The 57,671-nt window shown below is 61.7% G+C and carries 45 protein-coding genes and 1 tRNA gene (1 of these 46 running past the window's edge); 11 read left to right on the top strand and 35 right to left on the bottom strand.

Annotated elements, in window-relative coordinates:
- The 4 genes from N911_RS0100535 to N911_RS16400 all read left to right on the top strand — a co-directional run.
- Positions 1-2,869, top strand: partial view of a UvrD-helicase domain-containing protein gene (locus N911_RS0100535; protein ID WP_029893355.1) — the 3' portion only. The gene continues 275 nt to the left of window position 1, outside the view; the window shows 2,869 of its 3,144 coding nt (coding positions 276-3,144); the start codon falls outside the window, past its left edge; the stop codon is at positions 2,867-2,869.
- A complete protein-coding gene (locus tag N911_RS0100530; protein WP_029893353.1) occupies positions 2,866-5,787 on the top strand; it encodes a PD-(D/E)XK nuclease family protein in 2,922 nt (973 codons plus the stop codon). Before N911_RS0100535 ends, N911_RS0100530 begins: the two co-directional genes overlap by 4 nt.
- A complete protein-coding gene (locus N911_RS0100525) occupies positions 5,784-6,224 on the top strand; it encodes a PPC domain-containing DNA-binding protein (RefSeq protein ID WP_029893352.1) in 441 nt (146 codons plus the stop codon). The genes N911_RS0100530 and N911_RS0100525 overlap by 4 nt, the downstream gene beginning before the upstream one ends.
- A gap of 304 nt (positions 6,225-6,528) precedes the next feature.
- On the top strand, positions 6,529-6,888 hold the full coding sequence (locus N911_RS16400; RefSeq protein ID WP_029893351.1) for a hypothetical protein: 360 nt from the start codon (positions 6,529-6,531) through the stop codon (positions 6,886-6,888).
- Here the strand turns inward: N911_RS16400 and N911_RS0100515 are convergent.
- The 6 genes from N911_RS0100515 to ybgF all read right to left on the bottom strand — a co-directional run bounded on the left by N911_RS0100515 (position 6,881) and on the right by ybgF (position 11,997).
- Positions 6,881-7,834, bottom strand: coding sequence for a tyrosine recombinase XerC (locus N911_RS0100515; protein ID WP_029893349.1), 954 nt, complete (start codon positions 7,832-7,834; stop codon positions 6,881-6,883). The two genes, N911_RS16400 and N911_RS0100515, sit on opposite strands and share 8 nt — an antisense overlap.
- Positions 7,800-8,690, bottom strand: coding sequence for a GGDEF domain-containing response regulator (locus tag N911_RS0100510; protein WP_341860283.1), 891 nt, complete (start codon positions 8,688-8,690; stop codon positions 7,800-7,802). The genes N911_RS0100515 and N911_RS0100510 overlap by 35 nt, the downstream gene beginning before the upstream one ends.
- A gap of 72 nt (positions 8,691-8,762) precedes the next feature.
- Entirely contained in the window at positions 8,763-9,602 is an 840-nt protein-coding gene (locus tag N911_RS0100505; protein ID WP_029893346.1) for an HDOD domain-containing protein, read from the bottom strand.
- A complete protein-coding gene (locus tag N911_RS0100500; protein ID WP_029893343.1) occupies positions 9,599-9,952 on the bottom strand; it encodes a hypothetical protein in 354 nt (117 codons plus the stop codon). Before N911_RS0100500 ends, N911_RS0100505 begins: the two co-directional genes overlap by 4 nt.
- Before the next feature lie 29 nt (positions 9,953-9,981).
- Positions 9,982-11,157 carry a DNA-processing protein DprA gene (gene dprA / locus N911_RS0100495; RefSeq protein WP_035104167.1) on the bottom strand — a complete coding sequence of 392 codons (1,176 nt, stop codon included), beginning with the start codon at positions 11,155-11,157 and terminating at the stop codon, positions 9,982-9,984.
- A gap of 3 nt (positions 11,158-11,160) precedes the next feature.
- Positions 11,161-11,997, bottom strand: a complete 837-nt coding sequence (gene ybgF, locus N911_RS16395; RefSeq protein ID WP_035104166.1) for a tol-pal system protein YbgF — start codon at positions 11,995-11,997, stop codon at positions 11,161-11,163.
- Positions 11,998-12,177: 180 nt separating this feature from the next.
- Here ybgF and N911_RS0100485 point away from each other — a divergent pair, with 180 nt between their 5' ends.
- Positions 12,178-13,125 carry a hypothetical protein gene (locus N911_RS0100485; RefSeq protein ID WP_029893338.1) on the top strand — a complete coding sequence of 316 codons (948 nt, stop codon included), beginning with the start codon at positions 12,178-12,180 and terminating at the stop codon, positions 13,123-13,125.
- Positions 13,126-13,202: 77 nt separating this feature from the next.
- Here N911_RS0100485 and N911_RS0100480 read toward each other — a convergent pair whose 3' ends face one another.
- From N911_RS0100480 to N911_RS0100440, 9 genes are all read right to left on the bottom strand, one after another.
- A complete protein-coding gene (locus N911_RS0100480) occupies positions 13,203-16,259 on the bottom strand; it encodes a chemotaxis protein CheA (protein WP_029893336.1) in 3,057 nt (1,018 codons plus the stop codon).
- A gap of 57 nt (positions 16,260-16,316) precedes the next feature.
- Positions 16,317-16,685, bottom strand: a complete 369-nt coding sequence (locus N911_RS0100475) for a response regulator (RefSeq protein WP_029893334.1) — start codon at positions 16,683-16,685, stop codon at positions 16,317-16,319.
- Between the two features lie 11 nt (positions 16,686-16,696).
- Positions 16,697-17,383, bottom strand: coding sequence for a chemotaxis protein CheW (locus N911_RS0100470; RefSeq protein WP_029893332.1), 687 nt, complete (start codon positions 17,381-17,383; stop codon positions 16,697-16,699).
- Positions 17,380-18,147: a ParA family protein gene (locus N911_RS0100465; RefSeq protein ID WP_029893330.1), complete on the bottom strand. Its 768-nt coding sequence runs from the start codon at positions 18,145-18,147 to the stop codon at positions 17,380-17,382. Before N911_RS0100465 ends, N911_RS0100470 begins: the two co-directional genes overlap by 4 nt.
- 1 nt (position 18,148) lies before the next feature.
- A complete protein-coding gene (locus tag N911_RS0100460) occupies positions 18,149-18,559 on the bottom strand; it encodes a PilZ domain-containing protein (protein ID WP_029893327.1) in 411 nt (136 codons plus the stop codon).
- The gene (locus N911_RS0100455; RefSeq protein WP_029893325.1) at positions 18,559-19,434 is read right to left on the bottom strand and encodes a CheR family methyltransferase; all 876 of its coding nucleotides are present in this window, start codon (positions 19,432-19,434) and stop codon (positions 18,559-18,561) included. The genes N911_RS0100460 and N911_RS0100455 overlap by 1 nt, the downstream gene beginning before the upstream one ends.
- Positions 19,435-21,366 (bottom strand): HEAT repeat domain-containing protein, encoded by a 1,932-nt coding sequence (locus N911_RS0100450; protein WP_029893323.1) that lies wholly within the window; start codon positions 21,364-21,366, stop codon positions 19,435-19,437.
- Positions 21,367-21,498: 132 nt separating this feature from the next.
- On the bottom strand, positions 21,499-22,794 hold the full coding sequence (locus N911_RS0100445) for an IS5 family transposase (RefSeq protein ID WP_237559957.1): 1,296 nt from the start codon (positions 22,792-22,794) through the stop codon (positions 21,499-21,501).
- 130 nt (positions 22,795-22,924) lie between these two features.
- Positions 22,925-23,989 carry a protein-glutamate methylesterase/protein-glutamine glutaminase gene (locus N911_RS0100440; RefSeq protein WP_029893320.1) on the bottom strand — a complete coding sequence of 355 codons (1,065 nt, stop codon included), beginning with the start codon at positions 23,987-23,989 and terminating at the stop codon, positions 22,925-22,927.
- A 315-nt stretch (positions 23,990-24,304) separates the two neighbouring features.
- Between N911_RS0100440 and N911_RS0100435 the strand changes: the two genes are divergently transcribed.
- Positions 24,305-24,382 (top strand) — tRNA-Pro (locus N911_RS0100435).
- 74 nt (positions 24,383-24,456) lie between these two features.
- On the opposite strand, the gene N911_RS0100430 is transcribed toward N911_RS0100435, so the two are convergent.
- The 5 genes from N911_RS0100430 to modB are packed head-to-tail and all read right to left on the bottom strand — an operon-like array spanning position 24,457 to position 33,587.
- On the bottom strand, positions 24,457-24,894 hold the full coding sequence (locus tag N911_RS0100430) for a hypothetical protein (RefSeq protein WP_029893319.1): 438 nt from the start codon (positions 24,892-24,894) through the stop codon (positions 24,457-24,459).
- Positions 24,894-26,891 carry a discoidin domain-containing protein gene (locus N911_RS0100425; RefSeq protein WP_029893318.1) on the bottom strand — a complete coding sequence of 666 codons (1,998 nt, stop codon included), beginning with the start codon at positions 26,889-26,891 and terminating at the stop codon, positions 24,894-24,896. Before N911_RS0100425 ends, N911_RS0100430 begins: the two co-directional genes overlap by 1 nt.
- Positions 26,892-32,120, bottom strand: a complete 5,229-nt coding sequence (locus tag N911_RS18380) for an ATP-binding cassette domain-containing protein (RefSeq protein WP_051693760.1) — start codon at positions 32,118-32,120, stop codon at positions 26,892-26,894.
- Positions 32,121-32,178: 58 nt separating this feature from the next.
- Positions 32,179-32,931 (bottom strand): molybdate ABC transporter substrate-binding protein, encoded by a 753-nt coding sequence (modA, locus tag N911_RS0100415; protein ID WP_029893316.1) that lies wholly within the window; start codon positions 32,929-32,931, stop codon positions 32,179-32,181.
- 8 nt (positions 32,932-32,939) lie between these two features.
- On the bottom strand, positions 32,940-33,587 hold the full coding sequence (gene modB / locus N911_RS0100410) for a molybdate ABC transporter permease subunit (protein ID WP_029893315.1): 648 nt from the start codon (positions 33,585-33,587) through the stop codon (positions 32,940-32,942).
- A 414-nt stretch (positions 33,588-34,001) separates the two neighbouring features.
- Between modB and N911_RS0100405 the strand changes: the two genes are divergently transcribed.
- Positions 34,002-35,153 carry a TOBE domain-containing protein gene (locus N911_RS0100405; protein WP_051693758.1) on the top strand — a complete coding sequence of 384 codons (1,152 nt, stop codon included), beginning with the start codon at positions 34,002-34,004 and terminating at the stop codon, positions 35,151-35,153.
- Positions 35,154-35,237: 84 nt separating this feature from the next.
- Here the strand turns inward: N911_RS0100405 and N911_RS0100400 are convergent, their stop codons facing one another.
- From N911_RS0100400 to N911_RS0100375, 6 genes are all read right to left on the bottom strand, one after another.
- Positions 35,238-35,930 (bottom strand): amino acid ABC transporter permease, encoded by a 693-nt coding sequence (locus tag N911_RS0100400; RefSeq protein WP_029893311.1) that lies wholly within the window; start codon positions 35,928-35,930, stop codon positions 35,238-35,240.
- 9 nt (positions 35,931-35,939) lie between these two features.
- Entirely contained in the window at positions 35,940-36,641 is a 702-nt protein-coding gene (locus N911_RS0100395; RefSeq protein ID WP_029893310.1) for an amino acid ABC transporter permease, read from the bottom strand.
- Positions 36,642-36,714: 73 nt separating this feature from the next.
- Positions 36,715-37,518 (bottom strand): ABC transporter substrate-binding protein, encoded by an 804-nt coding sequence (locus N911_RS0100390; protein WP_029893307.1) that lies wholly within the window; start codon positions 37,516-37,518, stop codon positions 36,715-36,717.
- 34 nt (positions 37,519-37,552) lie between these two features.
- On the bottom strand, positions 37,553-38,275 hold the full coding sequence (locus tag N911_RS0100385; protein ID WP_029893305.1) for an amino acid ABC transporter ATP-binding protein: 723 nt from the start codon (positions 38,273-38,275) through the stop codon (positions 37,553-37,555).
- Positions 38,276-38,522: 247 nt separating this feature from the next.
- Positions 38,523-40,670 (bottom strand): RelA/SpoT family protein, encoded by a 2,148-nt coding sequence (locus N911_RS0100380; RefSeq protein WP_029893303.1) that lies wholly within the window; start codon positions 40,668-40,670, stop codon positions 38,523-38,525.
- Positions 40,671-40,683: 13 nt separating this feature from the next.
- Entirely contained in the window at positions 40,684-42,291 is a 1,608-nt protein-coding gene (locus N911_RS0100375) for a peptide-binding protein (protein WP_051694277.1), read from the bottom strand.
- Positions 42,292-42,500: 209 nt separating this feature from the next.
- Between N911_RS0100375 and N911_RS0100370 the strand changes: the two genes are divergently transcribed.
- Positions 42,501-45,713, top strand: coding sequence for a DEAD/DEAH box helicase (locus N911_RS0100370; RefSeq protein ID WP_029893300.1), 3,213 nt, complete (start codon positions 42,501-42,503; stop codon positions 45,711-45,713).
- A 42-nt stretch (positions 45,714-45,755) separates the two neighbouring features.
- Here N911_RS0100370 and ssb read toward each other — a convergent pair whose 3' ends face one another.
- The 8 genes from ssb to N911_RS0100330 all read right to left on the bottom strand — a co-directional run bounded on the left by ssb (position 45,756) and on the right by N911_RS0100330 (position 55,477).
- Positions 45,756-46,304, bottom strand: coding sequence for a single-stranded DNA-binding protein (gene ssb, locus N911_RS0100365; RefSeq protein WP_029893298.1), 549 nt, complete (start codon positions 46,302-46,304; stop codon positions 45,756-45,758).
- Between the two features lie 46 nt (positions 46,305-46,350).
- Positions 46,351-46,695, bottom strand: a complete 345-nt coding sequence (locus N911_RS0100360) for a hypothetical protein (protein ID WP_029893296.1) — start codon at positions 46,693-46,695, stop codon at positions 46,351-46,353.
- Positions 46,696-46,703: 8 nt separating this feature from the next.
- Complete coding sequence (locus N911_RS0100355) at positions 46,704-49,259, bottom strand: cyclic nucleotide-binding domain-containing protein (protein WP_035104165.1); 2,556 nt, start codon at positions 49,257-49,259, stop codon at positions 46,704-46,706.
- A 149-nt stretch (positions 49,260-49,408) separates the two neighbouring features.
- Positions 49,409-50,056, bottom strand: a complete 648-nt coding sequence (locus N911_RS0100350; protein WP_029893292.1) for a hypothetical protein — start codon at positions 50,054-50,056, stop codon at positions 49,409-49,411.
- 10 nt (positions 50,057-50,066) lie between these two features.
- Positions 50,067-52,331, bottom strand: coding sequence for a carboxyl transferase domain-containing protein (locus N911_RS0100345; protein WP_029893290.1), 2,265 nt, complete (start codon positions 52,329-52,331; stop codon positions 50,067-50,069).
- An 11-nt stretch (positions 52,332-52,342) separates the two neighbouring features.
- Entirely contained in the window at positions 52,343-53,761 is a 1,419-nt protein-coding gene (locus N911_RS0100340; protein WP_029893288.1) for a biotin carboxylase N-terminal domain-containing protein, read from the bottom strand.
- 224 nt (positions 53,762-53,985) lie between these two features.
- Positions 53,986-54,732 carry an OmpA/MotB family protein gene (locus tag N911_RS0100335; RefSeq protein ID WP_029893286.1) on the bottom strand — a complete coding sequence of 249 codons (747 nt, stop codon included), beginning with the start codon at positions 54,730-54,732 and terminating at the stop codon, positions 53,986-53,988.
- Complete coding sequence (locus tag N911_RS0100330) at positions 54,722-55,477, bottom strand: motility protein A (protein ID WP_029893284.1); 756 nt, start codon at positions 55,475-55,477, stop codon at positions 54,722-54,724. The genes N911_RS0100335 and N911_RS0100330 overlap by 11 nt, the downstream gene beginning before the upstream one ends.
- Positions 55,478-55,590: 113 nt before the next feature.
- Here N911_RS0100330 and N911_RS0100325 point away from each other — a divergent pair, with 113 nt between their 5' ends.
- From N911_RS0100325 to N911_RS0100315, 3 genes are all read left to right on the top strand, one after another.
- The gene (locus N911_RS0100325; protein ID WP_029893282.1) at positions 55,591-56,412 is read left to right on the top strand and encodes a purine-nucleoside phosphorylase; all 822 of its coding nucleotides are present in this window, start codon (positions 55,591-55,593) and stop codon (positions 56,410-56,412) included.
- Between the two features lie 108 nt (positions 56,413-56,520).
- Complete coding sequence (locus N911_RS17225; protein ID WP_051693757.1) at positions 56,521-57,174, top strand: FlgO family outer membrane protein; 654 nt, start codon at positions 56,521-56,523, stop codon at positions 57,172-57,174.
- Between the two features lie 106 nt (positions 57,175-57,280).
- Positions 57,281-57,490 carry a cold shock domain-containing protein gene (locus tag N911_RS0100315; protein ID WP_029893278.1) on the top strand — a complete coding sequence of 70 codons (210 nt, stop codon included), beginning with the start codon at positions 57,281-57,283 and terminating at the stop codon, positions 57,488-57,490.
- Here N911_RS0100315 and N911_RS18375 read toward each other — a convergent pair.
- Positions 57,474-57,671: tautomerase family protein (locus tag N911_RS18375; RefSeq protein WP_035104162.1), on the bottom strand; the 198-nt coding region annotated here is incomplete at its 5' end. The two genes, N911_RS0100315 and N911_RS18375, sit on opposite strands and share 17 nt — an antisense overlap.

Raw genomic sequence — 57,671 nt, 5'->3', positions numbered from 1 at the left:
CCGGGAAGCAAGCGATGCCCTGGCCGCCATTCTGCGCCGTTATCAACGCCTGGGCGTAAGGACCATCGACAGCTTGCTCGTGCGGCTGGTGCGCCTGTTCGCCATGCGGCTGGGCCTGCCGCCGGACGTGGAGCCGGTGCTGGAAGAAAAGAAGCTGGCCGAGGAAGTCTTCGACGCCTACGTTTCCAGGTGCGAAACCGGTGCCGAGGAGGGTTTCGCCCTGTTCGAACAGGCAGTGCGAACCCTGGTGGAACACGAGAGCAAGCCGGGGTTCTGGCTGGGCAAAACCATCCGGAACCGCCTCGCGGAGATGGCCTGCCGCTGGGCCTGGGAAAACCTGGAGACGGACCAGCAGGCCATGGCCGACATGCTTCGTCCGACTCACGCCGCATACCTGCAAACGGCCCGCGACCTCCGCGTCGCCATCGAAAAGAACCAACTGCGGCCGCAAAAGAAATTCTCGGCATTCCTGGACAAAGTGGACGAGGCCGCGCTTTTTCAGGGGCCGGTGGATGGGGCCTGGACGGGCAAGGTCGAACTCGGAGAATGCCTCCTTAAGGCCTCCCGCGATCTGGTGCGACCGGAAACGGAAGCCTTGTTCCACGAATTCGTGGCGGCGCACGAAGCCTACAACGAGCGCCACGCCGTGCTGGAAGGCTCCTACGCCCTGGCTCCATGCGCGGCCCTGGCGCGCTTGCTGGCCGACGACCTGGAAGAATATATGCGAGTCCACGGCCAGACCCCGCTCTCCCGTACCGCCACCATGGCCAGAAACCTGCTGGACGACGGCGCGGGCGCGGGCGAGGCCGCCTGCCGCATGGGCGCGCGGCTGCACCACATCCTTATTGACGAGTTCCAGGACACCGACCGCGAACAGTGGGACGCCATGCTTCCCCTGGCCAGGGAGTGCCTCTCCAAAGGCGGCAGCCTGTATTGCGTGGGCGACGTGAAGCAGGCCATCTACGGCTGGCGCGGAGGCGACGCACGACTGTTCGAGGAAATCCTCGTCGATCCTGGATACCTGGCCGGAAAGACCCACACCAACAAGCTTGAGCACAACTGGCGCAGCCTGGAACACGTGGTGGGCTTCAATAACGACCTTTTCACCTGCCTGGCGAACGACCTGGCCGAAGAGATCGCGGAGTCCTGCCTGACCACCGCTCCGCGGGAGCGGCAAGAAACATTTGCCGAGCGCATCCACACCACCTACACGGACGCCCAGCAGCAAATGCCTCCGAAGCAGACGCGCGACGGAGGCTACGTCCGCTTCCAGGCCCTGCCCGGCGGCACGGGCGCGGAAGTCGCCGAACAAGTGGAGGCCGCGTTCCACGATCTGCTGGATGACCTGACCGCCAGACGCCGCCCCGGAGAACTGGCCGTACTGGTGCGCACCAACGACCAGGCGGCCTCGGTGAGCGGCTGGCTGGTCAACCGAGGAGTTCCGGTCATCACGGAAAACAGCCTCAATCTGGCTTCCCACCCCCTGGTGAGGGAATTGGCTTCTTTCCTGGAATTTCTTGACGACCCAGATAACGACCTCGCCCTGGCTTCGTTCCTCTGCGGCGGCAACGTCTTTCTGCCTGAAAGCGGACTGAACCCGGAAACGCTCACCGACTGGCTGGCCTCCCGCCCCCGCCCTCCGCTCGCACGCTCGTTCAAGCATGACTTTCCTGACGCATGGCGATTGTGCATAGAACCTTTTCTTCGCAAATCCGGGCTCATGCGGCCCTATGACCTGGTCGCCGAGGCGGTGCGAATCTTCCACCTGGAGGAGCGCCACCCCGGGAACGAGCTTTTCCTGCGGCGTTTTCTGGAGGTGGTCCACTTGGCCGAGGAAAAGGGCTCCGGCGGCCTGCCCGGTTTTCTGGAGTTCTGGCGCGAGTCCTCGGCCGAGGAAAAAGCCCCCCTGCCCCAAAACGTGGACGCGGTGCGGGTGATGACCTTCCACAAGGCCAAGGGTCTGCAATTTCCCGTGGTCGTCCTGCCCTTCACAGGTTGGGGCCTGGAGACCGGCAACCTGGGTCGCACCGTAGTGAAGGTCGACGGCAAACCGCTCCTTACCACCATCCGAAAAGGGATTGGCGCCCCCTACTGGGAGCGGATCCTGCAGAACGGGCTTGAAAACCTGAACATGCTCTACGTGGCCTGCACCCGTCCCTCGGAGGAATTGCACGGTTTCCTGCCTCTGCGGCGCAAAGGAAACTCCTCCAGCCCAGCCCACTTGGCCTTGTCCAGATTCCTCGGACTCACCGGCTTGGAAGTCTGGGAACGCGGTCAGCCGCCAACTCCCTCCTCCGAAGCCAAGGAAACACGGAATTTGCCGGTTCCAAAGTGGATAAGCCCCCGAGAGGAACCCCCTGAGTTCATGGAGTGGCTGCCCAGGCTGCGTGTGTTCCGTCACCTGCTGGAGGAACCCGGCGAAGCCAAGCTGCGGGGCGAGGCGACCCACAAAGCCATGGAACTGCTGCACAGCCCAGGCTCGGCCTGCGCCTCGGCCGAGGACGCGGCGAAGCAGGTCGTGGCCATGTATCCCGGGGCCTTCGATAATCCCGAATATGGTGCTGCGGAACTGGCGGCCATGTGCCGCTGGGCCGCCGGACATGACGTGATTCGAGCCTGCCTTGAGGGCGGCCGCAGGGAGGCGGCCATGCTGGACGAGGAAGGCAACCTCCACAGGGCCGATCTTTTGCTGATGGAATCGGACCGGATTGTGGTGGTCGAGTACAAGACCGGTCAGCCAAAGCCTGAACACCGCGAACAGCTGCTCCGCTACCTGGAACTGCTGCGACGCATGGAGACCACATTCGGCCGCCCCGTGACCGGATTGCTGGTCTACCTGGACAGGCGGGACGTGCAGGAGGTCGCATGACACAGCCCATTCGCGTCGTTTCCTGGCGTTCGGACTTCATTGATGAACTGGGGCTGCTGCTGGAAAACCGCTTGGGGTCGGATCTGCACCGGGCCGTGGTGGTATTCCCACATGCCCGCCCGGCCCGCTATCTGCGGCGCTGGATCGCCGAAAATCCAAGGCTGCCCAAGCCCTGCCTGCTGCCACAAACGTTCGCCTTCACTGAGTTCGCCTCGCACCTGCGCCGCCGGGTGCATCCCGAACCACTGCGGCAAGCGCCGGTTCTGGACAGGGTGGAACTGCTCATGGACGAAGTAGCCGCTCTGCCCGGCCTGCTGGACAAACAGACAGGCCGCGACCAGTTCCTGCCCTGGGGCATGCGGCTGGCCGAGATCATGGAGGAGTTGCTTCGCCAGGGTCGTCCGCCCCGCGATTTGGACCTTACCGAAGACGAGGCTCCACCTTTCGCACGCTCCCTGCTGGGCAACCTCTCACGTCTGCACCGCACCTACCTGGATGGCATGGCCGAGCGTGGCTGGACGTCCCCGGGTCTCGATTGCCGCCTGTTGCTGGACAACCTGGACGCCGCCGCCGGCATACTGGCGGACGAACCGGTTTTTGTGGCTGGTTTCACAGCTCTCAGCGGTGCGGAGGAAAAGCTGTTCAAGCGGCTATGGCACGGTGGAGCCGAAATCCTGTGGCACACGGACCCCGCCCTTGGGCGGGGCGAAACGCCGCACCACGCGGCCTCGCTGCATGACGCCTGGAGGCGCCGCTGGGGAGCGGGCACAGAGCCTCTGGCCGAGACCGGCGAACCCGGCGGCCCCCCATCCGTGAGGGTGGTGCAGGGGTACGACCGCCACTCCCAACTGTATGCTCTGCAACGGGAACTCGCGGCTGCACCGGACCTTGACGAGACAGCGGTGGTTCTCCCCGACACCGCTCTCCTCGTCCCCTTGCTGCACGGTCTCCAGGAACGGGAGGTCAACATCAGCCTTGGCTACCCGTTACAACGATCGGCCCTGGGCAACCTGCTGGAAAACCTAATGCAAGCCCAGGAGCGGGCGCTGGAGGACGGGAGCATCTTCCATCGAGACCTGCTGGCCGTCATCCGCCATCCGTATCTTCGCATGCTGCGCTCCGGTGATGAGGACGAGGTGGGGCTGCGGCCCGTACTGCGCCAGTGGGAGCGCAGCCTGGCGGTCGAGGGCAAATTCCGCGCCCCCCACGACTGGGCGCCGGATTACGACAATCTGGACCTGGCGCACCGGACAGCCGAACTGGAAGTTCTGCGGGCCAAGATGGTTGACCGCTGTTTGTTAGGCTTCTCCCGAGCGCGCAACATGGCGGGCATGGCAAAGGCCTTGCGCGGTCTGGTGGAGATGCTTCTGCAGCACGGAGGCGACCTCTGGCATCGCTTCCTCATTGACGCGGAGTGCCTGCACAGGCTTGCCGACGAGGTGATCCCCGCCCTGGCCCAATGCGCCATGCGCAACGAATTAATGGACCAAGGGACGCTGTTTTCGGTCGTCCGCGAGATACTGCGCCAGCAACGAGTCTCGTTCGAGCCCGAGCCCTTGGGCGGACTGCAGGTTGTGGGCATGCTGGAGACCAGGCTGCTCCAGTTCAAGCGTGTCTACATACTGGAAGCCGTGGAGTCCCGCCTGCCCGGGGCGATGGGGGACGACCCGCTCCTGCCGGATTCCCTGCGCCCCCTGCTGGGCCTGCCGGGCGCGGGAGAACGGGACGACGTGGCCGCTGCCACTTTCCACCGCCTCGTGCAAGGAGCGGACGAGGCGGTGCTTTTCTACCAGCGCGGCGACAAGCCAGGGGTGCTGGATGAGACCTCCGCTCGAAGCCGCTACGTGGAGGAGGCGCTCTGGGAACGGGAAAAGGAGCTGGGCCGCGTCATCCACCCCGGAGAGTCCAGGGAATTCCAGTCCGTCTCCCTGCCCATGCTGCCCATCCAGACCGAGACCGCCTCCATCCCGGTGACAGAATCGGTGCGCGAAGCCATTGCCGCCCGATTACTGGATAAGGGGCTGTCCCCGTCCGTCATTGATCAGTACCTGCGCTGTCCCAAGGCCTTTTTCTACCGCTACGTGGCTGGTCTGCGCCCGCCCGAACGGGTTTCCGAGGAAGGGGACAGGGCGGCCCTGGGAACGGTGGTTCACGCCGTACTCAAGGACTTCCTCGCCCCCCTCAAGGGACGCGAGGCGGACCTCTCGCAGCTTTCCGCCGACGAGTTGCGGCACAGATACGCCACAGCCCTGCGAGCGGAGGACTTCTTCCACCACATGCCCCGCGACGCGCAAGCCGCCCTGGAAATGACCGGCGCCGAGCGCCTGCGCCGTTTTCTGGAAAACCAGGGACGAACGACCATTGTGGAGCTTGAACAGCGGTTGACGCTTGACGTGGACCTGCCGGAAGGATTCGGTCCGGTCCGCTCCATAAGGCTGGAGGGCCACCTGGACCGGGTGGACCGTCGCGGGGACGGGGTGCATGTGCTGGACTACAAGACAGGTTCCCCGCCCAAGGGAAAAACCGGCTTCTGGCTGGACGAAACCCTCTGGAGCGGACTACACGACTGGACTCCGGACTCCCCTTCCGACCCCATGAGCGGCTTGGCCGAAGCGGCCGGATCGGTCCAGCTCCCCCTGTACATGGCCCTGTGGGCCAACACCGGGGAAACCCCCGTCAACGCGGCCTGGATAGAACTCGCCGACAAAGGCGAGGAAACCCCTTACTTCTCCAGCTCTTTCGGCCACCAAGAGCGACGGAAAGTGGCCGAAAAACGGGCCGTCGACTTGACGCGGCTCGTCCTGCGGCACATGCTCCAGGCCCGTCGCCTCGACCCCGTGGTGCGCGAGGCCTGCTCGTACTGCGACTTCAAGGGACCGTGCGGGGTGGATTCCGCCGGTCCAGGGAGGACATCATGATCGTTTCCCAAGGACGCCCCGGACGCATCTTCACCATTCGCCTTGAAGACGACGAGCTATTACCTCACGCGCTGGAGGACTTCGCCCGAGAGCATGACGTCAAACGCGCGAGCGTCACCGTCATCGGCGGCGCGGACGAAGGAGAACTGGTGGTCGGACCGGTGGACGGCGAGGCGCGGCGCGTGACCCCGGTGGTGCAGCGCATTTCCGAGGCGCACGAGGTGTTCGCGGTGGGCACCATTTTTCCCAGCGACGACGGCGTGCCCAAGCTCCATCTGCACGGCTCGTTCGGTCGCGGCGACCACGCTCGCACCGGGTGCTGCCGCAAAGGCGTCGAGGTATGGCGCTTGGCCGAAGTAATCATCATCGAGATCGAGGGCTCGGAGCTGGTTCGCCGACCCGACCCCGAGTTCGGCTTTGAGGTCCTGGACAAATAGTCCGCAGAGTAAACGCTAATTTTTTCAGAATACTCGCTTTTTTCAAGTAAAAACCTAGCTTTTTTCCACACATGGTGATATCCCCTGGATCCACCCGGCATTCCAGGGGATATCACCATGCTCGTAATTTCGCCACACATTCAGGAGCGATTTCACAATTTCAACCTGAATGACCCCGCCCCCATCCTCTTCCAGCGCAAAACAACCGGAAACCGCCGCACCAGACTCGTGAAAAAAGAGTTTTGCTCCAGCAGTGGATTTACTCCCGCAGTATGTGTATACGGAGGCAAAATCTGGAGGACCCATGCGCACCGAAATGAACACCGCGCCTCCTCTGCACCGGGCCGTGCCCAGGTGCTGCGGCCGCGGCCTCCTCCCGCAGAACGGCCCCCCCGTGTTCGACGCCCCCCTGGACCACATCAAAGAGCTGGGGTGTTACGGAGCCCTGGTCTCCATGACCGGACACGTCTTCCAAAACGGGGACAAGGTGATGCTCGACGGGCTTCGCGATTCCTCCGGGGAGAAGCATGAACTGGAATGCGAGGTGGTTCGCGTAGACAGAAACCGCCTTTGGGTGGCGTTCGAGGAGAGTTTGCCCGACGACCTGGAGCCCGGCCGTCACATCCGCATTACGCGGGTCTGCCCGGGCTGCCGCCTCAGCTAGGTTCTTCTCCGTCCTTTTTCCCGCCGGCCTTGGCCCTGGGATGGGCTGCGTCATAGGCCCGCATGAGCTTGCCCATAGTCAGGTGCGTGTAGCGCTGGGTGGTGGAAAGCCGCTTGTGGCCCAGCAGTTCCTGAACGCTCCGCAGGTCGGCGCCGGCCTCCAGCATGTGGGTGGCGAAGGAATGGCGCAGGGTGTGGGGGCTGATCGACTGGGGCAAGCCAGCCAGAGCGGACAACTTCTCGGTGATGCGGGCGGCCTGCCGGCGGTTCAGCCTTCCGCCGCGCACCCCCAGGAACAAGGCTCGCTCGTCCGGAGCGGGCTCCATTGCCCCACGTTGCTCCAGCCAGCGCGAAAGCCGCTCCCTCGCTTTTTCCGAGAGGGGGGCGAGACGCTCCTTCCCTCCCTTGCCCATGACCCGGACGAAGGATTGCCCGGCATCCAGGTCCTCCACATCCAGAGTCAACGCCTCGCTGATGCGCAACCCGGCGCCATAAAGCAATTCCGCCAGAGCCAGGTCACGCAGCCCTTCCGGGTCCGGCTCCAGCTTGCTCTCCAGGAGACTCATGACTTGGTCAATGTTGAGCGCCTGAGGGTGACGGGTCTCCTGCTTGGGGTTGCGCACGCCGGACATGGGGTTGGAAGTCACCACGCCCTGCCTCCGGAAATAGGCGAACAGGCCGCGCAGGCTGGAAAGCGACCGGGCCACCGAGGACTTGGCCAGTCCTCTCCTGTGCAGGGCAGCCAGATGAGCGCGCACGTCCGCCTTGTCCACGTCCTCAGGCGAGTCCAAGCTCTTGCCGCGTGCTTCGAGGCTGGCCTGAAAAGCACCCAAATCGCGGCCGTAAGCCCCGACTGTGGATCGGCCATAGCCCTTCTCCACCTCCAGATGAACAAGATAGGCGCGGGCGGGGTCAGGAAGCCGGGTGTTCCCGTCTGTCGAGGACATAATTGCTGGTGGGGGTTTCCTTGGCCTTCTTCTTCAGGCTCATGGCGATGGCCGAGGCCTCGCCGTAGTGGTTCAAGCGGCCGCCCTGGTTGAGGACGACGGCGATGGACACGGCCATGAGCGGGAAGTCCCGCACCCACCCCTGCCTGTCGGTGGAGCGTATGAAGCCCTGCTTGCGGTCATCCGCGTCGTAGAAGTGCGGCACGATGTCGTCGAAACTCTTGATAATTCGACGACAGGCGTCTTCAGCCAGTTCGGGGGGGACGATGAAAACAAAATCGTCCCCGCCCACATGTCCCACAAAAGTCTTCACTCCGGAGAAACCGCGGATGATGTTGACGATGACTCGCGCGGTCATCATCAACACCTCGTCACCCCTGGAAAAACCGTATTTGTCGTTGAAGGCCTTGAAGTAGTCCAGGTCCAGGTAGGCCAGGGCGAAGTTCTCGCTGCGGTCTATGGCGTCCTGGATACGCTGGATGATGGAGGTGTTGCCCGGCAGTTTGGTCAGGGGGTTGGCGTCCAGGCTGCGGGAGGCACGGGCCAGGGTCAGGCAGATGCGGGCGTTGACCGTGTCCTGGTCGTAGGGCGCCATGAGGAAATCGTCGCACTCCACCTGCCCGAAATCCAGACCACCGGAAAGGTCGTCCGGCGTCAGGCAGAGCATGACGGGAAGCTGGCGGTAAACATTCTCGCTCTTGACCAAGCTGGCCACCTGCGCGCCGGACATGTCGGGCAGATTGTGGTCCACCACCAGCAAATCTGGCGGCTCGTTGAAAAGCGTTTCAATGGCCGTGCGGGCACGCTCAAAGACGGTCCATTCCAGCACATCCGCGGGCCAGGAAGCGCGCAGCATCTCCTGCAGCGTGGTGTCGGCCGAAATAAGAAAGGCCCTGTGGGAATGAGGAAAACGGCAGGATGTCATGGCTCAGCCGAAAGTCAGGTCGGCCACTTCGGTCAGTTCCCGCCCCAGGTCGTCCATGACCGCTTCAAGGTCGGCGGTCTTGAAGCCGAGCTGTTTCATGGCCTCAGGACGCAAATACGGCACCTGGTCATCACCGGAGTAACCGAACTCGTAGACGCGCACCAGAAAGTCCCCGATGTGCAGCACCGCGGCCATATCCGGGTACAGAGGGGCCTGATGGGGTTTGTGATGGTAGGACATGCCTTCCTTGAGATTGGGCGGTAACCGCCAGTTGTCCGCCAACCAGGCATTTATGCGGTCGTGGCCGAAGCCCATGGTCTCCTTTTCGGCCTGCAGGTAGCTCAGGTCCTTTTCCTTGACAGCGGCCGACACCCGCTCTTCCAGTTCAGGCAGCTGAACCGCCATGACCACCTTGCCCAGGTCGTGCAGCAGCCCGGCAACGGAGTACTCCTCCGGGTCTTTGAAGCCGGCGCGGCGGGCGATGCAGCTGCAGGCCATGGCGCAGCCGATGCTGTGCTCCCACAGCCCCTCCATGGCCTTGACCATCATATCGAATACAGATGTGGAGATGATGATGCCCTTGATGACATTGAAGCCCAGCAGCACCAGGGCGTGCTGCACTGTGCCGATGCGGCCGGGAAAACCGTAGATGGGCGAATTGACCATCTTCAGCACCTTGGCCGAGAGTACCTGGTCCGTGGCGATGACCCGGGCGATGTCCTCGATGGAGGACTCCTCGTTCTCCAGAAGCTGCGTGACCTTGTCCAGCACTTTGGGCAGCGTGGGCAGGCTCTTGACCTCCAGCACCATGCCCTTGGCTTCGGTCTTGAGGTCGGCGGTCACTCTTCTTTCTCCCCAGCGGCTTCATCAGCGGCCTCGGCGGCCGCCTTCATGCGGAAATAGTTGGTGAGGAATTTCTTCACCTGGTTCATCCATTTGTCCCCTTCATGGCCCCGGAAGAGGTGATCCAGGCGTTCCAGACGTTTGGATGCGGCGGTATCCCCTGCCGCGCCGCCCATATCCACCGGGTTGCCCTCAACGGTAATCCTCTCGATGCCCATGTTCTCCAGGCGCATGAGGAGGGAATCGGACAGTTCGGTCCCCTGGGCCACGACCACGAGGTTGTTGTCGCGTAGGACGGGCTTGCCCAGTTTCATGCCCGGCTTGGCCAGGTTGAGGGGGATCTTTTGCATGGTGTTCCTTGCGGCGGGAAAGGGACGGATCAGCCCGCGTGTTCAGCTAAGGTATAATACATGCCGGGCCATTGCCGGACAAGGCCTCGCACCTCCAGAGCCACCAGCAGGGCGCTCACCCGGTGGCCGGGCAACCCGCTGGCCCGGATGACCTCGTCAACGTGCCGCCCCTGGTCGTACTCCAGAAGCGACATCAAAACTCCTTCGTCGCCATCCAGCACCGGAACCGGTTCGGGAGCCGCCTCCCCCGGTTCCCCCGTGGGAGGGGCCGGGGGGGATTCGGACCGTGCCTCGGCTTCTCTCAAGGCGTCGGCGAACTGGTAGCGCAACTCTCGCAGAATGCACTCCGCCCCTGAAACGGGATGCGCTCCATCCGCGATGAGGGCGTTGCATCCCTTGAAAGATGTATCCGTGATACGTCCGGGCAGGGCAAAGACCTCCCGGCCCTGCTCCACACCCAGCCGGGCGGTGATGAGGCTGCCGCTGGACTTGGCCGCCTCCACCACCCACACACCCAGGGAGAGGCCGCTGATGATGCGGTTGCGAACCGGAAAGTGGGAGGCCTTGGGAGGCGAGCCGGGGGGCAACTCGCTGATGATCACCCCCTGCCCGGCCACGGAACGGTAGAGGTCCGCGTTGGCCTGCGGGTAGACGCGGTCCAGGCCGCACCCCAGCACGGCGACGGTCGACCCCACCCCGGCCAGCCCTCCAAGATGGGCTTGGCGGTCAATGCCGTCAGCCAAGCCGGAAACCACAGTAATGCCCGCGCGCGAGACCTCCTCGCCGATGCTCCTGGCCGTGAGCAGGCCGTATCTGGAGCAGGAGCGGGCACCGACAACGGCTAGGCAGGGGCCCTGCAAAAGTTCCAGACGACCGGAATAATAGAGCAGGACCGGTGGGTCGGGAATGCGGCGCAACTGGGCCGGATAGTCCGGCGAGGTCAGGGTGACGGCGTGCAGGCCGTGCTTCCGCGCGGCTTGGTATTCCTCCTCGGCCGGGGCTTTCCATTCGCGTGAACTGAACGCGGCCTCCTGCCTCCCGGTAGCCAGGCCCAGGGCGGCCCAGCGCCGTGCCGAAGCGGCGGCAGAAGCGAGGGAGCCGAAATAATCCGCCAGACGCGACCAGCACCTGGGGCCGAGGCCGCTGGTATGCCGCAGGGCCAGGGCTGCCCTGTACTCGTCGTGGGCCCCTGCGGATTGGGCCATACCCTACTCGGATATCTTCCGCAGCTTCTGGCGCGCCAGGGGGGCGGAGTCGGCCTCCGGGTATTCGTCCACAAGCGCCCGAAGATAGAACTGGGCGTTGTCTTCGTCTTCCAGCTTGTCGTAGGCGTAACCAATTTTGAGCAGGGCGTCGGCCGACTTGTGGTGCTCGGGATACTGACTGATAACTTCCTTGAAAGTCAGGATGGCCTGGGCATATCGCTTTTGCCCGTAGTAGGTTTCTCCGAGCCAGTAGAGGGCGTTGGGCTTAAGGGGACTTTCCTTGTGGCGGCCAAGGAACTCGTTGAGCATTTCCCGACCCGGGTCGTACTTCTCCGCCACCACCAGCTTCACGGCCTCGTCGTACATGGCCTTGGCGTTTGCCGCGGGAGCGGTTTGCCCGGTCTCCGCCTCTTTATCTTCCGCGACAGCGGAGGTTTTGGCCTTTTTCCCGGAAGTCTGTGTCTTTAGGGACTGCTCGGATGCCGCCCGTTCTTCCTTACGCTGTTCCACCGACCCGGGGGTGACACGTCCGCCCATGGCGGCTTGCACAGCTTCCACGCCGCGCAGCCGATCCTCCATGCGGGCCAGTCGTTCCTCCATTTCACGCAGTCGTGTATCCATCTCTTCCCGCATGGCCTCAATGGCCCGCTCCCGCCCGCGCTGGTTCTCCTTGAACTGGAGAAAGCTCTCCTCCAGGTTCTGCATGCGCCATTCTTCACTGGACTCGGGCTGTTCCGGCCCTGATGGCTCGGTCACGGCGTCGCCGTTGCCCTTGGAAGCGCAGCCGGCGCTTAAAGCCAGAAGAAGGGCGAGACAAAGGAATCGGGTGACAACCTGCATGTATCCTCCACAATACGGAATGCGGCCAAAGCGATGCCACAGCAAGGGATAGGCGGAATCAGCCTTTGAATCAAGCCCGCCAACTTGCCTCTCATTCGCTTTTGAGGCATGAGAAGGCCCGTTTCGCCGGACCGTGACGCTTGGCCGTCCAATCCCCCGCGACCCCGCAAGGAGGAGCCCATGCCCTTCACTTCAGGCGATGCCTGGCTGGCCGCCAACGCCATCCCGCTGTCCTTCAACCTGCTTCTCGTCATGAGCGCCCTGGGCATGCCTCTGCTAGCCGCCGTCAACGAGACCAAGGGCCGCGCCAAGGGCGGCGTTCTGGCCAGGAAGTGCGCCCAGCACCTTAGCCGTCTGGGACTGTGGACGGCCCTGTTCACCGTTTTGGTCGCCGGCGGGGCGGTCGTCATGCTCGTCACCCGCACCCAAACGTTGACCGGGGAGATCGCGCCGGTATTCGCTCCTCTGCTCCTTCCCCTTCTGGGCGTCTGGCTGCTCGCCGCCCTGGCTTACGACCTCTCGTGGAAGCGCCTCAAGTCCACCCCAGGGACGCACCTCGGTCTGGGGTGGCTGGCCGCCCTGTGCGGACTGGGCGGGCTCTTCGTCTTCCAGGCCTTCCTTTCCGCCGCCTCGGTTCCTCTGCACGCCGAGCAGGCGGCCGCACCGAGCTTGGCCACCCTGCTGCCCCCTCCCGGCACAGACTTCTTCTGGCCCCTGACCGTGGGGCACCTGCTGCTGGCTCCCGCCTGCGCCTCGGCCCTGGCTCCGGCCTACGTTCTGCTGCGCCGTCCGCGCGACGACTGGGGCAGGGATTACTACGCCCAGAGTCTCCGCCGTCTCGCCGGTCTGAGCCTGTTGTTCATGCCGTGCTATCTGGCGGCTCATGGATGGCTCGTTTGGAAAGCCTGGCAGGCTTTCGGCCAAGCCCTGACCACTCCGGCGCTACTGTGGCCCTGGCTCGCCGGGGCGGCCGCCTGCGTGGCGGCTTGCGTATTGTGGAGAGTCGTTTGCCGAGCTGAAAACCCCCTGCGCCACAAAATCTGGATCTGGTTTGCCTTGCTCCTGCTGTGGGCCGGATTGGCCGCCTTTACTTTCTCGGGATTGCGGCTGCTTTTCCTGGCACTGTAGCCAACACGACGCTGTAATGAAAAAGGCCACGCCCTGTTTAACAGGGCGTGGCCTTTTTCATTCAGAGTCCTTCGAAACTACTTGCCGCGGGCCGAAGCGGTGGCCAAGGCGTACATCTCGTGCGGGTCGAGTATGAGGACCACGCTGCCATCGCCCATGATGGTCGCCCCGGACAGGCCCTTAAGATTGAAATCGCTGAGGTACTGGCCAAGGGGTTTGATGACGATCTCCTGGCGTTCCAGCAGGCGGTCCACAACAACGCCCAGGCGTCGGTCGTTGTCCTGGATGATGACCATGGGCAGCAGGTCGAGATCCTCCTCGTCCTTGACAACGCGCATCCCCATCAACTCACCCAGTTCCACAATTCCCAGGACCTCGCCCCGCAGTTCCAGCGCCTTGCGGTTATTGACGTCCGTGAGCCGCTTGGCCTCGATCTTGGTCGTCTCCGAGACCGCGTCCAGGGGAATAGCGAAGGTGTCGCCAGCGACTTTGACCATGAGGGCATCGATAATGGCCAGGGTCAGCGGCAGGCTGAGAGTGATCTTGGTGCCCTTGCCCACTTCGGAGGTGACGGCCACGTTGCCCTTGAGATTCTTGATGTTGGAGCGGACCACATCCATGCCCACGCCACGGCCGGAGATGTCCGTGACTTCCTCGGCGGAGGAGAATCCCGGGGCGAAAATGAGTTCCTGCGCCTCGCGGTCATCCATTTGGGCGGCCTGCTCTTCCGTGATGACGCCCTTGCCAATAGCCGACTGCTTGATGCCCTCGGGGTCGATGCCCTTGCCGTCGTCCTCCACCTCAATGGCCACGGAGTTGCCCTTGTGGTAGGCGCGCAGCCACACTTTGCCGGTGGCGGGCTTGCCGATCTCCCTGCGCTTTTCCGAGGACTCCAGACCGTGGTCCATGGAATTGCGGATCATGTGCACCAGCGGATCACCGATGACCTCCACCACACTCTTGTCCAACTCCGTGTCCTCGCCCTCCATGATGAGTTCCACCTGCTTGCCGGTCTTGCGCGACATATCGCGAACCAGCCTGGGGAAACGGGAAAAGACAGTACCCACCGGAACCATGCGGACGTTCATGATGGTGTCCTGCAGGTCGTCGGAGATGCGGTTCATTGCATCGGTGGTCTCCAGAAGGTCCTGGGCCACTTCCTGCACGTCCTGTTGACCTTCCTCCAGGGCGCGGCCGAGCATGGCGAATCGGTTGCGGTTGATGATCAACTCGCCGATGAGGTTCATGAGGTGATCGAGCTTTTCGTGGTCGACCCGGATGGTGGAGGACGTCTTGGGCTTGGCCTGCCCCCCGGCCGCCGCCTGACCGGAGTCCGCCTTGGTCGCGGACTTGGCCTTGGGTTGTTCGGCTTTCTTTCCGACCTCTTCCGCCTTCGCCTCTCGCGATTCGGCGGGCTTCGGCTCTTCCTTGGGCGCGGATTCAGCTGGCTCCTCCGCTTTCATTCGTGGCTCGGGTTCGGTCTTTTCAGGTTCGGGCTCAGGAGCTTCCGAAACGGCAACGGCCTCTTCGCCCGGTGTTTCCGTGACTGGCTCCTCCTCGAATGGCTCCCCGTCAGAAGGCTCGGGCGGTTCCTCGCCGAGTCCCGCGGCACGGTCCGCCTCCCCCGGAGTCACGGCCTTGGCTCCGGTCAGTTCCTCGATCTTGCTCCGGAGCGTATCCTCCAGAATGGAGCATTCCTGCTTGAGAATGTCGAGCATGAGGGAGAAGTCCATGTCCGACTTGCGGGCCTGATCGACAAGACCGGCGGTCCGCTCCGCCGTGGTTCGGATGTCGTCGAACCCCATGTAGCCGGACGAACTCTGCACAGTGGTCAGACTGCGGTAGAGGCCGTCTATGAAGTCTTTGTTCGTGTCGTCCTCGGACAGGATTTGCAGCGCAAGATTGAAGTTGTCTATCTGCTGCAACATGGCCTGGACGAAAATCTGCACGTCCTCGGGGTCGAACTCCGCAGCCGCCTCCGTGGGCGGCTCCCCCCGCTCCGCGGCGGCCAGAGCCACGGCTTCGGCGTCGTCTCCCCCTTCATCGTAGGCCTTCCCGGTCTCGCCGTCTCCGTTGCGGGCTTCCACTTCGCCCGTCGAAACGGCATGACGGAGACGCTGGGTGGTGAGGCGAGTGTCAATGGTTGTCACCTCGCCTGAGGAAGAGTCGATGGCCCCCACAAGCTCGTCGATGAGGTCGACGGCGGAGAGCAACAAATCCACCATGGGCTGGGTGGCTTCCACCTCGCCCTTGCGGACCCGGTTGAGAAGCGTTTCCGCCTCGTGGGTCAGGGCGTTCAACTCCTTGTAGCCGATGATGCCGCTGTTTCCCTTGAGGTTATGGAAATACCGGAAGGTATCATTGACGATATCGTTGTCGCCCGAGGGGTTCTGCTCCAGCTTCACCAAACACGAGTTGAGGTTCTCCACGATCTCCCGAGCTTCCTCGAGAAAGTCGGAAAGGTGCCCTTCGCCGATGGTTGTCAGCTTGTACGTCTCTGGCTCGAAGGGGGGCAACTCCCCGATCTCTTCCCTGGCTTGTTCTTCGGCCTCGAAGAGAGCCTGTAGATCCTCCTCTTCCTCCGCCTCGCCAGTATTGACGGCACTTTCATCCCTTGCTTCAGTCTCGGGTTCAAATCTGGCGGGTTCGCTGGGCTCCTCATCGGCGGGCTCAAGACCGCTCGCTTCGTCCCCGCCGCCGGCGCCCCCTTCGCCGGCGGCATCCACGTCGGAAGGGTTGCCGCCCTTGAGCACCACGGCCAGCTTCTGGATGAGGGGTTCCGTGTCCACGTCCCCCTCGTTCCCCTCGGCCTCCAGCGTGTCGATCATGGTGCGCAAGGCGTCCGTGGCCGCCAGAATGACGTCCATGATCTCGGTGTTGACGCTGATGCTGCCGGTACGGAGTTCGTCCAGAACGTTTTCAGCCTTGTGGGCCAGCCCGTTGATCTTGTTCAGACCAAGGAACCCGGAGGCACCCTTGAGGGAGTGCATCGGGCGGAAAATGTCGTTGAGCAGGCCGATGTTGTCCGGCGTTTTTTCGAGCTCAAGCAGCGTCGGCTCAATTGTCTCGAGATGCTCCTTCGCCTCTACGATGAAGTCGGCGAAAATCTCAGGATCCATGAAATCCTGGCTCATGGGTCTCCTCGCGTGGTCATTGGCCCGCCCTGAGGCAAACGCAGTTCACTTCCCCGGTTATCCCAACAGCATCTTGACATTCTTGACCATCTTGTCCGGCTGCGCCGGCTTGACCATGTACAGGTTGGCCCCGAGGTTCAGTCCGGTTTGGATGTCCTTTTCCTGCCCTTCCGTGGACAGCACGATGATGGGTATGTCGCGGTACGCATCCTGTTCCCGCACCGTCTTGATAAAGGTGAACCCGTCCATACGGGGCATGTTCACATCGGAAATAATGAGGTCGTAGGCATCGGAGGAATAAAGTTTCTCAAGACCGTCAAGGCCGTCCTCCGCCGTTGTAACCTTGAAGCCTTCCTTTTTCATGATGAAGGCCACCAGGTTGCGGACCGTCTTGGAGTCGTCGACGATAAGAATATTCTTGGTCATGGCTCGCTCCCTTACTTGGCCAGGACGTGCGTCACAAGCCTGTCCACGGAAATGATATTAATTAGACGCCCGTCTTTCTTCATCAGCCCGGCCAGCAGTTGGGCGCTGATACCCACGCTGGATTCGATTCCCCACTCGATGATGTCCTGGGTTGCCCGGTACATCGTCTTGACCGACGTGACAATGAGGCCGACCTGCATGCCGGAACGCCGGCAGACGATGATGAATTTGTCTTCATCGCCGCCATGGACGCCCATCAAGGAACGCATGGACACAAGGGGCGTGACTCGGCCGCGCAAGTTGACAATGCCTTCCACGAATTCCGGGGCCCGGGGCAGCCGGGTCGGGGCCACGGCCCGGATGACCTCCTGGATGGTCATGATGGGCACGGCGAATTCCTGCTCCCCCACCACGAAGCTGACCAATTGCAGTTCGCTCTCGTTCTTAAGCTGTTCTTCCAAAGAGGGTTCGTCCGGGGAGGGCTCTTCGGGCGGTGCGTCCGCGCCGGCGACGGCAGCGAATCCGGGCAGGCTGTCCTCGCGCCTGGGGTCGAGACGCGGCATGCCCTCCAATTCACTGGCTCCCCCCATCCCCATGTACTTTTCCACGAAGGCCCGCTCCGCGGAACTCAGATCCCCTCCCTTCTCTTCGCCGGGAAGGCGCACGTTCTCCTGGAAATACTCTTCCGGGGTCTTCACGGCTGCATCAACTCCTTGGCCAGCAGACTGTACTCCACGGCTCCACGCGTATTGGGGTCGATGTCGTAGATGACCTTCCCCTTGGCCGAGGCTTCGCGGAACTTTGTGTCCGTGTTGATGATAGTGTTGAACATGTGTCCCTTGAGCTTGCGCCTTATGATGTTCAGAACCCGGCGACAGGCGCCAGCGCGCCGGTCGTACATCGTGGGCAGGACTTTGAATCTGACCCCTTTCGGCATGACGCGGTTGATGGTGCGGATGGTGTCGAAAATCAGCCGCAAGCCGTGCAGCGCAAGAAAATCGGTTTGCACGGGAATGATCAACAGATCGGAAGCAACCAGCGCGTTCACCAGCAACACCCCTACGTGCGGAGGGCAGTCCAATAAAACGTAATCGTACCGCTCATCCAGGTCCTTTAGGGCCTCCTTGAGGATGAGCCCCTTGTTGGGCCGGTCCCGGGTGTCCACCTCCAGCTCGGAGAGACGGATGTGGCCGGGAACGAAATCCAGCCCGGTATCTTCGTGCCGGACGATGATCCGGTCCCAGACTCCTGGATCGTGCTTCTCCTCCAGAAACAAGTCGTAGGCCGTTCCCCTGGAATTTTCAGGGAAGAAGGCCATATGGATGGACGCGTTGGCGTGCGGGTCCAGGTCCATGATCAGAACACGCTGCGAGAGCCGCTGCAGAGCCGACCCGAGCGAAAGAGCGGTGGTGGTCTTGCCCACCCCGCCCTTCTGGTTGCCGATGGCCAGGACCCGCGCCAAGCTACCCCTCTTCCCTTTCGTTCAACATCTTACGCAACAGGTTTTCCAAGGCTTTCCAGTCATCCTGGTCCACGTCGACGAACCGCACCCCGAGCATGTGTTCTCCCGCCCCGGACTGTTCCGCCCACATGACCTCGGCGATGGCCTGCAGGTACTGCCCCTCGTCGCTTTCAAAAACCTTGAGATATCCTGGATGAAACTTGTTCAGGCTCGGGATGAATACCTTCACCAGGATTTTCTCGCCCGCCTCGAAATGCAGCGAGCAGGACATTTTCACCCCGCCGGCGCTGATGTCGCGGCAATGCGCCTCAACTCGTTTCTGCCCGGCCAAGGGAAAACGGAAGGCGGAGACCTCGAGCCGGTAAGGCTTGGGAAGGCGCTCAAAGCGTCTGCGCTCGCTTGACTCGCTCACTATTCCTCCTTGCGGTAGACAATGGCCCCGGGATGGTGGATGGGCTTGAAGGCGCGGGTTATGTTGTGCAACGACTCCGAATGCCCGATGAGCAGATAACCGCCGGGCAGCAGGTTGTCGTAGAAGGAGCCGATCACCCGCTTCTTCACCTCGTCGTCGAAGTAGATGATGACGTTGCGGCAAAACACGATCTGCGATCGTTCAACACGTTTGAGTTGCGCCCTGTCGGAAAGGTTGATCTGCCCAAAATTGACCAGGCGTTTGACCTCCGGCTTGACCTTGTATTTGCCATCCTCCGGAGTGAAGTACTTTGAAACGATCTCCTTGGGAGTAGTGCGCAGAGCGTAATCCGTATAGATTCCGCGTCTCGCGGAAGCCAGAACCGCCTCGGAAAGATCGTTGGCGGTTATCTTGATGTTCCACTGGCTGATTTCCGAGCCCAGCAGTTCATGCAGGATGATGGACAGAGTGTACGGTTCCTCGCCGGTGGAGCAGCCGGCCGACCAGATGCGCAGCGACTTCTGCCGCTGCGCACGCCGCTCCTCCAGAACGTCCTTGAGGACCTTTTCCTGAAAGACCTTCAGTTGCGGCGGGTTGCGGTAAAAGCTGGTCTCGTTGGTGGTCACGGCCTCGAAAAGCTTGTTCAGCTCCTGCTGTTTCCGGGGATCATACTGGAGGTAGTAGTAGTATTCCCCGAAATTTTTCAGGTTGAGATGCTTGATGCGGTTGGCCAGTCTGTTCTCGAGAAGATACTTGCGGTTGTCCGCGATGTAGATGCCCGACTTCTGGTAAATGAAATCCCTGAGCTGGACGAACTCATCGTTGGATATCTTCAGCTCTTTGCCGAGGGTTATGGACTTGGAAAACAACGACATCTAGTCTCTCTCCTCCCGGGACTGGAGTCGGGAGACCGCGTCCTCGGCCGCATCAACGAACTCCTGGTCCTCGCTGCCGGACATCTCCAGCAGTGCCCTGAAAGCCGCCTGGCCGCCCAGAAGGCCGAGGCACTCAATGACTTTCAGCACGACAAGCTTGTTGCCGCTCTCAAGCAGCGGGACCAGATGGGGAACCGCGTCCGTGAAACCAAGGGCCGCGAGCGCTTCCATGGCGCGGATGCGCACCCAGTCGTTATCGTCGGCCAGCGCCTGAAGGAGGTAGGGGGCCACGTCCCGGCTGTCCAGCTTTCCCAGCAACTCAACCACGGCCAGGCGAACATCCTCGTTTTCGTCCACCAGGCGGGAAGTAATGAAGGGAGCGCACTCGGGATCGAAGCCGCACTTTTCGGCCAGGGATTCCACAGCCACCTTGCGGATGTCGGGAACCTCGTCCTCCAGAGCATGCTTGAGCTTGTCCAGGGGGTCGCTGCCTTCGCGCATCCTTCCCAGGGCGTACACGGCCATGAGGCGATGCAGGGGGTCGGAGCTGGAAAAGAGCCCGTCGAAACGAGCGGCCATCTCCTCTCCTCCCATTTCAATGGCCGCGTCCAGGGCGGCTTCCTTGACGTCGTTGTAGGGATGTTCGAGCAGCGAGAATACGGTCTCACCGGCCTCCCGGAGCCTCAGTTTGCCGCCCAGGAACTTGAGGGCCGCCTTAAGAACCGTACCATCCTCGTGCTTATCGAGGACTTCCAGAAAGAATCCGGCGGCCTCTTCTTCACCAACGGCCACGAGAGCCTTGACGATCTCCCGCTGCAAGTCGCGGTCCTTGTACCAGAACACCTCCATGAGAATTGAGCTGACGTCGGTTCCGCCGATGCGTCCCATGGCCTCCACCGCGACCATGGCCTTCTGGGCGGAGGTCTCCTGTTCCAGGCCGCGCTTGAGCGAGGGGTTCAGCCCGATTCTGGACAGGCTCTTCACGATCATGGCCAAACGTTCGTGGTCGGTGTCGACTTCAAGTCCGGCGGCCAGTTCAAGCAGCTTGTCGGTGGCCTCGTCGCCGCCCACGTAACCCAAGCCATTCACGGACGCGTCCTGAATGTCCGCCTCTTCGTCATCCAGGGCGACCAAAAGATATTCGCGGAGCTTGTCGCGGTCTGAATCGGAAAGAAGGGTCAAAGACCTGCCGCCGAGGATCTTGATGAGGGCTTGGACGATCTTGTTGCGCAGGGCGGTGGGGCTGTCATCCAGACGCTTGAGGAGCATGGTGGCCGCCTTCACGTTGCCCATTTCGCCCAGCGCCTCGACGATCATGGAGGCCACCAGGTCGGAAGCCCCGTCCAGGGCGCGCACCAGGGCATCCACGCTGGACTCGGCGCGTATCTTGGTCAGCGCCTCGATAACCGCGAACTGGACCCACTCCTCGTCGTCCAAGGCCTTGTTGAGACAGATCGTGGCCTCTAGCTGGGCCAGGTTGCCCAGGGAAACGGCCGCCTGGTAGCGGACGTTGACCTCGGGATCCTTGAGGAGGCTCTCGCACAGCGGGGCCACCGCGAGTGGGTTGTCGGTTGAGCCCAGGATGTCCGTGCTGAAGATGCGGATGTCGGGGTCTTCGTCATGCAGGATGTCCACCATGGAGGCGAAGTCCTGATTGCCCACCTCGCGCAGGATGTCCATGGCCAAGTTGCGGACCGGAGCCTCGTCCGAGTGCAACAACGGAACCATGTTCCGCACGGTGATGGCCCCGCCTATCTTGCGAAGGGCCTGCTCCGCGGCTTCCTGGACGCCGAGGTTATGGCTCCGAAGGAGTTCGGCCAACACGGGCACCGCGTCCTCGCACACCTCCTCCCCGGCCCGCCATGCGGCCTCGCGGATAAGGTCGGAGTCCTCGCTACGCAATTGCTCAAGCATTTCTGGGCAAGCTGACATCATGCAATCCCAGGCTCAGGTTTCAGCCGATCCGCCTCGCCTGTATGCGGCTTCGCTCCGTTTCGGTCAGCGGAATGCGGCGGTAAATTCAGCATTATTTAGTCGGTCCTGAAAAAGGCCTTTCAGATTGAATCAGGCGTACTTTAGTCTGCCCCGACTCCAGGTTCCGAAGCAGAGCCAAGGGGCGAAAAGAGACAAAAAGTGCTTCAGTCCCCGCATCCACTTCTTGAAGTTGAACGCGGCTGCGGCCATCAGCAGGTTGATCGCATCACCGAGGGCCCCTTTCAGGAAGTTTTTGGCCATGCGGAAGTCGTGTTTGAGATGTCCGATCACCGGCTCGATGCCAGCGCGTCTGCGAAAACGTTGCCTGGCCTTTCGTCTCTGGTAGGGCGTGTCGCTTTTCTTCGGCCGGCCCGGAATCAGAATGCTCGTGTCACCGACTTTTTTGCGCCCCCTGTAACCCCGGTCACAGATGGCCGCCTCGGGGCAGGATTCCGTGATTTGCGAAACTTGCTCCAGAACATCCGGCAGGGTGTGACCGTCGAAAACGTTCTCCTTGAAGGACATGGCTCCTACGATCACACCGGTGGTCTTGGTCCAGGCGATGGAGGCCTTGCGTCCGAACTCGTACTTTTTGTGCTCTTTGCCCTTGCCGATGCAAAGCACGTCCGGTTCGTGCAGGCTGTAGGTCTTGTTCTTGTCGGTACGTTTCTGGTCATGGACCCGGCGGAAGAGCTGCATAGCTTCCCTGTGCCTGGCCAACGAATCCTTGGGCAGTTTGCGCTCAAGTTCGCGGATCAGGACGCCAGCCATGGTCCGAATGCGTTTGATGATCTTGCGACTCTTGAATCGCTGGCGCAGGAGGCCTGGCAATTCACGGCGGAAACTGCGGCGCAAGCTGATTCCTTCGAACTCGGCGATGGCCCTGCATCGCTTGATGACCTTGGTCAGAAGCTTCACGTCAGTGGGGAAGGTGATGTTCTTCTCCTGGACCGTGGTGTCCACGGCGATCTCCCGCTCCATGGCGTCGTCGCCGTGCAGACCCACCGAGACCTCGAAGATCAAACGCGCCCCACCCTCGCCGATGCGTTTGCGGAAATAAACCAAGTCCGTGGGGTCACAAGGAAGCCTCCACCGGAAATGCGTCTCACCGCAGAAGGCCTGATAGTAGGGGTTCCGGACCCAAGCCTCAATGACACGCTCGTCGCTCAGATTTTCAAGCTGCTTGAGGATCATGAGCCCGACCATGAGTCTTATGGGCTTTGCTGGACGACCATACTCACTATAGAGGCTAGAAAACTCCTGCTCGAACCTTTCCCAGGGGATGTTCGCTGCAAGCTTGAGCAGCGGGTCCTTGGGATTGAGCTGATCGATGAGGTCCTCGTAGAGGAAATTGCCCTGATCGCTTTTGGCTGGCTTGGCCTTCATCATCACTCCCGAACCGGTGACGGCGCGACCGGTTTCTTGCAGAATCACTACAGTTCCTGGTCGAGAATGATACATTGAATGCTACACTTTGTTAATTTTTTTCAGTGGCATGGATGTTTTTCAGGGCCGACTATTTATACAACCAGCCCAGAATTCCCTGGGCCATGTCGTCAATGTCCAAAATTTCGTCAGCCAACCCCGCGTCCACGACCGCCTTGGGCATGCCATAGACAACGCAGGAAGCATCGCTCTGCGCCAGGGCCTTGCCCCCGCGCGACTTAAGCACCTTGACCCCTTCCATGCCGTCGCTGCCCATGCCCGTCAGCACGACGCCCAGCCCGCGTCGGCCCAATTGCTGGCCCACCGAGGAAATGAGTTCGTTGGCGGAGGGCTTGTACAAGGCGTCGGCCGGTTCCTCGGAGACTTCCAGGTCGATGCGGTTTCCCTTCTGCGCCACCCGGAGATGCTTCCCTCCCGGGGCCACGTAGGCAGTGCCAGTCTTCAGACGCTCACCGTTTTCGGCCTGCTTCACGTTGAGGCGGCAGACCGAATCCAGCCGCTTGGCGAAGGGGCCGGTAAAGGCGGCTGGCATGTGCTGCGCGATGACAATGGAGCCGGGAAAATCCCCCGGCAGGGCGGAGAGCACTTTCTGCACCGCTGGCGGACCGCCGGTGGAAACGCCTATGGCCACCACGTCCCGCCGCAGGGTGCCGGACGGCTTTTCGGCGGTCTTGGGGGCGGCGGCCGGAGCGGATCGGGCGGCGGGCGCCTGGCGGGCTGTCTGCCGGGGCGCGCGGAACTTCCGCTTGGCCACGGTCTTGACCTTGGCCAACAGATTTTCCTCGATCTTGACGATATCCAGAGAGACCTTGGAAAGTTGCTTGGGGATGAAGTCCACCGCCCCGAGTTCCATGGCCTTCAAGGTGGACTCGGCCCCTTCCGTGGTCAGGGAACTGACCATCAGTACCGGCCTGGGCATCTCCATCATGATGTGCCGCAGGGCGGTAAGGCCGTCCATGACGGGCATCTCAATGTCCAGGGTGACAACGTCGGGCTGGTGCTTGCGGATCTTGTCCAGCCCTTCCTGCCCATTGCGGGCCGTGTCAACAACGGTGATCTCGGGGTCCTTTTCCAACATGGATGCGATAGCCTTGCGCATGAAGGCTGAGTCATCCACAACAACTACGGATATCACGCATGTCTCCTTGATTTGGGCGCCGAGGGCGATAATCGCGCCCGTTCGTGAGGACCCGAAGCCGGTCCAAGATCCCGAGACTCCCCCCTGTCGTCCCGCTCCGCGCAAACGGTCCGGCGACTCGCCGCCATCTCTTGTTTCACGGTCCGACTCCTTATACAGCAAGGCAACCGGCCCTTCAAGAATTCCGGCCGCCATGGAGGCTCTTCGTCGGCAGAATGCCCGCTTGCGCTGCGACGGGCAATGATATTCCACTCTCCCGCGCCACCCCCTTGCCAAGCACGGGCAAATGCATTAAAGATTCCCTCCTTCGCACGGGATGTGGCTCAGTCTGGCTAGAGCGCTGCGTTCGGGACGCAGAAGCCGCAGGTTCAAATCCTGCCATCCCGACCAATAAAATCAACGGCTTGAGGCGGTATGCCCCAAGCCGTTTTCTTTTTGGATATACTGGTGGATATACTGGCTGACTATGCCATCACCGGCTGCATCAACTCGTCCACCCGCGCCGAATCCGCCAGCACCCCGTGCGCCACCAGCGCGTCGAGCAGAGCTTTCGTCTTCTGACCAGCGGCGGTGTTGGTGTCGAGGTTGACGATTCTCACCGTCCAGATGGTCGCCAGGATGCGGCTCACGTCTTTCGCTCTCTCGGTGGGGTCGCCGTTGGAATCCTCCTCCACGGCGTACTTCCGAGCCAACACGACTTCCGTGCGGGAGAAGCGTTCCTGAAAGTCACTAGGGTCAATCTCGTACACCGGCTCCGTCTCAGGCACCGCCCAGGTTCCATCTGGCTGCGCCACGTACTCCGGGCCGGGGCGGGGGCCGTCCATCTCCACCGCGCCGGGAGGCCGGGTGAGCGCATACTGCTCCAGGGACTCACCGGGAACTGCATAAATTCGCTTTGCCATCAGAACGCCCTCCATACTTTGATGCGGCACGGGGCCGAGGATTCGTTGCCCGCATTCAGGAACGGGTTGCCGTCGTTCTTGGAACCGCTGTTCAGCGATGAGTTACCGGTTTGCACGACGATGTCGCCCGCGTAGGGCTGACCCAACACGCCGAACCCGCCGCTGTTGTAGACGAACCCGCCGTGGCCCCACTCGTCGCCCTCGGGCTTGATTTGCGCCACCGCGTGAATGGGCATGCCGTGGCCGAAGGGGTTCTCTTCCTCGTGACGCTGATTAGTGCCAATGTTCGCCCCGCCGTTGACCGCGCGCACGGCGAAGGTTCCCGGCGCGTAGCTGTACGTCCCGGTGATGTTGCCTGAAACATCTACGTCGCAGTAGCCAACGTAGATGCGGGGCACCACCACGTCTGCGGAATCCCGCATCTCCATGCGGACGAGGTCGAAGAAGTCTTCCGAGCCAAGCAGCTGCATTTCGGGAACCTGTATGTAATCGCCACTCCCGTTTTCTGTGTAGACGTACAGGCGGTAGTATTTGTACCGCGCAGGACTGGATAGATTGAACTGCTTTTCCCCACCCGACTCCCACACGACGCTAGTTTGTGAGTCTAGAGTAGTCCAGTTAGCCCCGTCGTCAGACCCTTCAAAATCGAAACCATGAGGAAGTCTAGAGAGGTTACCCCCATCATCTTTCGAACGTATGGTGTATCCATTGATTGTTGTGGCTCCGGGGAACGCAACTTGGAGCCACTCATTTTTAGTAGTGCTGGCGTTCCAGTATGTTGCGCCCTCATCGTTTCCACCAATACTATCAAACGCGCCGTGGGGCGGTGTGAGCGGTGTGCGCGATGATGACGCCGTGACGGTCACTCCGGCCTGGCTGTTGGCGGACATCACTGGCACTTGATCCGTGTTTACTCGTGCGGTACCGTAAATAGGCGCGGTCAACGTCACGCCAGCCGTCCCATCACCGTTGATGAACACATAGTTCCGCGTGTCGTTCGTCAAGGCACTCGCCGGTACGGTCAGCGGTGCGGTCAGCCGCAGGTATCCGTCCAGGGGGCCGTCCTGGCCGAACCCCTCGGCGAAGGACAGGGCCAGGGGAGCGGAGGCCGACGCCTGGATTTCCAGGTCGCCCGCGTTGTCGGACAGGAAGTCGGGCAGGCCGTTCGCGTCCACTGGGCAGGTGAGAATCGCCTGGCGCGGGGTACTCTTCGGATGGACGTGCGACGAGGCGGCGACATCCTGCGCTTTCTGCGCCCAATGCCTGGACGAGTACGCCCCCGGCTCGACCTCCACGTCCTCGTTCTGCTCCGCCCAATCCTGCGCCTTGTCGCGGGCGGTCTCGGCGGCGGTCTGCGCCGCGGCGGACTTTGCGGCGTGGTGGAGGGCGGAGTACGCCCCCGTCTCGACTTCGGTGTCCTCGGGGTGCTCCGCCCAAGATTGCGCTTGGGATTCGTGCCCTTGGGCGTTGGTCTCCGCCGCCTGCGCCCCGCTCTCGGCAGTCTGCGCGTTTGTGGCCGCCGTCTCCGCCTTGCTTCGCTCGGCCTGGATGTTTTCAAGGAAGGCGTCGGCGTCGGTGTCGAGGGGGGTGGCGGTCTCCGGCCAAGTCACGGTACGGGCGAAGCGCTCATCCAGTTCGAGGAGCCCCATGGTAAGCTGGGTCAGGGCGTTCTCGACCAATTCCACGTTGAGGCGACCATAGTTCTTGAGGTCGAGTAGTTGCGTACGCGGCACTTGGCGCAGCATGACCAGTTTCTCGCCGGACGCCAAGGTAGAGAAAGAGGACTCCGCCAGAGGGAACGTCACGCTGGCTTTGTTGCTGGACTGCAAGGTAACGGAGTAGTCCGTGTCTTGAGCCAACAGCGTTCCGACGCCGTCGCTGGCGACGTGATAGACGCGCAGGTGCTTGACATCCAGCAAGGGGAAAGTGCTGGAAAACGTGGTGGCCGAGTCATTGCCCAGGGCCTCGGTGCGGTATGCAGTGACTTCGAGCAGCATTTACTCCTCCGGAGCGTTGATAAAGAACCGTATGGGGTTCCGTGTCTCATCGTTCATCCAGTTTTCCAGTCCCTTTTGGAACCGGAAGATAGGCTTGTAGGGCACGCCGACCATGAACCCCACGCTCTCGGCTGCGTGTCGAAGCCAGCGCAGGTATTGCCCGTCGTCTGCCGCCTCATCCGACAACCAGCCAGCGGTGATATTCTTTGTGGTCGCCCCCAGTCCAACGAGGGCATCAAAGCCCTGCAGGGCCGGAGTGTCTGAAATGTCGCTCCCGTACTCAACCACGCCGCGCACGTTGCGCACGATGGGGAGGCCGGAGACCCACCAGTAGGGGAACTCCTTGAGGAGTCGCTCGGGCTCATCAGCCCAAGGAACCTCGCCGGCCAGGACCGCTCCCAAGAGAGCCGATTCGACCATGGGAGGCAGGAACCACTCGAAAAAGACGTGACGGGCAAACTCCTCGTTGCTCATTTTGCCTTCTCGCCAGCCCCGAATGTGGTGCCCCTGGCGGTTCAAGTAGTTCTGGGTAAACGTGAAGAACATGACCAGCAGTCGCTTGAGGCCACGGCTCCGTTGAAAATGAGACAGAGAGAACGGGTCCGCGCTGGCCTGGGACTGTCTGATCACGTCGTCAGCGTACCGGCTGGCGTCGTGGTCCATGCCCTCCAGGTCCTGCCGTCCCGCCTCCTTGTACTCCGCCATGGCCTGCTCGTAGGCGGCATGATAGGTGACGTGGGCCACGGCCATGTCCATGACCTGGATCCCCTTGAGGGAGAACTCCCGGACGTCCTGCAGGTTGATCCGGCGCCCGAAGACTTCGATGTGCCCCGCAGTCGGGTCCAGCTTGTGGAAGACGCCCTGGATTTCTCGGTCGAAGTTGTTGGCCCGGTTGCGCAGGTAGGTCGATTTCTCCAGCCCCCAATCCAGGGCCTTGCCGCGGTGCCGCATGATACTCATGGCGGCCTTCGCCGTCCTGGCCGCGCCCAGCTCCTTCATGGTGTGCGCCAAGCCGGAGACCTGTATCAGCCAGTACTTGGGATTGAAGCCCAGGACCACCACGGACGCACGATTGCGCATCTTCTCCATGAGGTCCTCGAAGGCGTCGCCCCGCTCCCGCTCCGGCCGGGCGATGTAGCGCAGCCAGGGGGTCAGCAGGTTGTACGCCTCGTCTCCAAAATGTCGGGTGAAGGCCTGAGCGAAGGTGTCTTCGCTGATCAGCTTGTAAGCGTCCCGCACGGCCACGGCGTGCGTGGAGTAGTGGATCGCGTCGCTCATGTGTCGTGGTATGACCGTGATGGAAAGGCGCGGGGGAAGGGTTCCGCCTTGGCGCTCCTTGGTCATGCCGGACTTTGGGTTCGGCTTTTGGTAGAGTGCCTCACGGCTGTTCATAAGGTCTTCCGCCTCTTGGAACTGCCTGGCTTTCCGCGAATAGGCCCGGTCAAAAATGAGCGGGAAGTATCCGCCACGCACTAGGCGCCCGGAGGGCGTGTAGAACGGCTCGGGGTCCACCTTGGTCAGCTTGGTCCCATTAATCTGGTAGTGGGTTTCGTCGATCATCGGGAAGAGCTCATCCACGAGTTGCCAGATCTGTTCCACCGCATCCCACTCCGCCTCAGTCAGGTGGGAGACAATGCGAGAAAGGTCGGATTCGCTCATTTCCCGGAACTTGCCCGTGGCCTTGTCAATATGGCCGTAACCCTTCTTGACCGCGTTGCGGTTGCCCTCGTTGCCCAGGTTCAGGGCCAGCATGAAAATCTTCTGCTTGGTCCACAGTCCGTCCCAGTGTTTCCGGACGTCCTCGGGCAGGGCTACTCCGTCGATGGTGAACCCCTTGTCTTTCCCCCAGTCCTTGACCACCGGCTGGAGAATCTCGTCCATGCGGCGGCCAAAGTCCTCCCATATCTCAAACTCTCGCGCCCGGGCGTCGGTTAGGGGCTTGACCATGTGCCGGTAGAGGGGGCCGCTTAAGGCTTGCGATCCCTTGCGGAACCCGTCGGCCGCCTTGAGCCAGTATTCCATCAGGCCCAGTTCGGCCAGCATCTCGCGGGAGAACTTGCGGGTTTTGCCGAAAATGCTCCGGGATTCCTTTTCCGTGATGACGTGTTTCTCGCCCAAGTCGGCCATGTTGTCGGCCGACTCTTGTGCCACGGCCTGAACTGCCGCCTGCTCCTGGGCGGAAATGAGGCGGCTTTCAATCCGGCCACGGTGGGCCAGCCATCGGACAGCCTTGTAAAGGTCTCGGGTTTGATCCAGGGTCAGATCCCGATAGTCCCACCGGCCACGCTTAGAGGCCTCGACGATCCAGTCCGCCACGCCTGATTCGGGCGGCTGGGCTCCACCCTCCAGGAGGTCGGGGTCATAAAGGAAGTCCATCTTGCCCCGGAGGAAGTCCACCAGTTTGGGCATCTCTTCCGGGCGGCGCGGAGTCAGGGTCTTGGTCCCCATGCCGAAGCGCTCTACCAGGGACAGTACCTGCTCCTGCCATTCCCAGGGGACGGACTTGGACTTCGCCTCCTTTCGCACGCCGCGAATGATCTTCAGAAGCTCCTGCTTGGCCTTGTATCGCTCCCGCAGTTCTGCCAGGGCGCGACGTTGACGGTCCTTTGCCGCGGCCGCCGCCTCCTTCTTGCCCTCCGAATACGCCCGCCGAGCGGCCCGGGCTTCGCGCCGTACCACGGACTTGAGGAGGTCCATCTCGCTCATGGCGATGTACTCGGACTTCATCTGGCCGGTGCGCTGCCGGACTAGCTTCTTGATGGCAGACGACTTGACCGGCCTGCCCTTCGTGGCCCCGGCCAGGACCTGGGCTTCTTTCTCCAGCAAGTCCTCGTAGCGGTCGGAGAGGATTTCCACTTCGGGATTGAAGGTCCGTCGCCATTCGGCCTCTAACTCCTCCATGCGGTCGGCGATGATCTGGCGCTTGGTGGGGGTGCGAGAGATGTAGTCCACCATTTCGGCAACGCTATCGAAGCCAGCTTGTTCGGCCACCCTCCACGCCTCGGCGCCCCCTTCGCGGATGATGCGCTTGCTCGGGCGTAGCTTGTTGATCTTCTTGATGACGCGGCCGTCCACCACAAGCTCGACGCCCAGGTCCTGGGCGTCGATGCCGCCGGCGTCCAGGATGGAATCAATGACCTGGTGGGCGGGGTGCCCATCGGCCTCTTGCTTGGCCTGGCGTCTCCACTCTTTGCGCTTTTCGGCGAGCTCGTCCTCGACGCGGCGCTCTATGGCCTCGTCTGCCACGGCCTCGGCAGCCTGGGCCGCCTGGATGTACTCATCGGCCGCCTCGTCCCGTTCAAGCATGGGGGCGAACTCCATGCCCTCTTTGGCGGCCTGGATCTCTTCCTCGGTGGCCAGCATCCGGTCGAATACTTCACGGATTTCGGGCGTCAGTTTCACGTCCAGGTGCATGATGGTCCGGTAGATCTGGACCAGCCATTTGCGCATCATGCGGAACGCGCCGCGCAGCCCTTCGGACGGCGGCCTGCCCTCCCGGAGGTAGGCCTCGCCAGCGCGGGCCCAGGCTTCCTCTTGCTCGGTAGTCCACGCCTCGCCGGGGGTGGCACCCACGAACTCGTTGGCTTTGGTCCAGGCGTCCCGAACCCACTCCGGCGCGGAGTCATGGCTGGCCATGTCCTCCAGGATGCGCCGGTATACGTGCATGATCTCATGCGGCGGGGTGGAGGCGTTCCAGGTCTCGAAGAAGTTGATTATGGCCTGCCCGTTTTCACCGAAGATGGTGGCACCAGAGGGGAAGCCCTTCTCTTTAGCTTGGGTCAAGGCGATGTTGACACCGTCGTCGGGGGGTACTATTTCTCCTTGGTAAAGAGGACCTGTCGGATGAGCCGTTGCCTTCCCATCTTGGGAACCGCGCGGAGGGATGCCCGGCAGGTCCTTTTTCTTTACGGGGATGAGATCATAGGTCATTTGACCGTTTTTGTCCTCGGACACCGTGAACTGAATGTCCCAGGCCTCCCCACCCAGAGAGACGCGGTTGCCCAAGTAGTGAAAACGCACCCCCTTGTCCTTGGTGGAGGGAGCGCTGGCCAAGGGCTTCGCTGTCCGCACGATCCAAGGCAACGCGGGAACCACGCGCAACTTGACCGGGTCCGCACTCATAAAGCGGAACTTTTTCCACCCACCTCTGGCCCGAAAGACAATTTCTCCCAGGTCGGGGTGGTTGACGGTCATGCCGGCCAGTTTTCCCATGTAATGCTTGCCAGCCTCCTCGCGTAAGACGGCCACGTCCTCGTTGGCAGGCAATGCCATCTCGTCCAAGCGGATGGTGGCGGGAGATTGGAAGAGAACGTCCCCGCTCTCCAGATCCATCTCCAGGCGTTCGGCGTCCTCGCGCATTTCACGCTTGGTTCTGCTCTCCTGGAGGTATTGGATCAAGTCTCCGCCAGACTGTATGCCGTGGCGGCCGACGTTTTCGTAGACCTGGCCGATATACTGGGCCAGAACGTCCGGCCCCAGGCCATCCTTGCGGAACAGAGCCGGCCCGTGTTTGCGGAGGATGTCCTGGTAGGTGTCGCGGCCGTAGTCCTTGATGACTTCGGACGCGCTCATCTTGTTGGCCCGCACCTCGGCCACGACATCGTGGTAGCGCTCCCATTCCGCCTGAATCCGCATCCCCTCGGCCTGGCGCTGCTCCTCCTCGGAGAACCGCCCTTCGGCCGCCTCTCCCGACTGCGCCACTTCCTGCACAGCGGAACTCATTTCGCGGGCCACAGTCTCCAGGTCGAGCCGCAGACTCTCCTCGACCGCCTGCGTGCCAGCCTCGCCAAGCATGTTCCGCATGGCGCCAGCCACAGTAGTCGGGTCTAGGCCCACCTCAACGATGCCCCGAACCTGCTGCCAGGTGCTTTCCGGGTCGAGATTCACGGCCTCGGCCGCAGAGCGTACAGCCGCCTCCACGCGCACGGCCGACTCCCTGTCCAGACGCCCCAGTAAAGGCTTGACCCCGAAGCCGACATTTTCCCGCACGCTGCGGTGGGGAAAGAGGGCGTAATCCTGGAAAACGTAGCCAACCTCCCGCTTGCGTGCAGGGAGATTCACCCCGGCCGAGGAATCGAACAGGACCGCTCCGTTCACCCATATACTGCCCTCGTCCGGAGTCAGCAATCCGGCGATGGCCTGCAGGGTGAGGGTCTTGCCCGAACCTGACGGACCGAACAGCACCAGGGCGTGGTCCTCAACGGTGAAGCGGGAGCGGAGATGGAACATCCCACCACCACTCCGCATTTGTTTGCTGATGTCCAATTGGAACCGCACCACAAACTCCCTAGGGCCGCTTGAAGCCACGCGCCTCGAGCAACTCCGTGCCTCGCTCGCTGGTGACGAAATCAACGAATCGTTCGGCGGCTGGCTTTGTTGTGCCGAAAAGCACGGCAATGGGATATGTTACAGGGTTTTCCAAGGGAATTTCCGCCAGGATGTGCACGGAGTCGCCCGCATTCACCGCGTCAGTGCGATAGACGAAGCCGCAGTCCACCTCCCCCCTTGCCAGGTAGTCCAGCACCTGCCGCACGGACTCGCCGAAGATATATTTACCCCGCAGGGTTTCGTACAGACCGGCGGCGGTCAGGGCGCTCTTGGCGTACTGGCCCGCTGGAACTGTCTGCGGTGTGCCGATGCCGATCATGGCCACCCGATTATCCGTCAGGTCCTCCATGCCCGCCACTCCGGCGGGATTTCCAGCGGGGACGGCCAGAACCAGAGCGTTGCGGGCGAAAATCCGGACAGCGGCTGTATCGGCGAAGCCGTTCGCAACGGCCCTGTCCATCCATCTGGGATTGGCTGAGGCGTACACGTCCGCTGGTGCGCCCTGCTCGATCTGGTGGTACAACGAGCCCGAGGAAGCGAAATTCATGATGACGTCCACGTCGGGGTTGGCTTCCTCGAACGCCGGTTCGATGTCTGAAAAGGCGTCAGTAAGGCTGGCCGCCGCGGAGACGATGAGCTCCCCTGCGCTGGAAAGCGCGGGAAACACCAGGAGAAGAGAGAGCGCGATCAGACTCGGTACGACACGGGGCATGGTTCCTCCTAGCGGTTTGTGTACTTGGGTTGCAAAAGGCGGCTGGTGGCCCAGAGAATGACAATGCACAGCAGGCTGATGACAAGGACGAGGCTATTGGCCAGAAGGTCGTTGCCAGCCTGCACCGCTGAATAAACCGCCAGCGAAAGGGTCTGGGTTCGGCCGGGCAGGTTTCCGGCCACCATGAGTGTGGCTCCGAACTCCCCCATGGCCCGGGCGAAGGCCAGCATGCCCCCTGCCAGCACGCCGGGCAGGGCCAGGGGGAGGGAAACACGGAGAAACACGGCCAATTCCCCCTGTCCCAGGGTTCGGGCCGCGTTCTCGTATTCCCTCGCCACGCTCTCAAGGGCCGCCCTGGCTGACTTAAAGACCAGGGGTAACGCCACCACGGTGGAGGCCAGAACGGCTCCCCACCAAGTGAACATGAGGGTTATGCCGAGCGTCTCCTGGAGCCACCCACCCAGAAGGCTCCGTCTGCCGATGAGAACCAGCAGATAGTAACCCAGTACGGTGGGTGGCATGACCATGGGCAGGGTGAATACGGCGTCCAACAGGTCTCGGCCTGGAAAGCGCCACTTGGTGAGCGCGTACGCGGCGGCCACGCCGAGGAACAGGGAAAGAAAGGTCGCCAGCCCGGCCACCTTCAGAGTGAGCATCAGGGGATGAAGAAACCGTTCCCATTCAGGGCCTAAATCCACGTCGTCTCTCCGGCGTTTTCATGTATCGGCCACCGGGCGCCTGCATGTGCGCGGCGAGCCTCTTGCTGGATCAAAAATCAGGAAGTGTGCCGATTGCTGGTAATGTATTGATATCAGCCTGATAACCAGTAATAACCATTACCTGGCAACTGAGATTCTTCAAAAAAGCACGGTTTGATTGTCATACTTGTTTGAAGAATGTCCATTTTCCGGGAATACAATCACCAAAAGAGTACATCACGTGATATGTGGACACGAAATGCAACGGAAGCGTTTGCCACCATGCGCCCTTTTTTCTCACTCTTGAACGGTCTTTCGTGATTCCGAACGAAAAGCCTTTCATGACGAGAACAAAACGGCTATGGAGCGATCATGGATTTGCGCTCATTGGATCTGGATCAATACAGTCGGGATGATTTGGGACTTCTCAGGGAGCGCATCGACATTCTTCTTTCAAACAAAGGTTCGCGGCAACGCCGCGACGCATCCAACGCCTGCCGCCTCTTCACTGTGGCGGACGGGGTTCGCTGGCTCGATGCACGGCAGCTTGAGCAATTACGTCACTCTTTCGCCAATTGGATGGAAGAAGCCCGGGACGGGCGGACTAGGCAGTCACGAGAACGGGTATTCCTCGCATTTCTTATACTGCGTTTCACCGGAGCCCGATTGGGAGAAGTACTGGCGCTCAACGAGCGTGAGCACATCGACTACCAACGCGGCATGGTCCTGATCCCCGATGGGGACAATGTTCGTGAAGTACCAGTTCCGCCGGAGGTCACTGGTTTGATAAGGGACTTCTGCGTCAAGTACGGCTGGGCGATTTCCGAGAAAAATGCCGGGGAGCGGATTTTCGATCTGGACCAGGGATTCCTTCGACGCAAATTTTCCGACCAGGTGGAGCGATGCGATATACCGCGTGAACTGCTCAACCCCAGAGTGCTGAGAAACTCCCGGGCCATAGAACTCTTGCAAGGGGGCATGCCTATGCGCGCGGTTCAGTCGCTTCTGGGCCATTCGCGCACGGACTACACGGCCAATTTCGTGACCATGACGGAATCCGACCTGCGGCACGTCATTCAGAACCACTGCGCACGGGAATTCGAAATGGAAACCAGCGCCAGAAACACCTTTCAAGCAACGGTCACGGGGTACACCGGCAACGATGTGGTCTGCGAGGTCAGGCTCCGTACCGATTCCGGCTACGAAATCGCCAGCCTCATCACAGAGCACAGCAGAAAGAAGCTAGGACTGGAGGAAGGCAGGCACGCCGTGGCCTTGGTCAAGGCCACCTGGGTGATCCTGGAAAAATGGGGACATGGGGAAACTGGCGCCGGGACAAATGCTTTCCCCGGTGTGGTCGAGGACATCGCAAGCGATGGGGTGGCCGCAGAAGTGAGTGGGCGGCTGGATGACGGGACAGGAGTGTGCGCCCTGATCACGGAGGAATGCAGGCGCGAAATCGGCTTCGACCGGGGAGACTCGTTTCTTTTCCGTTTTCAGCCCGCCTCCGTCATCTTGAGCTGACCCCCCCCGTTCATAGAAAACGAAAAAGCCCGCGGCCTGATCAGGCCGCGGGCTTTTTCGTTGGCGAGTCGTCGGGTGCTCGGCCTAGCCCGGCCCCTGGCCGCGCGCCAGCCTGCGCTCCAGGCGGCGGCTGAGTGAGGTCAGCACGTAGCAGATGATGAAGTACAGCACGGCGATAGCGATAAAAATCTCGGTAGGCGCGTTCATGGTGCGATTGTTTACCTGCGTGGCCGCGCGGGTGAGCTCGTTGACGCCGATGATGTAGGCCAGGGAGGTGTCCTTGGTCAGGGAGACGAACTGATTGACGAAGCTGGGAATCATGTTCCGCAGGGCCTGAGGAAGGATAACGAACGTCATGGCCTGCACGTGGGACAGGCCGGTGGAGCGGGCGGCTTCCATCTGCCCGCGTGGCAGGGCCAGCACGCCCGCACGGACAATTTCCGCGATGTAGGCCCCGGTGAAGACGATGAAGGCGACGAGGGCGCTCTCCGCCTCCGGCAAGGTTCTACCCAGGGCGATGGGGGCCAGGAAGTAGAACCAAAAAATGAGCATAAGAAGCGGTGTGCCGCGAATTACCTCAATGTAGACGGTGGCCGGATACCGTAGCATTCGCAAGTGGGACAGCCGCATGAGCCCCGCTCCCAACCCCAGCCAGAAAGCGCCGAATATGCCGCCCAGGGCCAGCATGATGGACATGGCCAACCCGCCCAGAGGCCCATCGGGATAGGCTCCCCAGAGAAAATAATCAAGGTTGTTCCAGACGACTTCCCAATGCACGGGACGCTCCTAGTACTGCACCTGGCGCATGAAATACTTGTTGTACTGGGTGATGAGGAACGAGACCACCAGCGAAATGCAGATGTAGATCAGGGTGGCCACAGTGAACGCCTCGAACCCATGGAACGTGTAGGACTCGATCTGCCGCGCCATATAGGTCAGTTCCATGACTCCAATGGTCATGACCAGGGAGGAGTTCTTGATGAGGTTGAGGAACTGGCTGATGAGCGGCGGGATGATGATGCGGAAGGCCTGGGGCAGAATGACGTAGGACATGGCCTGGATGAATGACAGGCCGCAGGCCCGCGAGGCCTCCAACTGCGTCTTTGGGATGGAGTTCACACCGGAGCGGATTTCCTCGGCGATGAAGGCCGAGGTGTAGACCGAAAGAGCGATGACGCCCGAGGCGAACTCGAAATTGTGGTCGTAGAGCCATTCGTTCACAACATTGGGCAAAATGGAGTACGAGCCGAAATACCAAAAGAAAATCTGGACCAGAAGCGGTGTGTTGCGGAAGAACTCGGTGAAGGCCAGGGCGATCCACTGCAGGGGCTTGAAATGGGTCATGCGGAACACGGCCACTAGAGTGCCCAGCAGCATGGCGAACACGATGGAGACGGATGAAATCTGGAGGGTCTTGATCAGACCTTCCACGATCCACTGACCGTATTCCCCCGTGAGGACGAGTTCCCAATTGAATTCGTAGTTCACGCGCCGCTCCTGGCAAAGATGAGGGGACGCCCAGGGGGCGTCCCCTCACGATTTCATTCGGTGAGACCCGGCCTTACATGGGCCAGGTGGTCATCTCCCAGCCCTGGGGCTCGGTGTCGAACCACTTCTTGTAGAGCTCGTGGTATTCGCCGGAGTTCCACATCTCGACCAGGGACTTGTTGATGAAGTCGCGCAGGTTGGACTGGTTCTCGGGCACGCCGATGCCGTAGGGTTCGGCGGAGAAGTAGGGGCCGACGATGGCCCAGTTGTCGGGATTGTCGTCGCTCATCTTCAGACCGGCCAGGATGCCGGAGTCGGTGGTCACGGCATGAACCTTGCCCTGCTTCAAGGCGAGGAAAGCCTGGGGATACTCGTCATAGGAGATGACCTTGGCCTCGGGCTGGGCCTGGGAGATGTTCTTCTCGGAAGTGGAGCCCTTGACGGTGCCCACCCGCTTGCCGGCCAGGTCGTCGGTGGACTGGATGCCGGAATCCTTCTTCACCAGAAGCTTCTGGCCGTCCATGAAGTAGGTGATGGAGAAGTCAATGACGTCGTCACGGGAAAACTTGTGGGTCATGGTGGCGGCGGCCACGTCGATGGAACCCTGGGTCAGCATCGGGATGCGGGTGGCGGAGGTGACGGTCTTGTACTCCACGTCCACACCCAGTTTGTCCGCGAACTTCTTGCAGATGTCCACGTCGAAGCCGTCCAGTTGGTTGGTGTCCTCGTTGACGAAGCCGAACAGGTAGACCGAGTCTTTGACCCCGCAGATCAGGGTTCCGCGGTCTTTAATGTTCTGCAACCTGTCGGCCGAGGCCACGGCGGCCAGTCCGACGACCAGCAGTGCGGCGATGAAGATGGTGGTGATTCTGCGCATGGCGATCCTCCTCTCGTTGAAGGTGGTGGCCGTCCTACAAGATTTCCTTGAGGAAAGCCTTGGTCCGCTCGTGGCGTGGATTGCTGAAGAACTCATGCGGCGCGGCCTGCTCGATGATTTCTCCGGAATCCATGAAGGTGACGCGATCGGCCACCTCCCGGGCGAAGCCCATTTCGTGTGTCACGCAGAGCATGGTCATGCCCTCGCGGGCAAGGCTCTTCATGACGTTGAGCACTTCGTTGATCATCTCCGGGTCAAGGGCGGAGGTAGGCTCGTCGAACAGCATGATCTTGGGCCGCATGGCCAGGGCGCGGGCGATGGCCACCCGCTGCTGCTGCCCGCCGGAAAGCTCGGCCGGGTACTTGTGCGCCTGGTCGTGGATGCCCACCCGCTCCAGAAGGTCCATGCCGGTCTTTTCCGCCTGGGCCCTGGGCTCTTTCTTGACCTTGGTGGGAGCCAGGGTGACGTTGCGCAACACAGACAGGTGCGGATAGAGGTTGAACTGCTGAAAAACGATGCCGATCTCGGTGCGCAGGGTATTGAGGTTGACGTCGGGGTCCTTGACGTCCTTGCCCTCGATGAGGACGTGGCCGCGCTGGTAGTCCTCCAGGCGGTTGATGCAGCGGATGAGAGTGGACTTGCCGGACCCGGAGGGACCGCAGATGACCATCACCTCGCCGCGCTCCACCGTATCGGTGATATCCTTGAGAACGTGGAACTCGCCGAACCACTTGTTCAACGACTTGATTTCGATCATCGGCGCCATGGTCTGGAATCCTTCGTGGCGTTGAGCGCTGGATTTCCGTTCCCCCCGAACGGAGCAAGCCTTTGTACCCGATTCAGTTCACGTGTCAAGAATGAGACCGTTGGGTGACGGCAACGAGCCGTTTTTTCCCTTTTTCGTGCAAAAATCGTCAGCGTTCTTTTCCGAGGACGGACAGAGTGGTCCGTCCTCCTTGCCACAATCCCGCATGGGGCCGTCCCTAAGGCCTCTCGGCGTCGCTTCAAGCCAGGACCATGCGCGACACGTCCAACACTTGGTCGAGGGCGGAGAGGCGGTCGATGGTCTCGTAGAGATGCGCGCGGTCTCGAACCTCCACCTTGAAAACGATGTCCGATGTGTTGTCCTCGTTGGAGAGGAAGGTGCCGGAGTCGATATTCACACCCTGCTGGGCCAGGATATCCGCGATCTGGGCCAGCACACCCTGGAGATTGCGGGCCTTGATGGATATCTTTGCAGGATATGGCTTGTCCTCCTCCCCCTCCCAGGCGATGGGCATGACCCGCTCGGCCTCGAAGTTCTTGACGTTGGGGCAGTCCGCGGTATGCACCGTGACGCCCTTGCCTCGGGAGATGTAGCCCACGATGGGCTCGCCCGGCAGAGGGTCGCAGCACTGGGCGTAGCGAACCAGCACGTCGTCCACGCCCTTGATGCGGACCTTGTCGGATGAGGGGCGCTGCCTGGCCTCCTCCTGGGTCGGCTGCGGCTGCTGCTCGGGCTCAGGCTCCGTGTTCTTGGGAAGCAGCCGGTTAAGCACCTTCTTGGGGGTCAGCCTGGAGTAGCCAACCGCAGACAGCAGGTCGTCCACAGTCTTGTAGGAATACTCCTCGGCCACGGGCTGCAGGTCGCCGGACTGCAGCACCTTGTTGAAATTGATGCCCAACCTTCGGCCCTCTTTCTCCAGCATCTCCTTGGCCAGCGCGATGGAACGTTCCCGTTCCTCGGTGCGCAGGAAATGCTTGATGCGGGAGATGGCCTTGCCTGTCTTGACGAACTCCAGCCAGTCGCGGCTGGGATGGCGGGAGGTGTTGGTGATGATCTCCACCGTGTCGCCATTCTTGAGCTTGGTGGAAAGCGGGGAGAGCTTGCCGTTGACCTTGGCCCCGGAACAGTGGTCGCCCACCTCGGAGTGGATGAGATAGGCGAAATCCACCGGAGTGGCGCCCTCGGGAAGCTCCTTCACGTCACCTCGCGGGGTGAACACGTAGACCTCGTCGGAGAACAGGTCGAACCGCAGGGACGACATGAACTCCTTGGGGTCCTTGGTCTCCTTCTGCCAGTCCACGATCTCGCGAAGCCAGGTGAACTTCTCCAGGTCCTTGGTCTTCATGCCCTTGCCGGATTCCTTGTACTGCCAGTGGGCGGCCACACCGAATTCGGCCATGCGGTGCATTTCCTCGGTGCGGATCTGTATCTCCACCCGCTCGCCGTCCGGCCCGATGACCGTGGTGTGCAGGCTCTGGTACATGTTGGCCTTGGGCATGGATATGTAGTCCTTGAACTTGCCCGGAACGGGCCGCCAGGTGGCGTGGACAAGCCCGAGGACGGCATAGCAGTCCTTGATGGAGTGGACGATGACCCGGAAGGCGATGAGATCGTAGACCTGATCGAAGGTCAGCCCCTGCTGGAGCATCTTGTTGTAGATGCTATAGAGATGCTTGGTCCTGCCCTGCACCCTCCCTTCGATCTGGTTCGTCTTGAGCATGTCCTCCAGCAGGGAGGTCAGCTTGTCCACATACTCCTTGCCCACGGTCTGGTGCTGCTCGACGCTGCGCTTGAGCTGCTTGGCCGCCTCCGGCTTGAGGTAGTGCAGGCACAGGTCCTCCAGTTCCCGCTTGACGCGATACAGTCCGAGCCGGTTGGCCAGCGGGGCGTATATCTCCATGGTCTCCTGGGACACGGCACGCTGCTTCTCGGGGCGCATGTGCTCCAGGGTGCGCATGTTGTGCAACCGGTCGGCCAGCTTGACCATAAGCACGCGGATGTCCTCGGACATGGCCACGATCATCTTGCGGATGTTCTCCGCCTGGGCGTCCTCCTTGGACTCGAAGACCATCCTGGAAATTTTGGTCACGCCCTCGACGATGTGGGCCACGTCGTTGCCGAACTTCTTGCGGACTTCCCCGATGGTGACTTTGGTGTCCTCCACGGTGTCGTGCAGAAGCGCGGCGGCGATGGATGCCTCGTCAAGACGCATGTCAGCCAGTATGTCGGCCACGGAAAGGGGGTGGGACAGGTACGGCTCGCCGGAAAGACGCGTCTGCCCCTCGTGGGCCGAGGCGGAAAAGACGTAGGCCTTCTGGATGAGGGCCAGGTCGGCTTCGGGCAGATAACCGGATATCTTGTCGATGATCTCGTTGATGCGGATCATGGCGTGGCGCGCTCTATCTGGTTCTGGCGAATCGCTGCATGGATTGGGGCACCCACCAGCGCTCGAAGTTGTACGTAATCCCCGCCGGAGCCGGTTCGATGTTCTGGAACCGGGAGTGAACCGCGGGCAGACTGTACGGCACGTAGAGAAAGCAGTACGGCTGGTCCTCGTGGAGTATCTCTTGAACCCGGTCGTATATCCTTTTCCTCTCGGCCTGGTCCAGGGTGTGCCGGCCCTCCACCAGCAATTCGTCCAGTTCCGCGTTTGCGTAAAAGGTGTGGTTCAGGCCGTCCGGGGAATGTTGGGAGGAATGCCAGACGGCGTGTATGTCTGGGTCCTGGAGGATATTCCAGCCAAGCAGAATGGTGTCGAAGTTGCCCTTGTTGACGAACTCCTTGATGAAGGCGGCCCACTCCACTGTGCGCACCTCAACCCGAATGCCTATCTCCCCCAGGCGGTGCTGGATGATCTGGGCGGTCTTGATACGCTGGGAGTTGCCTTGGTTGGTTAGGATGGTGAAGGCGAAGGGACGGCCATCCTTGTCCAGCAACCCGTCGCCATCGCGGTCGCGCCAGCCCGCCTCTGCCAGCATTTCCAGCGCCCTGTCCGGATCGTACCCGTATGGTTCAAGCTTCTCGTTGTAGACCCAGGTGCCCGGTTTGTAAGGCCCCATGGCCGGCTTGCCCAGCCCGAAAAGAACGCCCTTGACCAGTTCCTTTTTGTCGATGGCGTAGGTCAGGGCTTGCCGTACCCGCTTGTCCTGGAACATCTCTCTGCGCAGATTGTAGCCAAGGTACGTGTAGCCGAAGGAGAGATGCTTGTACTTGCTAAAATCCCTCTCCCACTTGGGGCCGTCCGTCTGAAAAAGATACTGCTTGGGCGTGAGGCCCATGAAGTCGAGGTTTCCCGCCTTCAGTTCCATGAATTGGGTTCCCAAGTCCGGAATGACCTTGTAGATGGTCTGATCCAGGTAGGGACGGCCAAGGAAATAGTCCGGGTTCGCCTCCAGCACCAAGCGGCTCCCCGCGGTCCACGAATCGAGCGTATATGCGCCAGCGCCTACCGGTTTTCGGGAGAACTCGGTGGCCATGAGGTCCTCCCCTTCCAGCAGGTGCTTGGGCATGATGTCCTGCGCCCAGGAAACGAGGGCGCGGGCATAGACCTTGTCATATGTCACCTCGAAGGAGTAAGGTCCCGTGCGCGTGAACTTCGAGACGGCCTTGAAATCATCACCGTAGGCGGTGGGCGTCTCCGGGTCTATGAGCAAACGGTAGGTGAACTCCACGTCGCGCGCCGTGAGGGGACGGCCGTCGGCCCAACGAATGTCTTTGCGCAGGGTGAAGCGCAACTTCCTGCCATCGTCCAGCACCTCATAGGACTCGGCCGCCCAGGGGACGAGTTCGATGTTTTTGTCGTAGCGCAGCAGGCCCACAAAGATGTGCGAAGCCACCTCATGAGAAGACGCGTCCGTGGCCAAAAACGGGATGAGGTTGGACGGCTCGCCGAGGGTCGGTTGCACGAGCCGGCCACCGTACTGGGGCTCCGACGGCAACGAGGAAGGCTGATCGGCCCGCGTGGCGGACCGTTCAGGCTCATCGGAACATCCGGCGGCGAGAAGCATGCAGAAAAGCAGGAAAACGTGAAGGAATGACTTTGGCAACAAGGCTGTCCATTGGCTTGCCGGGGTGGAAAAATGTTCACCCCCAGCTTGAAAGGGCCGGTAATTTTGATTAGATGATACTGATCTTTCCCGCGGCTGCCAATACGCGCACGGCATGGGCCGCCCGCGCCCCCCTGCCTGCCACCGCGGAGAGTTAAAGGCTGCCATTCATGTCCCAGGACGAGACCCGAGCCGGCGAAATCCTCGACGGATTCATCAACGACACCATCCCTGAGTACATCCTGGAGGGTTCCCAGTCCATCCTTGAAAGCGGCGGTGTCCGCAAGCTCTCCCTGAACAAGCGGGAGAACTTCTGGGATATCGACGCCCAGGTTCAGGGTGACGACTTCCAGAGCTACTCCGCTGAGATAGGCCTCAACCTGGCCGACGGGACGGTGACGTTTTTCTGTAACTGCCCGGACCAGTTCTCCGGCGTCTGCAAGCATGTCGGGGCCGGCGCTCTCAAGCTCCTCAAGAGCCTCGGCGAGAGCGGCAAGGGTGAAGAGCCGGTCAAGCCGCGCGCCGACTGGAGGCAGAGTTTTCGCGGATTCTTCGCCTCGGAGCACGAGCCCGAACCGGGCCGCCACTACATCGTCTACCGCTTCTACCCCGAGCCCGACCGCCTTCAGGTGGCCTTTTTCCGCGCCCGGCAGAACAAATCAGGCCTCTCCCAGGTGCAGAACGAAGTCACCCTGGAGCAGATCGTCAAAAACCCCGGCTGGTGCGACGCTTCGCCCCAGTTGGCGGACGTGGCCCAGCAGATCGGCGCTTACCTTGACTACATGGGCCACCGAGTGGAGCTGCCGCCCGGGCTTGTCACCTGGTTCCTGTGGGCAATCAAGGACGAATACTACCTTTTTCTACGCGATACGGAACAGCCCGTACGGGTGCAGCGCAAGACCATGCGGCTACGGCTCACCCCCATCATGGACGAGGAAGAGGGGCTGCGCTTCGATATCATGCTCGGCGCCGAGGGAAAGCCCCCCTTCTCCATCAAAGGCTCGGAACTGTATTTCTACGGGCAGCTTCCCCTGTGGGTTCTGCGCAAGGGAACCTTCTACCCCGTTCAAACGGGGCTCTCCTCCAGCCTGATCAAGGAAATTATCGACCAGGATCCGGTGGTGCCCCACGCGGACATCTCGGAGTTTTTGGACCGCGTCTGGACGCAGCTCCCCTCCTCGGACATCCATGGTCAGGAGGTATTTCTGGAGCGCATGGCCCCCATCTTCGTTCCCGCCCAATACAACCCCAAGCTGTTCCTGGACGAAGAAGGCAGCCTGCTCACCCTGCAAATCCAGAACGTCTACGAAACCGAGCACACGGAAGTCGTCCTGCCCGGCCCCAACCCGGACCTGCAAACCGGCAGCTATGCCTTCGAGGGCAAATCCTACCTCCTGCGGCGCGACCAGCAGGCCGAATCCGAACTCATCACCCTGCTGCAGGACATGAATTTCCAGGCGCGAAACAACGCCAACTGGTTCCTGGAGCCCGAGGAAGCCATCGCCTTCCTGCTGGACGCCTACCCCAAACTGGTTGAAACCTATCGCGTCTACGGCGAGCAGAACCTCAGCCGCTACAAGGTGCGGCTCTCCAAACCCGTTGTCACCGCCGAAATCGAAACCGAGGACGAGGACAACGCCTGGTTCAACCTGGACCTCTCGGTGGACTACGACGGCCAGAAGGTGCCCATCGACAAGATCTGGAAAGCCTGGACCGAGGGCAAACGCTACGTCCAGCTCAAGGACGGCTCCTACACCTCCCTGCCCGAATCCTGGCTGGAGAAGCTCTCCGACAAGCTGCGGGCCATGGGCTACGACCCGGACAAGCCGCCCAAGAACACCTTCAAGCAATACGAGGTCCCGGTTCTGGACAAGCTCGTCGAAGACCTCGACGAGGTGCACACCGACTCCTTCTGGAACTCCCTTCGAGATAAAATCCACAATTTCAAACAGATCGAGCCTGTCAAAACGCCCAAAAACCTCAACGCCACTCTCCGCCCCTACCAGACGCAGGGGCTTTCCTACCTCAACTTCCTGCGCCAGTATGGTTTCGGCGGCGTTTTGGCCGACGAAATGGGCCTGGGCAAGACCGTACAGACCCTCTCCTTTTTGCAGCACCTCAAGGAAAACAAGATGGAGGGCCCAAGCCTGATCGTGGTGCCCACCTCGGTGCTGCCCAACTGGCAGCGGGAATGCGAAAAATTCGTACCGGAAATGAAGGCTCTCATGGTCTATGGGGCGCGGCGCGAGGGCATGTTCAAGGAGATTGGCTCCTCTGACGTGGTGCTGACCACCTACGCCCTGCTCCGGCGCGACCTCGACGAGTTGCAGAAACACGAGTTCAGCGCCATTGTTCTGGACGAGGCGCAGAACATCAAGAACCCCAACACCATCACCGCACGCTCGGTGCGTAAGCTCAGCGGCAAGGTGCGCATCTGCCTCTCCGGCACCCCCATCGAGAATAACCTCTTCGAGTTGTGGAGCCTGTTCGAGTTCCTCATGCCGGGCTTTTTGGGCTCACAGCACGCCTTCCAGCGGAGCATCGTCAAGCCGATCAAGGACGGGGACGAGGACACCCTGAACTACCTTCGCGGTCGGGTGAAGCCCTTCATCCTGCGGCGCACCAAGTCCGAGGTGGCCAAGGACCTGCCGCCCAAGGTGGAGACCACTCATTATTGCGCGCTGTCCGCCGAGCAAATGGAGCTCTACGCCTCGCTGGCCAAAAAGCTGAAGGATCAGGTCATGGCCACGGTGGACGAAAAGGGCATGGCCAAGTCCCAGATGTCCATCCTGGACGCGCTGCTCAAGCTGCGGCAAATCTGCTGCCACCCCAGACTGCTCAAGCTTGACATGCCGGGCGTCTCCACCAACCTGCCCTCGGGCAAGTTCGACGCCTTCAAGGACCTCGTCACCGAGGTCATCGAGGAAGGCCACAAAGTGCTGGTCTTCTCCCAGTTCGTTCAGATGTTGCACATCATCCGCAGTTGGCTGTCCATCAACAAGATTCCTTTCTCCTACCTCGACGGCGCCTCCAAGGACCGCTTCGAGCAGGTGGAACGGTTCAACTCCGATCCTGACATCCCCATCTTCCTCATCTCGCTCAAGGCGGGCGGCACCGGCCTGAACCTGACCAGCGCCGACTACGTCATCCACTACGATCCGTGGTGGAATCCGGCGGTGGAATCCCAGGCCACGGACCGAACCCACCGCATCGGCCAGACCCGCCAAGTTTTTTCTTACAAGATGATCTGCCAGAACACGGTGGAAGAGAAGATCCTCAAACTGCAGGAACAGAAGAAAGGAATCGCCGACGCCATCATCCCGGGCCAGGACTCCTGGAAGTCCCTCACCCGCGACGACCTGGAAATGCTCTTCGAAATCTAGGCAAGAAAGCCGCCTTTTTTATCGTCGTGACGGGCAACTATTTTAAAAGGGCACGTCATCCATGCCCGAGGCCTCAGAGGGGAAGGCCGGACCGAGATCTTCTTCTTCCGAGGGGCCCTGCTGGCGTCCGCCGCCCTGGCCTCCGCCTTGGCCGCCTCCCTGACCGCCACGCTGTTGACCACCCCAGCCGCCTTGGCCGCCGTTCTGGGGCTGTTCCTGCCAACCGCCGCCCTGCTGGCGCTGCGAGCGGGTCTCAAGGGCCTGGATAGTACCCCGCATGTCCACCACGATCTCCGTGGTGTAGCGATCGTTACCGTCGCGGTCCTGCCACTTGCGGGTGCGCAGGCTGCCCTCCACGTACACCAGGGCTCCCTTGTTCAAGTAGTTGGCCACGAACTCCGCCGACTTGCCGAAGATGGCCAGACGGTGCCACTCCGTGCGTTCCTGTCGCTCGCCCGTCTGGCGGTCCTTGAACGATTCGTCCGTGGCCATGTTCACGTTGACCACGGGAGTCCCCGAAGGAAGATACTGCAATTGGGGATCGGCTCCGAAACGGCCGATGAGCATGACTTTGTTGAGGCTGCCAGCCATGATGTTCTCCTTGTGCTAATTGCCCGAAAGCGGGCGAGCCAACCTATCAGGAGGTCAGCCGGTTTTCCAGTTCCCCGAGGGCATCCTCGATCCGCGTGGTCAGCTTTTCCGCCTCGGTCGCGTTCCAGTCGCCCAGGGCCAGGTCCAGCAACTGCCGCAGATGAGCGACGCGCGGCAGTTCCTCGTTCAATATTTTCTTCACATCCTTGTCCAGTTCACCGAACTCGGCAATATCGCGCAACTGCTCAACAAGTTCCAACACGCCCAGACGCTCATGGCTCTGGTAGCGGTCCCCGGGCCAGGCGATGTCGTAGAGGATGGGCCAGGCGCGCTGGACCTCGTCCGGATTGAAGGTGGAGACTGAGACGCGGACTTGCAGGTACTTGCCCATGACCTCTCCTATTTCACGAGATCGCGGATTTTTGCGTTGGCCTCGGCCACCCGGCTGGAAAGCCGGTTCACAACGAAACGGTGGACGACCGAGACGAGATGGGGATTTTGCTCCTGCATGACATCCAGCCTGTGCTGGGACAGCCTGTAGAGCACGCAGTCCTCGGCAGCCAGGACCGATGCGGAGCGCGGAGCATCAGTATAGATTCCCATTTCTCCGAAGATCGTGCCTGGCCGCATCTTGGCCAAGCGCAGAATCTTGTGCCCCTCCAGTTCAAGCTGGATGTTCACCATGCCAGATTCGATGAAGTACATGGAGTCCGACGGGTCGCCCTGGCGAAAGACAAAGGTGCCCTTATCCACCGCCACACGCTCCAGTTGGTCGACGAACTCCGGAACGAGTCCAGGCTCCGGGAAAACGTTGACAAGGATGTCGTGGATGGACTTCTCGCGAAGGGCCAGGGCATCGTTGGCTTCCAGAATGCGGTCCTCGCACCATTCCAACGCGAAGTCCGAATCCATGAACGTTCGCGATGAGCCGTCGGGATCATTGAGCGTGAATCCGCTCTCCTCCAACTGCCGTTCGACTTCGAAGGGCAGCGAGGCGAAAATGAGCGTGACCCGGTTGTTCCCGGCCAGATGTTTGAGTTTGCGTAGGCCGTTGGATACAGCCGAGTCCAGGCCGTTTACCAGTCTGAAGTCGAGAATGGCGTACCGTAGCGGATGGCGCTCCGGATCGTTGATGCGGTCCCTGAGCTGCCGGATAATGGTTTGTGTTGTGCCCAGGAAAATGAACCCCTGCAGCCGCAAAATGTGAATTGCGTCGCCCTTCTCGCGCAAGATTCCCAGTTGCGATGGCGCGCGGTCCACGTTGGAGCGGTTGTTGGCCCCGGAGAGCGCGAACTTGACCACATCCACCCTGCCGTAGCGCGAGACAAGGATCATCATGGCCAAGGCTGCGCCCACGGCAACACCCATAAGCGCCCCGAGAGTCACGGTGAGCACCGCGATGAGCAGCAGCACGCCCCAGTCGTCCTTGCGGGTAAACACCGCCCAGGTATCGACGAGCCAGTGGGCCACCAGCCGCAGCCCGAGGAAAACAAGGACCGCCCCCGGCACGAAGCGTGGAATGTACGGCAAGGCGGCCCCGGCGTAGACCATGGCTCCGGCCAGAAGCAGTCCCGTGACCAACGCGGCCAGCGGGCCGCCCGCCCCGGTGCGCATGGCGCCCAAGGAGCGGCTTCGGGAAATATTAACGGGCATGGCACCCAGCACACCGCAGAGCATGTCCGTACGGCCGAGATGCTTGAACTCCGTATCCAGGCCATAGTCTCCGTTGGTCTCGCTATCGAGCTCCGAGACCTTGAGCATGGCCGTGGCCAGCACAAGCCCGGCCACAGCCAGGATATAGCCGGAGCAGTCCGCCACAACATCCCAGCGCACCTGGGAAAGAAACGGCTCGGTGTAGACTTTCCAGAACGGGGTGAAGGGAGCCGCGGCGAACGTCCACCCCTCCTTGGCGGCCTCTGGGAGCGGTGTCGCCCAAATGTGGACAGCAACGGCGCCACCAGCCAGAACGACGAGGAACAGCAGTGGCAGAGCGGCCGGATGACGAACCTTTCGGCTGACGAGAAAGAGCGCCAAGCCCAGGCCAAGTCCGGGAAGCCAGTTGACGCAAGCGTCCCAGCCAAGAAGCATGCCCATGTCGCCGAAGCAGTCCATGGTGCCGGCCATCCAGCTCACCGAGCGCAAAACGACCAGGACTCCAATGCCCGCCAGCAGGCCGCCAATTACCTGGTGCGGGATGAAGCGGATCCACCTGCCCATGCCCATGGAGCCCACGAACAGCAACAGCATGCCAGTGACGAAGGCGGCCAGGGCAACGGACACGGCCATGGTGGGGAACATGGCTTCGGCGGTGTAGAGTCCACTCATGCTCCGGTGAATGTGTCCGACCATGAAGGCGGTCATGGCGGTGGCGGCGGTTGCCGGGACAGCCAGTCCGAAGGGAATGTGCGAGGTCAAACCGTAGATGATCGCACCGGCCGCGCCGCCCAGGAAAACCATGGTCAACCCGTGGGCGAAATCTCCGGGAAGGACAATGCCGCCAAAAACCAGCACAGCGAAGGAAAGAATAAGGATGGACGAAATGAAAGCGTTGGCCAAGCCTGCCAGCAGGTTGCCACCGAGGCCGCCTTGCAGGAGAGAAGGCCTGTCAAGGGTTTCCGGCTCCCCTACCCCGGAAATGGCGATGGCCGGTCCCGCGGGGCGATCTTCGTCCTGGAACGAGGGTGTGGGCTCTGTGGAGAGATCTATGCCCCGCCCGTGGGAACTGAAAGGTTCGTCGGCCCTTGCGGGCTTCGCCTGTTTCAGGGGCTCGGCCGCCGCCGCGCCCTCGGCTAGGGGGTCAGAGGGGGGCTGTGCCGGCTGGAGCCGCGGGAGGCCTTCCTCAGGAGGGAGAATCGAGACGTCGTGCCCGCAGCGTGGACAGGCTACCTCGCGGCCGACGTACTTGTCAGGGACCTCCTTCCGCAACCCGCAGGACCGGCAATGAAATACGGCCACTCCGAAAACACCCCTTTGCTTCTCCCCGAACCCGCCAAGCGGCGCAATCCGAAGTGGTGGAGCGGAAATGCCGTGTCACACTACACCAAGTGGAAACACGAAAGCAATCCACGGCTTGCGCGCCCTTCAGGCGACTGAGGCGGCGAGGCCTACTCCTCCTCCCACTCGCTGCGGACGCGGTTGACCACGTCCTGAATCTGCCCGAGCTGGTCCGATGGGCAGACGCCAATGAGGGGATCGCCGGGATCCTTGTTCTCTCCCAGATGGAAGAACACCGCGTAGATCTTGCCTTCGGGCCCCTTGTAATGAAGCAACGTCTCGCGCTTCATGCGCGACATAATAAACAACTCCATGCCATCGCGCACTTCCACACTGCGCTTGCCCGAGGACTTCATCTTCTTGTCCACTTCCGGCACGAAGTAATACTTGGCGCGCTCCGGCGCCGTAAAGAGATGCAGTGTTTTTTTGAGGATGATGTCGATTACTTCTTTGGAAGTCAGGTAATGGCGTACGGTGGCAAGCTTGGTTCCGGCCTCCACGAACTTGCCCTGCAGGTCCAGCTCCACCGTTTCCAACACGCCGCTCTCGGGGGAGCGGATGGGCTTGGAATTGCGCTCGCGCTCCATTGAAGCGATGAGCGTCCCGGGCTTTTCGCCCCAGTTGCCGTGCGGCCCCCGCACATCGGCTCCGCTCTCCGTAAGCGCGAAATCCACCGTGCCGGTGTGGGGAGCATTGATATCGATGAGAATGTAGGGGGAGGCCTTGATCTCCTCCAGCAGTTCCTTGACGTTGATCACCCCGGACTCCCTAGCGGAAATAAAGGTTGCGGCCGCCCATGGTCAGCAGGGCCTGATAGAGATTCTTTCTGGCCTCGCGCCGGTCCCAGATGCCCTGGATGTGGCCCCGCGATAGGGCCTGATGGGCCTGATGGTAGTCGGGCGGAATGTCCACGCCGGTGGTTTCCTTGATGACGCCGGGCCCTGCGAAACCGATGTTGGCCGAGCGAATGGAGAACTGATACGGCGAGCAGCCCAGGAAACTGGCCACGGGACCGGCGTAGGAATTGGTGTCGTAGAGCACCAAGTACAATCCGCCGTCCTCAATGTAACGCTGCACCGCCTGGGTGCAGCGAGGCATCTGGATGACGCCGTTGGTGCCTTCCTGAATGCGTATGCCAGCCGTGCCATGCACATAGGCCAGCAAGGGGTAGTGTTTCTTCTTGGCCCGCTCCACGGCCCGGATGAACTTTTCCCCCTCGGCCGCGCCCACAGAGCCGCCACGGAAGGGGGCGGCCAGCATGGCCACAACCAGGGCCACACCCTCGATGCGGGCTTCAAAGGTCATGCAGGCGCTTTTCAGGCCGGTCTTGTTCTTGGCCTGCTCGATCTTCTGGTCCAGTCCTTCGTAGCCGAGCGGGTTGCCTGACTCGAGATGGCCGTTGAACTCGAAGACGCTTCCTTCGTCAAACAGGTTGTAGAGATACCACTGGTACTCCATTGGGAAGTGGTGGCCGCAGTAGCCGCACACGCCGGCGTACTCTCCGAACAGGTCGGGCGCCCAGAGATCCAGGCAGCCGCTTTCCTGCGCCTTGGGGCAGGTCACTGTCCTGTCCTCCTTGGAGCGCGGGGAGGCATAGGCCCACTTGCCCTTGGCCCTGCTCTCCTCGTCCTCCCAGGTGGACAGTTGGGTCAGGTTCTTCTGGGTTTCGGGGTCGAGGCCGTTTTCAGTCTCGTTGCCCAGCCAGCGGGAAAGCCCTTTGAACGGACGGCCGATCTTGTCGCGAACCAGGATGAGTTCGGCCTCGACCTCCTCCCACATGCGGGCCAGTTTTTTGCGCCGCTTGCCCAGGAATTCGTAGCGGAAATAGGAGTTGATCGACCAGGAGAGCTGCTGCCCCTTGGCGTAGACCTTCTGCCAGACGCCGCCCTTGTCTTGAAAGGCTTCCTGGGCCATGCGGCGGAAGCGCTGATGGCGTTTGTCCACCAGATTGTCCCTGGCCCGGGAGGAGAGCGTCCAGCGCACGAAAACGGCGTCCGACTCTGGGTCGCGGCCGGAACGCCGCTTCAGCGCCATGGAACGGAAGAACTTCATTCCCTTGACGCGCAGCACCACCTGGTTCGTGGCCTGGATCATCTCGGCGCGGAGGGTCTTGTAAAAGTCGTAGTGATCTGCCCGGGCTCCCAGCGGCGGCTCCCCGATGACCCGGTCTACGTAGCCCATTTCCTTGTTGTCGCGAGCCGTTATCTTCAGCTGGCGGGCGCACTTTTCGATGAGTTCCGGCGGCACGCGTTGCCCCTGGCGGGTCTTGGCCTCAATGGCCGCCGCGCCTTCGGGAGAGATGACCGAGTAGTAGCCGTGGGAGAGCATCAGCCTGGTGTCGGCCATGCCGATGGCCTCCGCGCCGCCCGAGCCGCCCTCGGAAATCACGGCTACCACAGGCACTCGCAGCTTTGACATCTCATAGAGGTTGCGGGCGATCTGCTGGGCCGCGCCGGGGTAGTCCTCGATGGGATAGGACCCGGGAGTGAAAATGTAGCTGTGGATGGGGATGTTCTCGATCTCGGCGACCTTCATGTAGTGCAGCGCCTTGGCGTTGCCCCAGGGCTTGACCGAGCCGCCGTTGCGGAACTCCTGGCCGTGCCCCTTCTCCTGCCCGATGACCATGACAGGCTGGTTGATGACTTTCTTCCCCACCCGCCTTGTGACGTAGGCGCGGGCGATGAGCATGGAGGGGTCAATGGAATATTCGTCCTGCCCGCCGATCTCGGTGTAGTTGTCGTAGACGTTTTCGAGAATGTCCTTGAGGCAGATGCGCTGGGGATGCCGGACGATGCGCACCCTGTCCATGGGCGTCAGCTCCTCGTCCAGCTTGGTCTCCAGGTAGTCGAACATCTCCTCAAGCTGGGCCAGCTTGCGGACCTGTTCGGAAACGGAGTGCTCCGCCGGGGATTCGACGTATTCCTTGAGGCGCGCCTCAAGGACCTTGATGTTGTCACTTTTCTTGCCCGCGAAGATGTCGCGGATGTAGTCCAGGCGCTCCTGGAGCTTGCGTACGCGTATATCCAGTTCCATGGATCGGCTCGCTAGAATTCCAACAGGTGTTCCGTCTTTTCGCGCAGAAAAGCGACGTTGGAGCGCAGGCTTCCGCCTGATTCGTCCCGGCCCTCGAGCACGAGGCTGTCGAGGAACTCGCGGCCTCGCTTCTTGGCCTGCTCCAGGTCGTCGCCCCGCACGATGGCCAGGGCCAGGTTGGGGTCGAACTCCGTGGGGATGACGTACTCCCTGTCACGGGGCACGTGGGTCAGGACGGACAGCCAGGGGGCGTCGCGCCAGTCAAAGCGGTTGATGGTCCCGACCCAAGGGGTGAAGCGGTTGTCCGGGTCCTCGGCAATGAGGCGGTACTCGATGCTCACCCCGTTGAAGCCGATGTCCTCCTGGCCGTATCCCAGCGGTTCGCCCAGGGCCACCCGGACCTGTTCCTTGATGAGGTCCACCGGGCCCTCGCCCTTGATGGCGGAGATGGCTCCGGAGATGCCGTTCTCCACCTGGATGCGGGTATTGACCTCCATGAGGAAGGGCTCGCCCTTGGGGGTGACGATCCACTCCCAGGTGCCCACGGAGTTGTACCCCACTTCGGCCGCCAGGTTCAGGGAGTGGCGGGTGATATCCTCCAGTACGCGACCGGCGTCGAAAGCGTAGGCCAGTTCGTCCGGGGCGAACCCCGGAGCCACCTCGACCCGCTTTTGCCGCCCGGTGGACTGAATCGAGCAGTTGCGGGTGCCGAAATGGACGTGGCGCTGGCCGGTGGCCTCACCCAGGACCTGGACCTCAAGGTGATTGAAATCGAAGATGCGTTGCTCGATGAGCACGCCGGAGTCGTGGAACTGCCGCTTGGCGTAATTGCGCAGCCGCCGGTAGACCGACCGGAACAGGTCCATGCGGTCGATCTCCTCGATGCCCATGCCACCGCCACCGGCCGATGCCTTGAGCAGCACCACGGCGTCCTCCAGGCCCTGCTCCGCCTGGAAGGCGAAGAGGCTCTCGGCGATCTCCTCGGCTTCCATCTCGTCGTACACGGGGCGGTCGGAGCCGGGCACCGTGGGCACGCCAATACGTCGGGCAAGACGCTTGGTGTTGATCTTGTCGCCCAACTCGCGGATCACCCGCCAGGAGGGACCGATCCACAACAAGGGACGATCGCGCCGCACCACTCTGCGGGCGAAGCGGAAGTCCTCGGCGAAGAAGCCGTATCCCGGATGCACCGCGGTGGCCCCTGAATGATCGGCCACGGCCAGCAACTCATTGGCGTCATGATAAGAGGCCACCTGGTAGGCCGCCTTGTCCCCGCCATGTTTCACGGCGTGGGTGACATGGCCGGAATGCCGGTCTTCCGCGGTATACACGCACACGAACTCCAACCCCAGCTTGCGGCAGGCGTTGATGATGCGGATGGCGATTTCGCCGCGGTTGGCCACCAGGACCTTGTGCTTTCTCGCGCTCACGCGTTCCTACTCCTTGGCGGGCGGACGCGGATAAAGGAAGAGCCGGGGGAAGCCCTTCCCCTGGCGGATGACTCGATCTGTATTTCCGCCCGTTTCAGGCGGTTTCTTCCCTCTACCGGTCCGCAAGCGTTCTCGAAGCCGCTCGAACAGGTTTCCTCGAACCCCGGCCGTGCGGCAAACAGGCCTTTTGTAACGCCCCCGGCCATTTGTCAAGCAAACTAAGTCTAGCTGACAATGCGCTCCAGGACAAATTCCACACGCCGGTTCTTGGACCTGTTCTGCGGCGTGTTGTTGGGGAACAGCGGCTCCAGGTCCGCCAAGCCGGTGGCCGTCATGCGGTTGGGCGAAATGCCGAGTGAGACCAGGAATCGCAACACGTTGACGGCCCGCATGGCGGAAAGCTCCCAGTTGTCTCGAAACCGCGACCCCGGTCCCGGGGGAACGTCGTCCGTGTACCCCTTGATATTGATGGTCTGGTCGGCGTGTTTGATGAAAAAGGATTTCAGGCGGGCCACCACCTCCTTGCCTCGCGGCTGGAGTTGGGCGCTGCCGGAAGCGAACAGAACCTCGGAGGGCAGACGCAATGTGATTTTTCCTTTGTCGAGCTTGGCGGAAACCACGCCTTCCAGCCCCTTGGTGGACTGGAGATACCTCACTTCCTGGTACACCTTCCGCTGCGCCTGCTCAATGCTACGGCGCAACTCGATCTGCTCCACCAAAGTGGAGGCCTCGCGCGAGGTGATACGCGAGGTGGCGATCTCGGCTCCCTCTCCGGTCAGTGCCTTTTTAATGGCGGTAAAGGAATCGGTGAACTCGGTCTGGTCGATCGTCGACAGGGAAAAAAGCAGCACGAAGAAGGCCAGCAGCAGCGTGACCATGTCCGCGTAGGTTACAAGCCAGTTGCCCGCCTTGCCTTGCGGCTCTTCCTCTTCCTCTATTTCCAGACCGAGCTCTTCGTCTTCATCTTTCATATTTGCGCTCCCGTGGAGCGATGAATGACGACAGCTTCTCGTAGACCAGCCGCGGGTTGTTGTTCTCCAGGATGGACTTGGCGCCCTCGAAGATGATCTCAAGGTGGAGGATTTCCTGCATGGTGCGCGCGTGGAGCTTGCCGGCGATGGGCAGGAAGATGAGCGTGGCCATAAGGGAGCCATAGAAGGTAGTCAGCAGGGCCACGGCCATGGCCGGTCCGAGCGACTTGGGGTCGTCCAGCCTTGACAGCATCTGCACCAGGCCGATGAGAGTCCCGATCATGCCGAAGGACGGCGAGTAGGCAGCCAGCCCACGGAACACGTCCTGGCCGACCTTGTGCCGCCTTTTCATGGAGGTGATCTCGATGCGCAGGGTGTCGCGGATCATGGAGGGGTCGGCGTTGTCCGCGATGAGCTGGCAGGACTTCTTGAGAACCGCGTTCTCCGTCTGGATGTTCTCCAAGGCCAGCAGGCCCTCGCGGCGGGAGATCTCCGCCACCTTGACCATGATGTCCACCACCTCGCGGGGCCGGACCTTGCGGGAGGCGAAGATCTTCACCCCGGCGTAGAACGCCTGAATGACCTCCTCGAAGGGAAAGGCCACGGAGATGGCGGCCAGAGTGCCGCCGACGACGATCATGATACCGGGGATATTGATGAATGTGGAGATGGTGCCACCCAGAAAGATGGCGCCGATGACCATGGTCAGGCCGACGATGAGGCCGAGTAGGGTCGCGATATCCATGCAGTTCGCCTTTCGTCTGCACGCGCGCTTGACAAGCGACGCACGGTGGCTGACAACCCGTCCACAACGTCATCCCCCTGAACCGCGTGGACCCAACCGAAGTCGTTTTGTATATGCAAACCCCCGATAAAGTCCAGCATGCCGCCAGCATAATCATTTCAAGGCTTGGGAAGCCGGATGCCGGGGCCGTGGGCGTGGTGCTCGGCACCGGGCTCGGCGAATGGGCCGCTCGCCTGGAGCGTGACACCCTGCCCTACTCCGATATCCCGGGATTCCCCGCCTCAACTGTGCAGAGCCACGGCGGGGAGATGCTGGCCGGTGCTATTGGCGGCAGGCGGGTCTACTGCCTGTCCGGCCGCTTCCATCTCTACGAGGGGTACGACTCGTCCGAAGTGACCATCGGGGTCCGTGCCCTGGCCAGGGCCGGAGTAAACCGCTTCATCCTGACCAACGCCGCCGGCGCCCTGAATCCGCTTTTCTCCCCCGGGTCCCTCATGGTCCTTACCGACCACATCAACCATACCGGCTTCTCCCCCCTGCGTGGCCCCAACGTGGACGAATGGGGGCCGCGCTTCCCCGACATGTGCAGTGTCTACAGCCCCTCGATGCGACGTGCCGCACTGGACGCGGCCCGTGACATCGGCCTGCGCCTGGAGCGCGGCGTCTACATCCAGGTTCCCGGCCCCCAGATGGAAACCCCAGCCGAAACGCGGGCCTACCGTATGCTGGGAGCGGACGCCATTGGCATGTCCACCGCCCTGGAGGCCATCGCCCTGCACCACATGGGCGTGGAAATCCTGGGGCTCTCCTGCCTGACCAATCGCAACCTACCCGATTGCATGGAGCCCGCGCCCATCGACCAAGTCGTCGCGCGGGCCCGCGCCGCCGGGGACGACTTGGCCGCCCTGCTGGAAAACCTCATCCCGCGCCTGTAGCCCATCCTTCGGCTCCAGGGCATCGTTCTTGCTTCCCCGCCTTCGGGATAAACTTTTTCCGCCCCCGTCCGATGAGACGGATACGGAACCTTAAGCCGGGGAAGACTCATGCGCATCGCATTCATTTTGCTGACCGTCGCCCTGCTGTGCGGCGGATGCGTCAAAACCATAGAGGATCTGCAGCACCTCAACCGCCTCAACGAGAAAAAGGACCAGTGCGAGGTCTCCACCTGCGTACTGCGTGCCAACCGCCAAGCGGCCGGAGAACTGGCCGACACGCTCTATGCCAGGGAGATCCCCCCGGACGCCAGGATACTGGTCAGCACCTTCGTGGACATCGATTCCCTTGGCACCACCTCGACCCTGGGCCGGGTCATCTCCGAACAGCTCATGGCCGAGCTCGCCAGAGAGGGGCTGTCCCCGGTGGAACTCAAGGAGCGGGGAACGAAAATCGCCATGCGTCCGGGCGAGGGGGAATTCTCCCTGGCCCGTTCCGCCTCGGATATCATCGCCAAAAGCCCCAACGGCTACGCCGTGCTCAGCGGGACGTACTCAGTGGGGCTGGACTCGGTGGCCGTAAGCGCCCGCGTGGTGCGCGCCTCGGACGAGGTCGTGCTGGCCGGCGTGGCCTACGAAATGCCCGCCAGCCCCCAAGTTCTGGCCCTGGCGGGAATCCCCTACCGCCCCGGTCCGGGCTCAGGCGTGCGCCCCAGGGTGGCCACCTCCCTCTCCCCTCCGGGGCTGGCCGCGACCTCTCCCTGACCCAGGCCTTTTCCGGTCAGGGCTCCATGCCGCGAGCGGGAGGTCTTGCCGAGCCGTCACGGTCCTGCTAGTCTTTAACTGGCACATCTAGCCCTGGAGCGCCCCAATGGAACGTCGCGGCCTGGTGACGTGGTTCGACGAAATCAAGGGATTCGGCTTCGTCAAGGACGACGAGGACGGGCAGGAAGTATTCGTCCACTTCGACGCCATCGAGCGCGAGGGATTCCGCACGCTCACCCAGGGGGAAGAGGTTCGTTACACGCGCACCGGGGAAGGCGGCGGCCCCAAGGCGGACTGGGTCAAACCTCTGGACTGACCGGCTGCTTGCAGTACACCCGGAACCGCCCGATGGGCGAGTCCATGACCATGCAGACCGCTTCGGCCACCTCCCGCGCCAGTGACTCCGTCCCGCCGGCCTCCTCCGGCCGCAGGTGAATGAGCGGGGGAGCCGGACGGCAATCGGTCAAGTCCAGACACAAGGCGTAATTCAGCGCCCC

This window comes from Desulfohalovibrio reitneri (genome assembly GCF_000711295.1).
GTDB classification, from domain to species: Bacteria; Desulfobacterota; Desulfovibrionia; order Desulfovibrionales; family Desulfovibrionaceae; genus Desulfohalovibrio; species Desulfohalovibrio reitneri.
Note: the sequence above shows the minus strand (reverse complement) of the source record. Positions and strands in the feature narration are given on the sequence as shown.

Excerpts from the sequence above, each read along its gene's own strand:
- N911_RS0100530 (WP_029893353.1), top strand. The coding sequence starts at position 2,866 with ATGACACAGCCCATTCGCGTCGTTTCCTGGCGTTCGGACTTCATTGAT.
- N911_RS0100525 (WP_029893352.1), top strand. The coding sequence starts at position 5,784 with ATGATCGTTTCCCAAGGACGCCCCGGACGCATCTTCACCATTCGCCTT.
- N911_RS16400 (WP_029893351.1), top strand. The coding sequence starts at position 6,529 with ATGCGCACCGAAATGAACACCGCGCCTCCTCTGCACCGGGCCGTGCCC.
- N911_RS0100515 (WP_029893349.1), bottom strand. The coding sequence starts at position 7,834 with ATGTCCTCGACAGACGGGAACACCCGGCTTCCTGACCCCGCCCGCGCC.
- N911_RS0100510 (WP_341860283.1), bottom strand. The coding sequence starts at position 8,690 with ATGCTGCGCGCTTCCTGGCCCGCGGATGTGCTGGAATGGACCGTCTTT.
- N911_RS0100500 (WP_029893343.1), bottom strand. The coding sequence starts at position 9,952 with ATGCAAAAGATCCCCCTCAACCTGGCCAAGCCGGGCATGAAACTGGGC.
- dprA (WP_035104167.1), bottom strand. The coding sequence starts at position 11,157 with ATGGCCCAATCCGCAGGGGCCCACGACGAGTACAGGGCAGCCCTGGCC.
- ybgF (WP_035104166.1), bottom strand. The coding sequence starts at position 11,997 with ATGCAGGTTGTCACCCGATTCCTTTGTCTCGCCCTTCTTCTGGCTTTA.
- N911_RS0100485 (WP_029893338.1), top strand. The coding sequence starts at position 12,178 with ATGCCCTTCACTTCAGGCGATGCCTGGCTGGCCGCCAACGCCATCCCG.
- N911_RS0100480 (WP_029893336.1), bottom strand. The coding sequence starts at position 16,259 with ATGAGCCAGGATTTCATGGATCCTGAGATTTTCGCCGACTTCATCGTA.
- N911_RS0100475 (WP_029893334.1), bottom strand. The coding sequence starts at position 16,685 with ATGACCAAGAATATTCTTATCGTCGACGACTCCAAGACGGTCCGCAAC.
- N911_RS0100455 (WP_029893325.1), bottom strand. The coding sequence starts at position 19,434 with ATGTCGTTGTTTTCCAAGTCCATAACCCTCGGCAAAGAGCTGAAGATA.
- N911_RS0100450 (WP_029893323.1), bottom strand. The coding sequence starts at position 21,366 with ATGTCAGCTTGCCCAGAAATGCTTGAGCAATTGCGTAGCGAGGACTCC.
- N911_RS0100445 (WP_237559957.1), bottom strand. The coding sequence starts at position 22,794 with ATGAAGGCCAAGCCAGCCAAAAGCGATCAGGGCAATTTCCTCTACGAG.
- N911_RS0100430 (WP_029893319.1), bottom strand. The coding sequence starts at position 24,894 with ATGGCAAAGCGAATTTATGCAGTTCCCGGTGAGTCCCTGGAGCAGTAT.
- N911_RS0100425 (WP_029893318.1), bottom strand. The coding sequence starts at position 26,891 with ATGCTGCTCGAAGTCACTGCATACCGCACCGAGGCCCTGGGCAATGAC.
- N911_RS18380 (WP_051693760.1), bottom strand. The coding sequence starts at position 32,120 with ATGTTCCATCTCCGCTCCCGCTTCACCGTTGAGGACCACGCCCTGGTG.
- modA (WP_029893316.1), bottom strand. The coding sequence starts at position 32,931 with ATGCCCCGTGTCGTACCGAGTCTGATCGCGCTCTCTCTTCTCCTGGTG.
- modB (WP_029893315.1), bottom strand. The coding sequence starts at position 33,587 with ATGCTCACTCTGAAGGTGGCCGGGCTGGCGACCTTTCTTTCCCTGTTC.
- N911_RS0100405 (WP_051693758.1), top strand. The coding sequence starts at position 34,002 with ATGGATTTGCGCTCATTGGATCTGGATCAATACAGTCGGGATGATTTG.
- N911_RS0100390 (WP_029893307.1), bottom strand. The coding sequence starts at position 37,518 with ATGCGCAGAATCACCACCATCTTCATCGCCGCACTGCTGGTCGTCGGA.
- N911_RS0100385 (WP_029893305.1), bottom strand. The coding sequence starts at position 38,275 with ATGATCGAAATCAAGTCGTTGAACAAGTGGTTCGGCGAGTTCCACGTT.
- N911_RS0100380 (WP_029893303.1), bottom strand. The coding sequence starts at position 40,670 with ATGATCCGCATCAACGAGATCATCGACAAGATATCCGGTTATCTGCCC.
- N911_RS0100375 (WP_051694277.1), bottom strand. The coding sequence starts at position 42,291 with ATGCTTCTCGCCGCCGGATGTTCCGATGAGCCTGAACGGTCCGCCACG.
- N911_RS0100370 (WP_029893300.1), top strand. The coding sequence starts at position 42,501 with ATGTCCCAGGACGAGACCCGAGCCGGCGAAATCCTCGACGGATTCATC.
- ssb (WP_029893298.1), bottom strand. The coding sequence starts at position 46,304 with ATGGCTGGCAGCCTCAACAAAGTCATGCTCATCGGCCGTTTCGGAGCC.
- N911_RS0100360 (WP_029893296.1), bottom strand. The coding sequence starts at position 46,695 with ATGGGCAAGTACCTGCAAGTCCGCGTCTCAGTCTCCACCTTCAATCCG.
- N911_RS0100345 (WP_029893290.1), bottom strand. The coding sequence starts at position 52,331 with ATGGAACTGGATATACGCGTACGCAAGCTCCAGGAGCGCCTGGACTAC.
- N911_RS0100335 (WP_029893286.1), bottom strand. The coding sequence starts at position 54,732 with ATGAAAGATGAAGACGAAGAGCTCGGTCTGGAAATAGAGGAAGAGGAA.
- N911_RS0100330 (WP_029893284.1), bottom strand. The coding sequence starts at position 55,477 with ATGGATATCGCGACCCTACTCGGCCTCATCGTCGGCCTGACCATGGTC.
- N911_RS0100325 (WP_029893282.1), top strand. The coding sequence starts at position 55,591 with ATGCAAACCCCCGATAAAGTCCAGCATGCCGCCAGCATAATCATTTCA.
- N911_RS17225 (WP_051693757.1), top strand. The coding sequence starts at position 56,521 with ATGCGCATCGCATTCATTTTGCTGACCGTCGCCCTGCTGTGCGGCGGA.
- N911_RS0100315 (WP_029893278.1), top strand. The coding sequence starts at position 57,281 with ATGGAACGTCGCGGCCTGGTGACGTGGTTCGACGAAATCAAGGGATTC.